The sequence below is a fragment of the Trichococcus sp. genome, assembly GCF_055118575.1.
Genome location: NZ_JBSQPW010000021.1, coordinates 1 through 45,942 on the forward strand (window position 1 = coordinate 1; position 45,942 = coordinate 45,942).

The following is a 45,942-nucleotide window of genomic DNA, read 5'->3' on the forward strand; positions in this document are numbered from 1 at the left end:
TAACTAACGATGGAACGCCGTGTACGGTGAAAGCCGTACGCACGGTGTGGAGCGGGGGAAAAGTTGTAGATAACATCAAAGACTTACCTATCGCTATCTTCCGGGAACCCCGACCCTTCGGAAGCCGATTTGGTGTTCACCCGCAGGATGGTGGAGTGCGGGGAAATGATGGGGATCGAGATACTCGATCATTTCATTATCGGGGTCGATGAGTATCTCAGTCTGCGCGAATACGGCATCATTTAGCCTCAAATTCCCCATAAGAAAATGAAAATCTGATGGCAAAAAACTTGCAATATCAGAAAACCTGATATATGATTATGTTAGTGTTTTTGTTTGGTAAAGAAAAGATTGTCGTGAACATTCCTATCGTACCAAAAGCAAGAATAACAATTTTGAGTGCTTTGCACGAGGAGGAATTTTTCATGGAAAAAGGAACAGTAAAATGGTTTAATGCAGAAAAAGGCTTTGGTTTTATCGAACGCGAAAGCGGAGATGACGTATTCGTACATTTCTCAGCTATCTTGGGCGACGGATTCAAATCATTAGAAGAAGGACAAGCAGTTTCATTCGAAATCGTTGATGGAAACCGCGGACCACAAGCTTCTAACGTAGAAAAAATCTAATTTTCCTTTTAATTATACGATCAAAGGGTCCGGGACACTGTCTCGGGCCCTTTTTGGATGGCGATCCGCTGAAAGTTTTACTGGAATCATGCAAACATATTGTGTCAATTAGGGTGTTTTTTTGACGACGATATTACCGATCAGCGGCATTTCCGTCAAATTGATTAATTCTTTCTTTTGTTTGTTACATTGATGTTTTTCTTGTTCCGGTTTGTGGTAAAATAGAAAAGAATTTGTTTGTGGGAGAGCTTTTAGTCAACCAGACGGAAGGATGAGAAGTACTTGGTAAGTTTTAATTTTAAAGGCAAAAACATCGGAATCGATTTAGGTACGGCCAACACAATCGTTTTCATAGCCGGTAAGGGCATCGCATTCAGAGAACCTTCTGTCGTCGCCAAAAATATCCATACAGGAGAGATTCTTTCCGTTGGGGAAGAGGCTTTCCAGATGCTTGGCAGGACACCCGGCACCATTGTGGCATCCCGCCCTATGAAAGAAGGCGTCATTGCGGATTATGATACAACAGTCGCAATGATGAAATATTTCATCAAAAAAGCGACTGGAAATGCATTCATAAAACCGTACGTGATGGTCTGTGTACCGAGTGGTGTGACGGAAGTGGAGAAACGGGCAGTTCTTGATGCCACCCGGACAGCCGGTGCGAAAGAAGCTTTCATCATCGAAGAGCCTTTCGCTGCTGCGGTGGGCGCGGGACTTCCGGTGCATGCGCCTACAGGCAATATGGTGGTGGACATCGGTGGTGGGACCACGGACGTAGCGACGATTTCGCTCGGAGGGATCGTCACGAGCCGTTCCAGCACAGCCGGTGGCGATCGGATGGATGAGGCAATCATTCAGTTCATCCGCAAAAAGTACGGTCTCTTGATCGGAGAGCGGACTGCCGAGAACATCAAAATAACAATCGGTTGCGCCGATATCGAAAAGGCAGCTTCCTATGGATCCATGGAAATAAGAGGTCGGGATATGGTGAACGGACTGCCCAAGACTTTGGAAATCCATGCCGAGGACGTAGCGATTGCGATTCATGATGTGGTGGATAACATTGTCCTTTCCGTAAGGGAAGTTCTGGAAGAGACACCTCCCGAAATATCTGCCGACGTCATTGACCATGGCATCGTTTTGACAGGTGGCGGGGCTTTGTTGAAGAACATTGCTGAGGTCATTTCGGCGGAAGCCGAAGTTCCTGTATTTATCGCCAATGATCCATTGGATTGTGTTTCCATCGGAACAGGCGAGACATTGAAGAATATCAACGTATACAAACGAAAAAATTTAAGACATTAAGCAGAATGAGTGTAATTGAAAGTGATGTACGAAATGAGGTGTCAATGTGAATCAGTTTTTTAACAATAAAAAATTGATTATCCTATTGATCAGTGTGATCACCTTTATCAGCTTGATAGCATATTCTATTACCAACAATAGAGAAGATACATCGATACCGCAACAAGTAGGAAACGATGTGACGGGCTCCATTGCGAGAATATTTTCTAAGCCGGCGGAAGTAGTGGCGAATTTTGTTGATTCAGTCGATAACCTGATGAATACGTATGAAGAAAACCAATCTTTAAAAAGTAAAATTGATACCGTATATGAGCTGCAAGTGAAAGTCTATAATCTGGAGCAAGAAAATGCTCGGATGCAAGAAGAACTTGACCTGAAAAGTACTTTATCAGAATATGAACAGATCAATGCTTCTGTGGTATCCCGCAACCCGGACAGTTGGCTGAACCAAATCATCATTGACAAAGGATCCAAGGATGGGGTAGAGGTCGACATGTCGGTGATGGCCGGAAACGGTCTGATCGGCCGTGTATCTGAAGTCAATTCAACCAGCGCGAAAGTCCTCTTATTGACCACTTCGAACGACACGACTAACCGTGTGTCAGCTGAAATCCAAACCGAATCCGGACCTGTTCATGGCATAGTCAATGGGTATGATGAGGATGCGAAGATGCTTTCCATGTCCCAGATTGCCCCTGATGCGGTGATCAATCCGGGCGACAGTGTGATCACATCGGGATTAGGAGGCGTTTCGCCAAGCGCCTTATTGATCGGTACGGTCAAAGAAGTTTCCATGGACAGCTATGGCCTGTTCAAGCAGGTGACGATCGAGCCTGCCGGAGAGGTTTACAATATCCGCTTCGTGACGGTCATCAAACGGCTGAGTGGGAGTGGTGAGTGATGGTGCAGAACAGATCCTTGCATCACACTTATTTCATCCCTGTGATGCTTTACTTGCTTTTGATCCTGGATGGCTTTTTGATCAATGCTTTCCCGGGACAGTTTGTCAGTGAAGCGTATATCCTCGTGCCACATCTGGCACTGTTCGGGTTTGTGCTTTTTTCCTACTATTTCCCCAAGCAGCCGATGCAGTTGTATGCGGTTCTGTTCGGGCTGTTGTTCGACAGTTATTACAGCGGCATTTTGGGTGTTTACGCAGTCGCTTTTGCTGTGGTCGTGTACTCCGTGAAGAAGATGCAGAAATACCTGACGGAGAACGTTTTTGTGTTGGCGTTGCTGTTCATCATGGCAATCGTGGCTGTGGATTCATTCGTTTTTGGCTTCTACAGTTTGATGGACATTACGCAGCTTGATTTCAGCGCGTTCGCTTCCGAACGATTGGGACCGACCATCGTGCTGAACATTGTGTTGTTCATTGTCATTTATTATCCATTGTTTAAGCTTGTGGGCTGGATGTATGATTAACCATGATGAGAAATGGATGAGACTTATTTTAATGAAATGCTTGCATTTCCCGAATGCTGTGGTATTATTGTCTTAAATTCTAAATGCAATGAAGAGAAAAAGTAACTTTTGCCTATTTCCAGAGAGTTTGCGGGTGGTGCGAGCAAATAATAGAAATCAGTGAAATCACGTCTCTGAGCAAGAATGCTGAAAAGACAACTTCTGTTGTCCTGAGTAGGCTGACTCGGTTGTGCCCGTTACAGCGCTGACGTTTCAAACGGAACGTTATGAGGCGGTTTCTGTGAAGATGCCGCAAAAAAAGGTGGAACCACGACTTCAATCGTCCTTTAACTTTCAACAGGAAGTTAAAGGGCTTTTTTTATTGGAAACGGCGTGATGTGGGACCACCACAAAAATACGGTAATAAAAAAGTACACATATATGGAGGAGAAGAATATGAAAAAATTAGCATTACTATTGTTGGCGTCCACAAGTTTATTGGCTGCATGCGGTGGAGGCGCTGTTGAGGATTCCTCTGCAACCGGATCGGTAGATTCAGGAATCAAAGATACCCTGGTGATGGGGTTGGACGATACCTTTGCGCCGATGGGCTTTAAAGATGAAAGCGGCGAAATCGTCGGTTTCGACGTCGACTTGGCGAAAGAGGTTGCGGAACGCTTGGATGTGGAAATCACTTTTCAGCCGATTGATTGGGCAATGAAGGAAACTGAATTGGCTTCCGGGAACATCGACATGATCTGGAACGGCTATACGATCACGGAAGAGCGCAAGGAGAAAGTGCTCTTCACAGAACCTTATCTGAACAACAGCCAAATCATCGTCACAATGGCAGACAGCGAAATCGCAACAAAAGCCGATTTGGCCGGAAAAATAATCGCGACGCAACAAGGATCTGCGGCATTTGATGCCATCAATGCCGACGAAACGGGAATTGCCGCTGAGTTTGATGGGGGCACTCCAATTTTGTATCCTACCTTCAACGATGTGTTCAACGATCTGGAAAGCGGCCGCAGCGATGCAATCGTCGTCGACGAAGTGTTGGGCCGTTACACGATGAAGTTAAAAGGCGAAGAAAAGTTCGCTGTTCTTGAAGATAATTTTGGTGAGGAAGAATATGGTGTGGGTGTGCGCAAGGAAGATGTTGCGCTGAAAGAAGCAATCGATGCAACGATGAATGAAATGCGTGAAGATGGAACCTACGATGAAATTTACGCAACTTGGTTCGCTGAATAATAAAATTGTTTGTTGAGGAGGAAGCCGAATGTTGGATAAACTGAAAAAAGCCGCCTTGGTCGGAACGGGCTTGTTGGTGTTGACTGGTTGCAGCGGCGGGTCTGCTGATGATGCTGACACCAGCTCGGAAGCTGTTGCCGAGGAAACGTTGGTCGTGGGCTTGGATGACACTTTTGCGCCTATGGGATTCCGTGATGAGAACAACGAAATCATCGGTTTTGATGTCGATCTGGCGAAAGCGGTCGGTGAGCGGATCGGGGCTGAAATGGTTTTTCAGCCGATTGATTGGGCAATGAAGGAAACCGAATTGGATTCCGGCAACATCGACATGATCTGGAATGGCTATGCCATTACGCCGGAACGTGCTGAAAAAGTCCTCCTGAGCGAACCCTATATCGTGGATGCGCAATCCATCATCGTTTTGAAGGACAGCGACATCCAAACAAAAGCGGATTTGGAAGGGAAGTTGGTTTCGACACAACAATCTTCGAGCTCAGTGGATAAAATCATGGAAGATGAATCAGGGATATTTGAAAAATTGGGCGGGGATTTGGTGCTTTATCCTTCCAACAACAATTCCTTCAGCGACCTGGAATCAGGGCGTGTGGATGCCATCGTCGTCGGTGAAGTCTATGGACGCTACTTCATGAAGCAGTCCGGGCAAGACATCTACCGTGTCCTTGAGAATAATTTCGGGGAAGACGAAATGGCGGTTGCCTTCAAAAAGGGCAACACGGAACTGCAGGAACGTGTCGATGCCGCCTTGGCCGATATGAAGGAAGACGGAACCTTCGATGAAATTTACAATAAATGGTTCTACAGTGAATAACGAAAATAAAGGGTAAGAAAGAGGTTTATGAAATGGACTTGATACAGACGATACTGCCATCATTGCTTGACGGCTTGAAGATGACACTGAAGTTGTTCTTCATCATAGGGATTTCCAGCATTCCGTTAGGATTTCTGATCGCCGTCATCCGGGTTTACGGACCGAAGTGGCTGGGTTTTCTGATCCAGATATATGTCTTCATCATGAGAGGGACGCCATTGCTGTTGCAATTGATGTTTGTTTTCTTCGGTTTGCCGCTGATTGGCATTACATTGGATCGTTTTTCTGCAGCGATTCTGGCGTATATGATCAACTACGCTGCCTATTATGCGGAAATCTTCCGTGGAGGTATCACTGCTGTTCCGAAAGGACAGTTCGAGGCCATTTCCGTGTTGGGTATCGGCAAGGTCAGAGGTTTTTTCAAAATCATCATTCCGCAGGTCACCAAAATCGTGTTGCCATCTGTAGGGAATGAAGTGATTGCGCTAGTAAAAGACACATCTTTGGTTTATGTCATCGGTCTCGGGGAACTATTGCGCGCAGGACAGATTGCAGCGAATACGTACGCCTCGTTAGTGCCTTTCCTGGCAGTCGGCATCGTCTATTTATCCGTTACGGCTGTCATTACGGTGCTGCTGAATAAACTTGAATCCAAAGGAAACTTTTAGGGGGAGCGGCAATCATGTTATTAAATGCGATGAATCTGAAAAAGTCTTATCATGACATAACGGTAATCGATGATTTTTCATTCCACATCGATTCCAATGAAATCGTTGTGCTTGTGGGTCGTTCCGGAACGGGGAAAACGACATTGATGCGCTTGCTCAACAATTTGGAAAAAGCAGACCAAGGCACCATTTCAATCGAGGATGCGGTTTTGTGCAAACAAGGATTGAAGGGTGCAGAATATGTGGACCGCAAAAAAAGGCGTCTTTACCAAAATAAAATCGGTATGGTTTTCCAGGATTATGCTTTGTTCCCGAACCTTTCTGTGCTGGACAATCTGCTGGAGGCGCCATTAGCCCAAAAGTTGGGCAGCCGCGAAGACCTGACGGCGAAAGCGGCCGGATTACTGGAGCAAATGGGATTGGCAGACAAGCTGGAGGCTATGCCGTCGACTTTGTCCGGAGGCCAAAAGCAAAGGGTCGCCATCGCTCGGGCGATGATGCTGAATCCGCGGGTACTATGTTTTGATGAACCGACTTCTGCGCTCGATCGCGAATCTTCCGACAGTATCGGTAAGCTGATCCAGGAAATCGCAGCTAGCGGAACCGGCATCCTGATCGTCACGCATGATACCGAGTTCGGTCAACAATACGGGACCCGGATCGTGTCCTCAAGTGAATTCGTCAAAAATAGTTGATAAGGTCAAAAAAGTAAAAAAAGTAAAGAATGCGCTCTACTTCAGGGCTATAACTTGCTTTTTGTGACTGGCTATCTGTATAATTGTCTCTGGTTGAAAATAATGAATGCCCGTGAGCATTCCTTTTAAGGGGAGACGTATTATGGAAAAAAGAAAAAAACGCGTGCTGAATGCCGCAATAGTAGGGTCAGGGACAGACGATTTAACAAACATGTTCCTGTCCCTTTCTTTGGCATCAATTATTGCGGACTTGGCGATCAGTAAAGCACAAGCCGGTCTGATTTCAACAATCACGAATATTGGGATGCTGATAGGGGGACTGTTGTTCGGATACTTCGCGGACCGTTACGGCAGTTTAAAGCTTTTCAAGATAACGTTATTGCTCTTCTCTGTTGCGACGGCAGCAATGTTCTTCGCGGATGACTTGGCTTCGGTCTATGCCCTTCGCTTCATTGCCGGAATCGGTACAGGTGGGGAATATGGTATCGCAATCAGTCTGATTGCTCGTGTCACACCAGTCCATAAAATGGGCCGGATGTCTTCCTTGAATGCGGTAGCCGGAATGGTAGGGAACATCAGCGCGGCTTTTCTTGCAAGTTTGATATTGCCCCGTTTTGGATGGAACGCCTTATTCCTTTTGGGTTTGCTGCCGCTTTTGATTGTGTTGTGGGTACATCTGACCGTTTCAGAGAACGATTTGGTTGAGGTAGGAGATGCCACAACGGAAAGAAATAGTGAAATCAAAGAATCGAAGCCATCTTTTGGAGAGTTGTTCCGCTCACCTGAATTAGCAAGACAAACGATTTCGCTGATGTTCATGGCTGTAGTTCAGATTGGCTGTTATTTTGGTTTGATGAATTGGTTGCCGCAAATCATGCAGACAAGTTTGGGATTGTCGGTTTCGAATTCTTCTTTATGGATGATTTCGACAATCATGGGTATGTCAATCGGAATGCTTTTCTTCGGTAGGATACTGGATGCTGTTGGGCCAAGAATTGCATACGGTATTTTTTTACTGGCTTCAGCATCTGCGGTTTTCCTTTTTGTGATGGCAAAAAGCAGTATTGCGATGTTGATTGGAGGCGCGATAGTGGGATTCTTCGTTAATGGAATGTTCGCAGGATACGGTGCTATAGTCAGCCGTCTTTACCCAGCACATATCCACTCGATGGCGAATAATCTCATCATCAATGTCGGACGGGCAATCGGTGGGTTCTCATCGCTTATCATCGGCCTTCTGATGGACTATTCTAATATAACCACAGTTATGGTATTCTTATCCGCTTGCTACCTCGCCAGCTTTTTGGTCATGCTAAGCATCGATGGCTTGCGAAAAGAATCATACGCGAAAGCTGGTCTCCACCAAGTATAATCAGTTTTGGAATCAGAAAACAGGGCGTCGGCCTTGTTTTCTTTTTTATTTAGGTTGACGGACGCCTTAGTTTTTGGTAGACTATTAATGTTGTAAATGTGCGCACCACGGCTACAACCGCACGGATGGGAGTCATGAGACCCGCAAGGGCACTCCGTTTGGCGAGTCTAAGTAAAATAAGGAGGTGCAGAGAATATGTACGCAATTATCAAAACTGGTGGTAAACAATTAAAAGTTGAAGTTGGTCAAGCAATCTACATTGAAAAATTAGAAGCTGAAGCTGGTGACAAAGTAACTTTTGATGAAATCGTATTTGTAGGTGGAGAAGAAACTAAAATTGGCGCTCCATTCGTAACAGGTGCTTCTGTAGAAGGCACTGTTGAAAAACAGGGCAAAGAAAAGAAAGTAACTACTTTCAAATACAAGAGAAGAAAAGATACACACCGCAAGCAAGGTCATCGTCAACCTTATACAAAAGTAATCATTGACGCAATCAACGCATAAGAGTGTGAATAATCATGATTGAAGTGAAATTTAAAGAAGATGACCATGGCAACCTGCTTTCTTTCGAGATTACGGGGCATGCCGGGTACGGAGTGGAAGGTGAAGATATTATCTGCGCCGCTGTTTCTGTGCTGGCCATCGAAACTGTGAATAGCGTTGAACGTTTAGCCGGGTATCAGATGCTTGTTGATGAAGCGGATGATGAAGGCGGGTATCTCTATGCGGAGATACTTTCCGAGAGGGAAGCGGAGCAGCAATACATTACGCAGATTTTACTGAAGCATCTATTCTATTCGCTGGAAGATGTCGCTCAGACATATCCGGATTATGTGGCCATAAAAATGCAATAAAACTGTACTACTTAATAAGGAGGTGCAAACCACATGTTGAAATTGAATCTACAATTGTTCGCCCACAAAAAAGGGGGCGGATCTACTACCAACGGACGTGAGTCCCAATCTAAACGTTTAGGAGCTAAACGTGCAGACGGACAAACCGTAACTGGCGGATCAATTTTGTACCGTCAACGCGGAACAAAAATCCATCCAGGTACTAACGTCGGTATCGGTGGAGATGACACTCTATTTGCAAAAGTTGACGGTGTCGTTCGTTTCGAACGTTTAGGCCGTGACAAAAAACAAGTTTCTGTATACCCTACAGCTAAATAATACTTGTACTTTTGCCGATCAACCAATTACATACACACAAAAAACCTTGCGGGGGCAAATGATCAGTCACTTCCTTCGCAGGTTTTTTTGTATTTTACATACCAACAAAAAGTAAGGGACGGTGAACGACTTGAAAGCAACAAATGTTGAGAGTCTTTTCGGATTGATGGATGAAGCCATCATATTACTTCAAACGGAAGCTGAACTTTCATATATAGAAGCGTTGTCCGAAACGCTGGAAAATCTTTCCTTTGGAGGAAAGGCACAACAAGTGGGAGGCTTGCCTTCAAACGAGGCAGTCGAACGCTTGAACAATCTCTACAAAAAAATGAATTTGGAAGCATTGGACAAGGAAATCATCCGCAAGAGCATCCAATTGACTTTCATCAAGGCGACAAAGGTAGATAAGCTCCAGATGAATCATCAAATGACTCCGGACACGATTGCCTATCTGATTGCTTATTTTATTGGAGAAATAAAAAAAGATAAGACAGAAAAACTGCATGTTTCAGATCTGGCTGCAGGGACAGGGAACCTTCTCAATATCGTTTTGGCGCATTTGGCCAACAGGGGCAATGAAGTGACTGCGGAAGCGGTCGAAAATGATGACCTGTTAATCAGTGTCGCAGCCAATAGCGGGTTCTTGATGGGCTTGTCGGAAAAAATTCATTACACCCATTCAGACAGCCTGCAGGAACTATTGATTGCACCTTCTGATATCGTAGTATCGGATTTTCCGGTCGGATATTATCCGGTGAATGAGCGCGCAAAGAACTACAAAACGGCTTTTTCGGAAGGAAATTCTTTTACACATTTCCTAATGTTTGAACAAAATGTGAACTATCTGAAAGAATCCGGTTGGGGGATTTTTATCGTTCCTTCCGACATTTTTGAAACAGATAAAACATCTGTGTTAATGGGGTGGTTGAAGGAAAACGTTCATATACAGGCATTTTTGAGCCTTCCGGAAGATCTGTTCCACAAAAATGGAATGAAAAAATCAATCATTATTGTTCAAAAAAATGGTGAAAAATCGATTCAAGCCGAACAAGTGCTTTTGGGGGAAATTCCAGATCTTAAAAACGCACAAAAGATGCAATCTTTCCTGGATATTTTCCACAATTGGAGCGCAAAGATGATATAATATTTATTAGAGATATAAGAAAAATCAGTCAATTTAAAGGAGAGAAAAAAATGTCAAAAATCATCGCTATCAATGCTGGTAGCTCAAGCTTGAAATTTACATTATACGCTATGCCTGATCAGGAAGTTCTTGCAACCGGAATAATCGAAAGAATCGGTTTGAATGATTCCGTCTTCACAATCAAACATGGAGAAGGCGAAAAATTCCAGGTTACCGAGGATATTGCGAACCATGAAATCGCAGTACAGAAATTACTTGATCAATTATTGGCATTAAACATCATTTCAAGCTACGATGAGATTACAGGTGTCGGACACCGTGTAGTTGCCGGCGGGGAAATCTTCAAAGATTCCGCGCTAGTGGATGATCTTGTTCTGGAACAAATCGAAGAGTTGGGCGAATTGGCGCCTTTGCATAACCCAGCGAACGCTACAGGAATCCGCGCATTCAAGAAATTACTGCCCGAAATCACAAGTGTTGCAGTATTCGATACATCTTTCCATACAACAATGCCGAAAGTAAACTACCTGTACAGCATTCCGATGGATTACTATAAAAAATATGCTGCCAGAAAATACGGTGCACACGGAACAAGCCACAAATATGTCGCTGAACGCGCTGCAGAAATGTTGGGCAGACCGATCGAAGAGTTGAAGATCATTACTTGCCATATCGGCAACGGTGGATCCATCACCGCTGTGCAAGGTGGGAAATCAATCGACACATCCATGGGCTTTACACCATTGGCAGGCATCACGATGGGAACTCGCTCAGGGGACATCGATGCTTCTTTGATCGCCTATTTGATGGGCAAACTGGGCATCACAGACATCAATGAATTCGTTGACATCCTGAACAAAAAATCTGGTCTGTTGGGACTTTCAGGCGTATCAAGTGATATGCGCGATGTTGAGACAGCGGCGGAAAACGGCAATGAGCATGCTCAAATTGCTTTGGATATCTTCCATAATCGTATCATCAAATATATTGGACAATACGTTGCCATCATGAACGGTGTGGATGCGATCGTCTTCACTGCTGGCGTTGGTGAAAATTCTGCGCCTACCCGTAAAATCATCATCGATGGTATTTCTTGGTTCGGTTGCAAAATCGACGATGAAAAGAACAATGTCCGCGGCGTTGAAAGAATCGTTTCAACTGACGATTCCAAGGTGAAAGTGTTGTTGATTCCTACAGATGAAGAGCTTATGATTGCTCGTGACGTCGTTCGCTTCAGCGAAAAACACTAATTTAAAATAAAAATTCCGGTATGCCAATCGTTGGCATACCGGAATTTTTGCTTATTTTTTAGGTTTCGGTTTATTCTCGAGGTCGGTGCGGACGACGAGCACATCGCAGGGTGCGTTGCGGATGACGTACTCGGATACGGACCCGATGAACAGTCTTTCGACGGCATTAAGGCCGGTCGCACCGATCATGATCAGATCCACATCGTATTCGGCAGGCAAATCTTTTGCAATGATGGCTTTTGGTGAACCATATTCGATGACGGTATGAACATCTGTTATGCCTTCGTTTGTGGCATAGGTTTTGTATTCTTCCATCAACGTTTTGGATTGGCGGACGATTTCATCCGTAAAGCTGCCCTCAAAACCTGTAGGCGTCTGTATGGCTCTTGTATCGATAATATGAGTGATGATGATGGCTGCTTTATTCCGTTTGGCCACTTCCACTGCTTTACGGAAGGATAATTCTGATTCTCTGGATCCGTCAACCGGTATCAAAATCTTCTTATACTCTTGAAACATATTAACCACTCCTCTAAACTAGTATCGCTTACAAGTTTATTTTACTTCACTTTCCATAAAAATGAAAGCGTGTGCGATTCTTTCCGGGAATTTAATGCTCAGCGGCTCTGGTCTTTCATCATGCCGGCCAGGCGGATACTGAAGAGTGCTGTATACCCTGATGCGATCACTACGGCAAATGCATAAAGCAAGGTGCTCCTGAAGAAAATCGTCAGAAGGCAGAGAAAACCGATCAACATGTACAGGGCTCCGCCATTACGGAAAAAGAGCCAGATCTGATTGCGTTGCTGCTCGGTGATACGATCCGGAGTCAACACAAAAACAGTGGGGCCTTTTAATGTCATAAAAAGGCCGGTCGAAACCAACAATAATGAAAAAAGGGCAATCAATAATTCTACCAATGTGCATCCTCCTTGAAGGGAATTGCGGGGAAATTGCTCAATAAGCGCTTTTCCGTGTTTTCCAGTCTGCAAAAAAAGCTGCTCAAAGAGCAGCTCCGAAAAGTATAAAACTTTATTAGAAATCCGATGGTGCCGGTGAGTATATTCTACTAGTTTTGAACCCGCATATAAGCAGGTGGGCTCCAATATCCAGTCTCTAACTACCAAATGATAAGGCGTGTTATCCACCGAAATAAACAGGATCCCAAGGTAGTAATAAATTGTTCGGTCAACACATTGAGAATATGTCGAACACCTCAGAAATCTATATACGTATAGTAGCATACTAATCATTCGTTGGCAAGCAAAATACATGAGTTTCAATCCAGAAACATAACAGCAGCAACGGGTTAAACGCTACCAGCTTGTACTCAGGAATCTTTGTTGAAGCGGTGCTGCAATTGGTTGGCTAAGGCTTGCTCGTATTTTCCCGTCACAGCCGGCTCGTAGTAACGTCGATTCTTCAGTGAGTCCGGCAAATACTGCTGTTTGACCCAATGGTCCGGGAAATCGTGCGGGTATTGGTAACCGACGCCGCGGCCTAACTTATTTGCACCACTGTAATGGGCATCACGCAGGCTGTCCGGTATGTCACCGGATTTCCCGGCCCGCACATCCGCCAGAGCACTGTCCAAGGCAAGATAAGCCGAATTGGATTTCGGCGAAAGGGCAAGATCGACGACAGCGTTTGCCAAGGGGATCCGTGCTTCCGGCAATCCTAACTTTTCAGCTGCCTGAACGGCCAAAACGGTACGGGACACAGCTTGCGGATTGCCCAAGCCGATGTCTTCATAAGCGCAAACCATCAACCGTCTGCAGGCGATCAGCAATTCGCCGGCTTCCAATAGCCTGGCCAAATAATGCATAGCGGCATCGACATCGCTGCCGCGGATCGATTTTTGAAATGCTGAAATGACATCGTAATGGGCATCGCCGTTTTTATCGTGTACCAACGCCTTCTTTTGGACACATTCTTCAGCGATAGCCAAGGTGATGCGGATGGTGCCGTCCACATCCGGTTTGGTGGAGAGGGCAGCCAACTCCAAGGCGTTGAGCGAACCGCGGACGTCGCCCATCGTGCTCCTTGCGAAATGAAGCAAGGCGTCTTCTTCAATCGCGATCTTTTCTTTTCCCAGCCCGCGTTTTTCATCAACAATTGCCCGTTGCAGCGCCACTATGACGTCCTTTGTAGTAAGGGGCTTCAATTCGAAAATTTGGGTCCGGCTCCTGATTGCGGGACTGATGCTGATGTACGGATTTTCGGTGGTGGCGCCGATCAGGATGACTTGACCGCTTTCAAGGTGGGGCAGGAGAAAATCCTGCTTGGGTTTATCCAATCGATGCACCTCATCCAGCAAGAGGATGACCTGGCCGGAAAATTTGGCCTCCTCCACGATAATCTGGAGGTCTTTTTTTGTATCAGTGGCGGCGTTCAGTTGCCGGAAAGCGGAATGTGTCGATCCGGCGATGGCGCTCGCGATGCTCGTTTTGCCGATTCCAGGTGGGCCATACAGTATCATGGACGAAAGCATCTTGGCATCGACCATGCGGCGGATGATCTTATTCTCACCCACCAGATGGCTCTGGCCGATGACTTCATCGATGTGTACGGGACGCATCCGGTATGCTAAAGGTTGTTTCATGATTTTTCTCCGCTCCTTTTTCTCTCCCCCATTATATGCTATCCCACAAAAAAGAACAAACATTCGCAAGGGTATCCCTTTCTGCGGGTTTGTGAAAATTGGTTGAAAGAAAACCAAGCAACATCTTTACTATTTACAAGCAGAAAAGCTATAATGAATACATTGAAAATTGGGAGCAGAAAGTGAGCGTACATAATGACAGATTTCAAAGAGATCATTTTAACACATAAATTATCGGCATTATTTTCGAAAGCCTCTTTTGGAATCGAAAAAGAAAGCCAACGGATAACCGGTGATGGCACAATCGCCAAGACAAACCACCCGACGGTATTCGGGAACCGCAGTTTCCATCCTTACATACAGACTGACTTTGCTGAAAGCCAACCGGAATTGATCACACCACCGGTGCAATCGATCGAGGAAATGTATGAATGGCTGACGGCTATCCATGATGTCGTGCTGCGTTCTTTACCCGAAGATGAATATCTGTTGCCTTGCAGTATCCCGCCGACCATGCCGCCAAGTGAAGAAATCAGGGTAGCCAAGTTGGATAATGCGGATGATGTCGCGTACCGGGAATACCTAGTATCGGTTTACGGGAACAAGAAGCAGATGGTCAGTGGTATCCATTTCAACTTCGAACTGAATCCTGCCCTTATCAAGGAACTTCATCAGCTCTCTGGTTACACAGGGACGCTCAAGGAGTTCCAATCGGATGTCTACTTGAAGATGGCCCATAACTTCATCCGTTACCAATGGATCATGACCTACCTTATGGGCGGCTCCATATCCGCAGACAGTACCTACTTCGAAAAAGAAAGCCAGCATGATTTGCCTTTGGACAGGTACACCAGAAGCATCCGCAGCAGCAAGTACGGATACGTCAACAAAGCAGACGTGCAGGTCTCCTTCGAATCGATCGATGCCTATGTGCAGGATATCGAGGGAATGGTAACCAGCGGCAAGCTCATTGCAGAAAAAGAATTTTATTCGACTGTCCGTTTCAGGGGGGCGAACAAAGCGCGTGATTTGCTGACGAACGGGATTGCCTACCTCGAATTCAGGTTGTTCGATCTGAATCCATTTGCCGAGTTCGGCATGCACAAAGAGGACATGTATTTCATCCATTATTTCTTGCTCTATTTATTGTGGATCGAGAAGGATGCCAGCGAAGCGGAGATGGAAATCGGGAAAGAAATGAACTACAGCACCGCTTTGGAGAATCCTTTGCAGCCGTCCGCATTCCAAGCAGAAGGGCTGGCCTTCCTAGAGGGCATGCTGGATATGCTGGCAGTGATCGGCGCTGAAGAGAATCTAAGCGCAATCGTCAAAGAAAAAATCGAAGCTTTCCGCAATCCGGACAAAACAGTTGCGGGCCGGATGGTAAACGCGGTGGAAGCCGCAAAGGACAAAACAGTTTGGGCCGCAGCCTTAGCAAAAAAATACAAAGAGGCTGCCTGGGAACGCCCTTATGCTTTGAGAGGTTTTGAAGACATGGAGCTTTCCACGCAGATTTTGCTGTTCGATGCTATCCAAAAAGGTTTGAAAATCAACATGCTCGACCGCTATGACCAATTCATCTCGCTGACCTACAAGGATCATCGGGAATATGTAAAAAAAGGCAACATGACAGCAAAGGACAGCTACATCGGTCCACTCATCATGGAAAACAAAGTCGTCACCAAAAAAATATTGGCGGAGAACGGATTTGCGGTTCCTGACAGCGGTGAGTACCATTCTGCGGAAGCAGCCTTGCGCGACTATCCAATCTTTGCCGGCAAAGGCATCGTCGTCAAACCAAAGTCCACGAACTATGGTCTGGGGATTTCCATCTTCAAAGAGGGCGCTTCCTTTGAGAATTATGAGAAAGCCATCCATATGGCATTTGAAGAAGATGAGGATGTGCTGGTGGAAGATTACTTGTCCGGCACCGAGTACCGTTTCTTTGTCATCGGCAATGAGACGAAGGCCGTTTTGCTGCGTGTGCCAGCCAATGTCGTTGGCGATGGCAGCCGGACGATCCGTCAATTGGTCGAGGAGAAGAACAAGGACAGTCTGCGCGGAAAAAATCACCGTACGCCGTTGGCATTGATCGGGACCGGGGAACTCGAAAAGTTGACGATCCAAGGCCAAGGTTATACTTTCGACAGTATCCCGCCGGCAGGAGAGACAGTACGCTTACGGGATAATTCCAATATCAGCACCGGTGGAGATTCGATTGACGTTACGGATCAGATGCATGACAGCTACAAACAGTTGGCTGTGCAGATGTCAGCTGCACTGGGTGTGGCGGTCTGTGGAGTGGATATCATCATTCCGGATCATTTGGTCCCAGCTGCGCAAACGGAGCCGAATTATGGGGTGATCGAGGCGAATTTCAATCCCGCCATGCTGATCCACATTTATCCGTACCAAGGGAAAAGCCGACGTTTGACGATGGAAATTCTGCGCTTATTGTTCCCGGAAATGCAACTGGAGGAAGAGTAAGGGGGATTTTATGAAAAATTCATTTCTGAGAATTGCCAGTTACATTGCGATAACCATCATCATGGTTTATGGGTATCTGATCGCGAAAGGCTTCAGTGACTGGGAACTGCTTTCCTCATTTGAGCCCCTGCTTATTCCGATGCTGTCGGTAGGCCTATTTTTATCCATCTATGTGCATATCCTTCTTCATGAAGGGGGACATTTTCTGTTCGGAAAACTGAGCGGTTATCGGCTGGTCAGTTTTCAAATCAGGCATTTTAAGTACAGCCAATCAGATCATCGCTTGCATCATATTCAGACTGCGTCTCCTATGCTGGCTGGCCAATGCTTGATGGCACCGCCGAAAGGAGACTATGCTGAATTGCCTTATCGCGCTTATCTGTTGGGTGGGGTTCTAACCAATGCTTTGACGGGAGCAGCCCTCTACAGTTCAGCATATCTGATGGAGCTGAAGGTGGGCTCTCTGTTCGTGTTGTTCAGTCTTGTGCCTGTCTGGATCGCTTTATCGAATTTGTTGCCGAAAGCGCAGAATGATGGAGCCTTAGTGAAGGAAGCAAGCCGCTCCTTGCACGCGCGCGAGCTCTTGTTCCGACAACTGGAAATGGCGCAGCTCATAGAGGATAAGGTGCCTTTTACTGATTTTCCAGACGCCTATTTTGCATGTTTAAGGGATCCGCAATACCAAAAAAGCTTCCTTGTGGATTACTTCTACATGGTCGCTTATGTTCGCGCCTTGGGGAAATTAAATTTTGAAGAAGCCGATAGCTTGCTGCAGACTTTTTCGGACAATCGCCCGGTCAAAGAGTCGGTTTATTGGCCGATTTATTTGATGGAATCTTTGTTTTGCGATGCGCTCTTTGGACGGATTGGAACGGCAGAAGAGAAGTACAGCCAAATACAAGCCCAGCCCGTTTTGAAAAGGTATTGGAGTGCAAACAACAGAATCAGGGCGGCCTATGCGTTTTTCTGTCATGCTGATATAGAAGCAGCGAAGAACTTGTTGGGAAAAGGTCCGACAGCTGCTGAAGATTCTGATCAGGATTCGGACAACAGCGTCGAACTGCTCCTGTACCGATGGCTGAACAGTTATTTTGAACATTAGAAAGACAAGTGAAAGAAAGAAGGAAACAAATTGATTTATTTCGACCACGCCGCTACTACGCCGGTGAGACCAGAAGTTGTTGCGGTCATTCAGGAGTCTCTTATCGAAGATTACGGGAATCCTTCCAGCACCTATGCGCTCGGAAGGCGGACAAGGCAGCATATAGACCAAGCCCGCAGGATTTTTGCGTCATCCATCAAAGCCAATCCGGCTGATATCATCATCACAAGCTGCGGCTCCGAATCCAACAATACAGCCATCATACCGACTGCCTTGGCTCTGAAGGGAAAAGGCAAACACCTCATCACTTCCGCAGCGGAACATCATGCAGTCCTTCATCCGATGCATTATCTGGAAACGTTAGGCTTTGAGGTGACTTATCTGCCGGTGGACAAAACCGGAAAAGTGACGCTGCAGTCGCTGAAGGATGCGATTCGGCAGGATACGATCCTTGTCTCATTGATGTATGCAAACAACGAGGTGGGGAGCATCAATCCGATTGCTGAAATAGGAGCGTTATTGTCGGAGCGAAAAGTCATTTTCCACACGGATGCCGTTCAGGCTTACGGCAGCGAGGAGATTGATGTCGGGCAACAACAGATCGATTTGCTGTCGGTTTCCGCACATAAAATCAATGGCCCAAAAGGGATCGGATTTTTATACCGTAAAAACAGCTTGCATCTGCCTAATTTCATCCATGGCGGCAGTCAGGAGAATGATCACCGCGGTGGAACAGAAAATACGCCATACATCAGAGGCTTTGCTGAGGCGGTCACGTTGATGGAAGCAGAACGGGAAATGGGCAACCGTAAAAAACGAGAACTGGGCGATTATTTCCTGAGCGGACTTGAAAAGAGTGGAATCCCGTTTGAGAGCAACGGAGCCTATCGTGAAGGGGTGCCGCATATCCTGAGCATCTGGCTGCCCGGCATGCGCTCCGACAAAATGCTGATCCAGTGCGATCTGAAAGGGATCATGCTGGCTGCGGGATCCGCTTGCACAGCAGGCAGCCTCGAACCGAGTCACGTGTTGGAAGCGATGTTCGGAAAGGGCAGTCCACGCGCAACAGAATCTTTGCGCATTTCGTTCGGTTCGGATAATACGACCGATGAGGTGGACACTTTGATTGCCTTGCTGCAAAGCATCCACAATAAGCAATACAAGAACGTCTGAACGAAAGAATAAAAATGTGTTATGATAGGGAAAACGTTATCTTGGAGGACTGCATATGGCATTCGAAAAAAAAGTAACTTTAAAGGGATCCGGCAAAACTTTGCAATTGAATGAACAGGTAAAACGCTACACTTTGCGCGACAACGGCTTCGAGGAAACCAAAAACGGCAATTACCAATTGGTCCGCGATTTGGATACAAGCGTGCTGCACAAGCAAGGGATCAAAGTGAAAATTGTCGTCGCTTCCGATCTGAAGACATTGAAAGTCTCCACCACGACGAGCAACGGCTTGCAGACGGTGGATGTTTACGGTAAGGAAACCATGTCGGCTGCGAAAGAACAGCTGGAATATATTTTGGAAAGTTTAGCCGAAAATGGTGTCCTGACTCAAGCGGCGGAGTGATCCAAAAACAATGGTGACAGATGAAATCAACAGACCGGTTCCGGTAAGAGTTATTCTTACGGCCGGTCATTTTTTGCGTTCATATAAAAATCGTGATCCGCTTTTATCCATGTGCACCAAAAGAACACGATACGCACTATAAGTGCATTAATATAATTATATAAATCGCTATTTTTTTCATTCCAATTCCTATGAAATATGATATACTTATTCAGAATCGCACAAACAATTCGGGAGATGAAGAAAGTGGAACAAAAATATCAAGGCGCAGCCATGACTACAGTTGATAAAAGCGCCCTAAAGAAGTCACATTTATTTGAGACTTCACAAGTAAAATATTTCATCAGATGTATGCTTGCCGGTATGTTTTTGACGTTGGGGACATCAATCGCTGTGATGGTCGCTGAAAAAGCAGAACACATGCTGCCCGGCAGCGGGAAATTTTTCTACTCATTCATGTTTGCATGGTCTTTGGTCATGATCAATTACATGAACACGGAATTGGGTACATCCAACATGATGTACATGACAGCAGCCGTTTACCGCAAGGTTTTGGCGCCCAAAAGAGCTTTAGCAATTTTATTCGCTTGTATCCTATTCAACCTTATCGGTGGCACAATCGCATCATTCATCATGTCATTCACGAATATTTTCCAAGATTTGCCGGCTGAGCACTTCCTTTTCCATGCAGTTGAAGGCAAATTGATCAAAACGCCTATCCAGATGGTAGCCGAAGGTATCTTCGCGAATGTCATCGTGAATACGACGGTATTTGTCAGCGCGCATATGAAAGATGACGCGGGCAAATTATTCTCGACCATTTTCATCATCTTCATCTTTGCCTTTTTAGGCTTTGAGCACGTTATCGCCAACTTTTCTTCCTTCAGCCTTGCGTTTTTCGCATTCGGCGGGGCTTTACCAGGGATGACGGTCGGCAGCGTACTGACGAACTGGTTCTTCGCTATGATCGGAAATTACATCGGTGGTGGACTGCTTATCGGTTTGCTTTACGCATGGATGAACAAAGATTCCGAAGTATACGTAGACTAAGCTTCACAACTAGAAACGGGAAGGATCCGGCTGACGGATCCTTCCCGTTTTTTCACGTATAAAAGAATGTCCGGATGGGAATTTGTTCGTTTTTCCGGGTTTATGGTTAGTGGAAAAGGCGATAAGGCTTATGGATGGTTGACAAATGCGAAGAACATCTGTATTGTTTTACTGTTGTTTGTTATTTTAGCAGGTCATACCAGCCAACTGTCGTAAGCGGCTGATAAATAGATTGAAATATGATTAGGGAGGATTTTGTTATGAAATTGCTTGAAGAGCGCATATTGGAGGACGGCATCGTGTTGGGGGACAATGTGCTGAAGGTGGACAATTTCCTGAACCATCAGATCGATCCGGTATTGATGCAACAATTGGGGGATGAATTTGCACGTTATTTTGCCGACAAAAAAATCACCAAGATTCTGACGGTTGAGACATCCGGCATCGTGCCTGCCGTTTTCACAGGGTTGGCATTGGGCGTGAAGGTAGTCTTTGCAAGAAAACAAAAAAGTCTGACGATGCGGGATAATCTGTATTCGGCCACCGTCTACTCTTTCACTAAAGATGTCACCAACGAAATCACAATCTCGAAACAATATCTTGATGAGAATGATCATGTGCTCATCATCGATGATTTTTTGGCAAATGGTCAAGCCACGAACGGCTTGATGGAGATCTGCAAGCAGGCTGGCGCAGAAATCGCCGGCGTCGGCATCGTCATCGAAAAATCTTTCCAAAAAGGCAGAAAAATTTTGGAAGAGCAAGGCATGGATGTCTATTCATTGGCCCGCATCAAGGCTTTTGAAAACGGCACGGTCCAGTTCATCGAAGAATAGCAAGTCAGGAAGACAGATAATCTCTGTCTTTTTTTGTGCTTCAAGGTTCTTTCGATTCGGCTTCAATATCTCCACAAAGCCTTTCGGAATTGTGGTAAAATGTTAAATATGCATGAGATTATGAGCGTTATCTTAATGAGGAGGTTCAATGATGAGAATTGAAACAAAATGTTTGCATGAAGGGTATCATCCAGGGAACGGGGAGCCAAGTGCGCTGCCGATTTACCAAAGCACGACTTACAGGTATGACTCGACGGAGCATATCGGGAAACTATTCGATTTGACGGCTGCCGGACACATGTATTCGCGCATCTCCAATCCCACTGTTGCGGCCGTGGAAGAGAAAATCGCGGCGATGGAGGGTGGCGTAGGGGCTTTGTGCACGACTTCCGGTCAGGCAGCCACCATGATCAGTCTGATGAACATCCTGAAGGAAGGCGACCATTTCATCAGCACCGCCTCCATTTATGGCGGAACCATCAATCTGTTTGCCGTGACCTTGAAGCGCTTCGGCATCGACTGCACATTTGTCGACCAGGAACTGCCTGAAGAGGAGATCCAAAAAATGTTCAGACCGAACACGAAGGCTGTATTCGGCGAAACCATCGCCAACCCAGCTCTGTCCGTTCTGGATATCGAAAAATGGGCAGCGATCGCTCACAAAACAACGTGCCTTTGATCGTGGACAATACCTTCCCGACACCGTACCTTTGCAGACCTTTCGAGTTCGGCGCCGATATCGTGGTCCATTCCACTTCGAAATACATGGATGGCCATGCTGTACAGATGGGCGGCGTCATTGTCGACAGCGGCAATTTTGACTGGAAAAACGGCAATTTCCCTGAATTCACCGAACCGGATGACTCCTACCATGGCATCGTCTACACGGAAAGCTTCGAAAACGCTGCGTACATCACCAAAGCGCGGGTACAGATGATGCGGGATATGGGCGCATACCCGGCTGCCAATGCAGCTTTCTTATTGAATCTGGGCCTTGAAACACTGCCTGTAAGGATGGACAGACATTGCAGCAATGCCTTGAAAGTCGCCGAATACTTCAAACAATCCGAAAAAATCGAATTTGTGAATTATCCGGGCTTGGAGGGGGACAAGTACCACGAATTGGCGAAGAAATATCTGCCGCTGGGAACCTGCGGCGTCATTTCGCTCTCCATTGAAGGCAGCCGGGAAAATGCCATCAAATTCATGGACAGCCTGAAGCTGGCATCCAATGAAGTGCATGTGGCCGACATCCGGACTTGCGTGCTCCATCCGGCAAGTTCAACCCACAGACAGCTGACCGATGAACAGTTGGCGGCAGCAGGCATCACACCGGGCCTGATCCGCTTTTCGGTGGGATTGGAAAACGTTGACGATATCATCGAAGACATCGAGCAGGCATTGGCACAGCTCAATCTGGACGCAAAACCTTATACAGTCTGATCGGCAGTGTCCCTAACGAACGAAGCAGAAATCCCTCCAAGGTTTTCTGCTTTGTTTTCTTTAGTGCGAAAGTTTTATTTTGAGAAGAACGGAAGTGAGAGGATGGCGTACAACAACAAAACGGCACTCATCAAATGGATTGCGGTCATCACGATGACGATCGACCATATCGGCTATTACTTGTTCCCTTCGTTCCTTTTTCTGCGCGTAATCGGGCGGATCGCCTTCCCCTGTTTCTTGTATACAACCGTGAAAGGGGTAAAGGAGACGCGTGATTTCCGCAAGTATCTGCTGCGGCTGGTCCTGACCGGGGTCGTCAGCATGCCGATCACCGCCCAAACGGGGAATTTCTTCAACATCCTCTTCACATTGGCTCTGTTTGCCTTGTCGATCAAAGACTACCGTTTCATCCTGCCGGCAATCCTTTTGGTCCACTTTACCGAATACGGCCTGTATGGCTTTTTGATGGGGTGGACAATCTATGTGCTGTCGGAAAAGCATGCCGGAGCGGGCATTGCCCTATTCTTATTGGTGAATGCCCTGCAATTCCCCTCCCTGCAAGGCTTTGCTGCCATGGCGCTCATCCCGATGCTGGCGCCGGTCACGATCGCTGTCAGACCGCTGCCGAAATGGGCAGGCTATGCCTACTATCCGCTCCACCAAATTGTCCTCATGCTTATCGCCAGGCTGATGTGACCGTCGGGTTGTCAGCATAAAGGCACGAAAGCTTGAAATATGCGCCGGGATGGTGTAAACTGTTTCTTTGTATCGGATGTTACTTATATAATGTAAGAAGTGAGAAAATACACAAATCAAGTAAGGGTGTGATAGGCATGCAAGACAATTCAAAAATACGCGTGGTGGTCGGAATGAGCGGTGGTGTTGACTCTTCTGTCACAGCATTGCTTTTGAAGGAACAAGGCTACGACGTCATTGGCATTTTCATGAAGAATTGGGATGATACCGATGAATTTGGATTCTGTACGGCAACGGAAGATTATAAGGATGTTCAGGCGGTCGCACAACAGATCGGTATCCCTTATTATTCCGTCAATTTTGAAAAAGAATACTGGGACAAGGTCTTCCAATATTTCCTGGATGAATATAAGAAGGGCCGGACGCCGAATCCGGATGTCATGTGCAATAAAGAAATCAAATTCAAGGCTTTCTTGGATTACGCGATGGAACTGGGTGCTGATTATGTCGCAACCGGGCATTATGCGCAAGTCGTCCGAGACGAGGACGGCACCGCTCATCTGCTCAGAGGAGTGGACGACAATAAGGACCAAACCTATTTCCTGAATCAGCTTTCCCAAGAGCAACTGTCCAAAACGATGTTTCCGCTTGGCGGAATCAAAAAACCGGAAGTGCGCCGTATCGCTGAAGAAGCAGGTTTGGCCACAGCCAAGAAAAAAGATTCGACAGGCATCTGTTTCATCGGTGAGAAGAACTTCAAAGAATTCTTGACGAATTTTCTGCCGGCGATCCCGGGGAAAATGGTCACGTTGGGCGGCGATGTGATGGGTGAACATGCCGGATTGATGTACTACACGATCGGGCAAAGAAAAGGTCTGGGAATTGGCGGCGGCGGGGAATCCGATGATCCTTGGTTCGTAATCGGTAAGGACCTGGCGACCAACACCCTTTACGTGGGCCAAGGCTATCACCATGAGAATCTGTATGCCGACAGTCTGGATGCCACCGATATCCATTTCACATCTGAAGGCAAGCAACCGTCAGTCTTCACCTGCACAGCCAAATTCCGTTACCGCCAAAAGGACACTGCGGTAACAGTTTATCTGAACGAAGACCAAACAACTGCCCGTGTTGAATTTGCGGAACCGGTCCGTGCCATCACACCTGGTCAAGCTGTTGTGTTTTACAACGGTATGGAATGTCTTGGTGGGGGAACGATCGACAAGGCTTACCAAGCCGAAAGCGTGCTTCAATATATTTAATTGAAAAGTGAGAGGCCGGTTTTTTCTCCGACCTCTCTTTAATTTGGTCGGAAATTGTGGTATCGTTCTTAAGGAATCTTGTACCAAGTCTGACAATTCGAAAAAAGGGAGAGGATCATCCGGATGGATACAGAACAAAGCTATATCGTTGGGGAAATCAAAGCGATTTTCTTTGAAAACGCGAGTAATTTCTACAAAGTGATGCTGATTTCAGTCAATGAATCGAATCTCCCGCAAAAGAATGATGAAATCGTTGTGACGGGAAGCTTCGGGCAGATAACTGAAGATACAGTCTACCGCTTTTTCGGTGAGGTTGTGGAGCATCCCAGATACGGCGTCCAATTCCAAGCCACTTCCTATCAACAGGAAAAACCCACCTCCAGGAATGGCTTGATTGCCTTCTTGTCGGGAGAAAGGTTCCCGGGCATCGGCAAACGGACGGCAGAAAAAATTGTGGAGACTTTTGGCGAAGCGGCGGTCGACGTCATTCTTGATGACCCGGAAGCTCTGAAAAGCATCAGCGGTTTGACGCCCAAGAAAAGGGAAATGATGCGCGATGTCCTGATGCAGACGCAAGGGACCGAGAAAATCCTGATTGCTTTGGGGAACTATGGTTTTTCCAATAATCAGGCGGCGAATATCTTCCATTTCTACCGCACCGAAACGCTGACTGTCCTGAACGAGAATCCTTACCGCCTGCTCGAGGACATCGAAGGTATCGGCTTCAAAAAAGCCGACCAATTGGCGGAGGAGTTGAACTTCGCTCCGGACCACAGCAGCCGTTTGAAGGGCGGCTTGTTTGCGACGCTCCAAGAACTGTGCCTGTCGAACGGGGACACGTACGTCGATGGCACCGTATTGCTTGAGCGGACGATCCACTTGCTTGAGCAAAGCCGACGCTTCATCATCGAGGATGCGCCCGTTATCGAAGCCCTGATGGAGATGGTGATGGACATGAAAGTGGTCGAGGACCACAGCCGCTTCGCAATACCGTCCCTTTACTTCGCCGAAGAAGGCATCGCATCATCGATTGACAGGCTGCTGAAACGAAAAACGAAAATTACTTATCCAGGAGTGGATCTGGATCTGGAGATCGAGGCTCTGCAAGCTAACCTGCAGATCCGCTACGGCGCCTCCCAAATCGAAGCGATCAAATCAGCTTTGCTTTCTCCGTTCTTCATCCTGACAGGTGGCCCGGGCACCGGCAAAACGACCGTTCTGAAAGGGATCGTCCGTATGTTCTCCGAATTGAACGATCTGCCGGAAGACCCTCACGATTACAAAGACGGACTTTTCCCGATATTGCTTGCCGCTCCGACCGGACGTGCAGCAAAACGGATGCAGGAAACGACAGGTCTGCCCGGCAGCACGATTCATCGCTTGTTGGGCTTGACGGGCCAGGAAAAGGAATCCGAGGAGCTTTATACGCAAGAACTGGAAGGCAAGCTATTGATCATCGACGAGGTTTCGATGGTGGATACGTGGTTGATGCACAGGCTTCTGAAGTCTGTGCCACAGGGGATGCAGGTGCTGTTTGTGGGGGATAAGGACCAATTACCATCGGTTGGGCCGGGCCAAGTGTTATTCGATCTATTGAACTGCAAATCGTTGCCGCAAGTCGAACTGAATGAGATATTCAGACAATCCGGCGATTCCTCGATTATCCCGTTGGCGCACGAAATCAAGAATGGCATTCTTCCAAGTGATTTCCACAACAATCAAGCTGACCGGTCGTTTCTGCCTTGCCAAACCCACCAGATCGAACCGGTGATCCGACAAGTCGTCGAAAAGGCAAAGTCAAAAGGTTTCACCGCGAAGGATATCCAGGTTTTGGCGCCGATGTACAAAGGCGCTGCCGGCATTGATGCCATCAATACGATGATGCAGGAAATCTTCAATCCAAAGGGGAACAAAAAAAGGCGGGAAGTCGCGTTTTTCGATGTCGTCTATCGGGTAGGCGACAAAGTGCTTCAATTGGTCAACCAGCCGGAAAATAACGTCTTCAACGGAGATATGGGAGAAATCACTGCCATCCAATTCGCCAAGGAAACGGAGGAAAAGGTCGACCAGATCACGATCCTGTTCGATACCGTCGAGGTCACCTACAACCGCAACAATTGGAACAAGTTCGTCCTGGCGTACTGTTGTTCCATCCATAAGTCCCAGGGCAGCGAATTTACGATGGTCATTCTGCCGATGGTGAAGCAGTACGGGCGGATGCTTCGCAGAAACTTGCTTTACACCGCAATCACCAGAAGCAAAAGCAAATTGATTTTGTGCGGGGATTACCAAGCCTTTGAAACGGCCGTCGTAAGCACGGGTGATATCCGGAAAACGATGCTGCATGAAAAACTGGAACGGAACATCAACACTGACAAGGTCTTTACCGCGGAAGAATCTGCCGAGAGTAGCGCAGTGGAACCGCAAGCTGCAGGAATTGACCTTGCCGAATCGACTACCGGATCAGCCAACATAAATACAGAAATTAAAAAGACTCCAAAAATAATACCGCTCTACCACTTGACCAGCGAACAGATTTCCGATGGGAGCATCGATCCGATGATCGGCATGGAAAATGTAACGCCGGAAATGTTCATGAACGAAAAATAACCGGGAGAAAGTCAGCCGATCAGAGATAGGATTAAACTACTCGCTGAATCATTATTCTGCTATACTGACAGTAAAGCAAGTTACTGGTTTTCCAATACAACTACAAGAAGAGAGTGGTAGAATGGAACTTTTTGATCAATTGATGAATCCGAACTGGAAGAACATCCCGATGGAGCACAAGCTTGTTCTTGCCAGCAGCGTTGTCCGTTATTTTGTGAATCCCCTGTTGCCTGTCGCGGATATCCGTCCTGCGTATTATCAGATGGGTGGAATCAAGACCGAGACGTTTACAGTGGACATAGACGGCACACCGTTTGTATTTGTGCCTGGGCACAAGGAGGCCGTACTCGGATGGGACAGCGGAATCAACGGATTGGACCCGCTGGACATCAGCTCGGACAGGAAAGAGATGTACCTTGCCATCGAAAATTGCCTGAAGCTTTCTGTTCAGGGAGCCGAATTTTTGCAGGACGATCATTGGATGAAGAAAAAAAATGAACCAATCCATTCTTTGGAGGAAATGGAAGATTTGGTCAACAGCCAAATGTCCCAGCTTCGGACGACGGAGATTCCCCCGCTATTGGTGGAAGTCAGTCCGAATTATGTGGGAATGACGAATGTCGGGAATTATGCAGTCATAAATGGAAAATTTGAGGGCCAGCGTGATTGGTTCGATCTGCATGAGAAGGCTATCCATCAGGCTTTGATGCCAAGCGCAACCGGTTCCTCGGTATTTGCGGACTTTCCGGCGCATCTGGTAGAGAACGATTCCTTCTTCCTGCGGCAGAACGAAGACTTGGATTCGTATACCGTTTTCGCGCCTTACCAGACAACTTACGCGGAGATGCGCAAGCAATTGGAGAAGGACGGCATGGGGCTGCTGTCCAGCGATGAATGGGAATATTGCTGTGGGGCATCGACCCGCAGGCTGTTCCGTTGGGGCAATCAGCTGCATCGCAACCTGTTCGAACCGGAAGACAGCCACCTCTACAAAAAAAATATGTTCGGTCTGGAAATCGCAAACATGGGTTGGGGACCAGAACTTGTCGAAGACGGCTTGTTGGTCAAAGGCGGTTGGATTTCCATCCAAGCCGAGAACATTCTGGAGAAACTCCTGCCTTACGCCACCTATTACGAAAACCATGTGGATGCTTTAAATGAGAAGCGGCAAGAGCTGTTGACACCCGGGTATTACTGTGCAAGACGTTCCATCCGCATAGAAATGTGACCCTTTCCGCTTTTCCCAAGAACTGCTTGCATGCGGACAGAATTTTGGTTATACTAGTTTTTGATTGAAGCAGAGGATATAAGAATGGATAAAAAAAGAGAGTTTCCGCTTGGTGAAAGGAAACACATCCGTTTATGCTCCCTTTGCGTGAATATAGTAGAAATACTATCGCTTCCAGCGTTAACGGATCCGAGAGGTAATGAATGATCAAAACATTTCATTGCAAACAAGGTGGTACCGCGTAATTCGTCCTTGTATGCAGTGGGGTGTTTTTTATTTTTGTTCACTCAAAAAAACCATGAAGAGAAAAGGAAGGTAATAATGAAGAATCTGACAAGCAGTGATATCCGTCAAATGTATCTTGATTTTTGGGCAACAAAAGGATCAAAAGTGGAGCCGAGTGCTTCGCTGATACCGGTCAACGACCCTACTTTATTGTGGATCAATTCGGGCGTAGCAACATTGAAAAAATATTTTGACGGCACATTGATTCCTGAAAATCCACGCATCACTAATGCCCAAAAAAGCATCCGCACAAATGATATCGAAAATGTAGGCGTGACCGCAAGACACCATACTTTATTCGAAATGTTGGGGAATTTCTCGATCGGGGACTACTTCAAAGAAGAAGCGATTCCTTGGGCTTGGGAATTCCTGACGGACGAAAAGTGGTTGGCATTCGATCCGGAATTGCTTTATGTCACCTATTATCCGGAAGATATGGATACAAAACGCATTTGGCAGGAAAAAGTCGGATTGCCGGAAGATCATATCGTTCCGATCGCAGACAACTTCTGGGACATCGGGGCAGGCCCATGCGGACCTGATACAGAAATTTTTTACGACCGTGGACCTTCATTCCAGGATTTACCTGACGGAGACCCTGAAATGTACCCGGGCGGTGAGAACGAACGCTACCTTGAAATCTGGAATCTTGTGTTTTCTGAATTCAACCACAAACCGGACGGCACCTATGAGCCGCTTCCGCACAAGAACGTCGATACAGGGATGGGCCTGGAACGTGTCACGAGCGTAGTCCAAAACACACCTACAAACTTCGAAACGGATCTGTTCATGCCGATCATCAAAAAAATCGAAACACTGAGTGACGGCAAGAAATACGGCGAAAACAAAACGCTGGATATTTCCTTCAAAGTCATCGCTGATCATGTGCGCGCCGTCAGTTTTGCGATTGGGGACCGTGCCTTGCCGTCCAATGAGGGCCGCGGCTACATTTTGCGTCGCCTAATCCGTCGTTCTGTCATGCATGGCCAAAAATTGGGTATCGAAAAGTTGTTCCTGAATGAATTGGTTCCGGTTGTGGCAGATATTATGGAATCTTATTATCCAGAAGTTAAAGCTGATCAAGCTTTCATCATCAAAGTCATCACGAATGAAGAGCAACGATTCCAGGAAACGATTCACGAAGGGATGGACATCCTGAATAGCGTCTTTGAAGAGATGAACGAAAAAGGAGAAACGGTCGTAAACGGCCCGAATGCCTTCAAACTCTACGATACATACGGCTTCCCGCTGGAATTGACAAGCGAATATGCCGAAGAAAAAGGCTTCCAAGTAGATACGGAAGGGTTTAATCAAGAGATGCAGGAGCAACGCAACCGCGCCCGCGCAGCCAGACAAGTGGAGGACTCCTTCTCCGTGCAATCCCCAGTCTGGGCTGAAGTGCTGGTTCCGAGCACTTTTTCCGGATATGCACAAACGAAAATTTCATCCGAACTTTCCGTGATGGTGGCGCACGAAGACATCGTCGAAAAAGCCTCTGCAGAAGACCGCGTTCAAATCATTTTCCGCGAAACACCTTTCTATGCAGAAATGGGCGGACAAGTCGCTGACAAAGGAACGATTGAAACCGAAACGGGTGAAGTGATTGCAGAAATCGAAGACGTAAAACGCGCACCTAATGGCCAAACGATGCATATTGCACGTGTTCTGAAGGAAATCCATTCGAATGAAACTTATGTTCTGCACGTGGACGAATCCCGCAGAAGAAGCATCACGAAAAATCATACGGCAACCCACTTGCTGCATCAAGCGCTGAAAGATGTTTTGGGAAATCATGCCAATCAAGCGGGCTCGTTGGTGAATCCGAACCAGCTCCGTTTTGACTTCACGCACTTCGGCCAAGTCACAGCGGAAGAGTTGGTGCGGATGGAAGAGATCGTAAATGAAAAAATTTGGGAAGCTTTACCGGTCGTGACAGTCGAAACAACGATCGATAAAGCGAAAGAGATGGGCGCGATGGCGTTGTTCGGTGAGAAATACGGCAAAGAAGTCCGGGTCGTCGATGTCGGCGGCTATTCAGTCGAGCTATGCGGCGGAGTCCATGTCCAAAATTCGCAGGATATCGGTGTCTTCAAGATTTTGTCCGAATCCGGAATTGGTGCAGGTGTCCGACGCATCGAAGCAGTGACCGGTCAGGCAGCTTATCAGTATTTCCGCACAAAAGAAGCCGAGTTGAACGAAGCGGCACAACTGGTGAAAGCCCAACAGACGAAAGAAGTAGCCGGAAAAATCAATCAACTTAAGCAAGAAATGAAAGAGATGCAAGGCGAAAACGAGTCTTTGAAAGCAAAAATCATGAATGCCGAAGCCAAAAATCTCTTTGAAAATGTGGAGAGCGTCAACGGCGTAACATACATCACTTATGAAACAAAGAACCAGGATATGAATGCGTTACGTCAATTGGCTGATCAATGGCGTCAAAAGGCTGTCTCTGATTTATTTGTGGCAGCTTCGGCAACAGACGGTAAAGTCCATATGCTGGCTGCAGTGGCCCAAGAAAAGTTGGATCAAGGCCTAAAAGCCGGCGATCTGATCAAGACGCTCGCTCCATTTGCTGGAGGCAAAGGCGGCGGACGTCCGGATATGGCGCAAGCAGGCGGCAATAATCCAGCAGGCATCCCGGATGCGCTGAAGCACGTTGCGGTCTGGATTGCAGACAATACAAAATAAGCATCCTTTCTCAGAGGCAGGCATCCAAAAAAGATGCCTGCCTCAGTTTGTTGGTCCGATCAGCATGCAAAAAAATGCGGAATATACAGACAGAAGGGGAGCAGGCAAGTCCTGATGTGGTTCGGGATAGGACAGTGGCATTTCTTTGTTGTAGTTTTTTGTGATTTCTTGTAAAATGGTTAATATACTAAAGAAAACTGGGGTGTCGCTATGAGTTCGAAAGATGAAACGATGTTGTTTAATTTTGATGACAATCTCAAAAAGAATGTACAAGAGACATTAGCCCTTGTTTATGACGCATTGGAAGAAAAAGGATACAATCCCATCAACCAGATTGTGGGCTATCTGCTTTCTGGCGATCCAGCTTATATCCCGCGTCATAACGATGCCAGAAACTTGATCCGTCGTCACGAACGTGATGAAATAATGGAAGAATTAGTGAAAAGCTATCTTTCTGGAACAGGCAGAATCATCCAATGAGGCTCATGGGCTTGGATGTCGGATCAAAAACGGTAGGAGTGGCCATCAGTGATCCGATGGGATGGACAGCGCAAGGGATAGAAATCGTCAAAATCGATGAGGCCAATGGAGAATTTGGCCTTGATCGGATTGCCGAATTGGTTAAGCAGTACGAAGTTGAGAAGTTTGTGCTCGGCTTGCCCAAAAATATGGATAACAGCATTGGCTTTCGTGCGGAAGCTTCCATTGCCTACGGAAATTTGCTTGAAAAGGAGTTGGGTTTACCGGTCGCTTACGTTGATGAGAGACTGACCACTGTCCAAGCAGAAAAAATGTTGATCAATGAAGGAAACGTTTCCCGCAAAAAACGCAAAAAGGTAATCGACAAACTTGCTGCAGTCATCCTTCTGCAGAATTATCTGGACAGCCAGTAAAGAGAGTGGTTTTTTTGTCCTGTTTGCGTTACAATAGCTTTTGTTTGAACGGTAAGAACAATAATTTAGATAAAGAGGTGCATACCATGACTGAACATAATCACGACCACGACCACGACCACAACCATGATCATGACCACGATCACGACCATAACCACGAGCACATTACTATCGTGGATGAGAACGGGAATGAAGAGCTTTTCGAAATCCTGTTCACATTCGAATCCGAAGATTTCGGGAAGTCGTATGTTCTGGTTTATCCAGCCGGAGCTCCAGAAGACGAAGAAATCGAATTGCAAGCTTATTCCTATGTGGAAACCGAAGATGGCGGAGAAGGCGATTTGGAGCCGATCGAAACGGATGCAGAATGGGATATGATCGAAGAAGTCCTGAACACATTTATGGAAGACGAAGATCTTCAATAATAATGTAAGTGACTTGTAAGGAAAACAAGGAAGGATCGGGACAAATAATATTGTCTGGATCCTTTTTTTTTGTTGCTGGATCGCTTTTTCGAATTTTTGGAATCCAAGCGGACACGAACTGAAAATCTGATGAGAATCCTGTCCAAGATGTTCGATATGTCTATGCAAATAACAAAAAAGATTCAATTTATATAGCTTTTCGTGTATAATTACGGAAGTCGAATGGCTAGTAGTACATAAAACAGCCATATACTCAAGTAAGGAGGGCCTTATCTTTGTCACAAAATGATCAGCAAGAACCTCAAGGGCAACAAAAACTCATTCGTCCTACGTTGGAGAAAGAAGCCGTAGACAAAATGAAAATACGCAAAAAAGAACGGTCACTAGTTCGGAAAATTGTTTTTGCAATCGTAACGATAGGGATTCTGTTAGGAGTCATCGTTGGCTTTGCCGGCTACAAATATATAACAGACGCACTTCAGCCATTGGAGCCAGAAAGTACGGAAGTCGTCGAAGTGGAAATTCCGATAGGCACCTCCACAAAAGGGATCACACAACTGTTGGAAGAAGGCAACGTCATCAAAAACGCGACCGTCTTCAACTACTACATCAAGACCCAAAACGTTTCTGATTTCCAAGCGGGCTTTTATGAATTATCGCCTTCCATGAGTCTGGATGACATCATTGCGACGCTCCAGGCGGGCGGCAGTCCTGTGCCACAATCGAGCGATCACAAAATCATCGTAAGAGAAGGCAATACAGTCGAAGAAATCGCAACGGAAGTCGAAGAGAAAACGGACTTCACAGCTGAGGAATTTTTGACGAAAGTGAATGATGCGGAATTTTTGGCGAATGCCGCTGCACAATACCCTGGTATTTTGACGGAAGCTTCCCAACGGACCGACACGCGTTATCGTTTGGAAGGCTACCTCTACCCGGCGACTTATGATTTTATGGCCGGAAACACCCTGGATGACGTCATCTTACAAATGCTGCAGAAGACGAACGAAGTGCTTACGCCATACGCAGAGCAAATTGCTGCTTCGGGCCATACGCTTCATGAAATTCTGACGATCGCTTCACTTGTCGAAAAAGAAGGCGTCACTCCGGAAGATCGTGCGAACATTGCCGGCGTATTCTTTAATCGTCTGGAAATCGATATGCCGATACAATCGGACATCAGTATTTTGTACGCACTGAATGAGCACAAGGAATTAGTGACCTATGAGGATCTAGAAGTAGATTCACCGTATAACTTGTACAGAAATACAGGCATCGGGCCTGGTCCGTTCAATAGTCCGAGCGAAGGATCCATTCTAGCCACACTGTCTCCAGCGGACACGAGCTATCTGTATTTCGTAGCGGACACAGCGACAGGTATTGTTTATTTTTCCGAGACATATGAAGAACATTTGCAATTGCAAAGCCAATACGTAGACAGCGAATAAGCCGAATGAAGTGAGCTGCAAGAAGAGAGGAAGAATACACCAGTGAAAAAACCTATCGTTATTGGGGTGACAGGGGGATCGGGAAGCGGGAAAACCAGTGTCAGCAGGGCCATCTTAGACAAGTTTACCGATGTTTCCATTTTGCTGTTGGAACAGGATTTTTATTATAAAGATCAGAGCGATCTACCGTTTGAGGAACGTCTGAAAACAAACTATGATCATCCATTTGCTTTTGATACGGATCTGTTCATCAAAGATCTGAAGAAATTGATCCAATACGAAAGCATAGAACAACCGGTTTACGACTATTCCAAACACACGCGCAGCGATCAAGTGATCCATCGCGAACCGAAAGAAGTCATCATCGTTGAGGGGATACTCATTTTGGAGGATCAAAGGTTGCGCGACTTGATGGATATCAAAGTCTATGTGGACACGGATGATGATATCCGTATCATCCGAAGAATAAAACGTGACATGGAGTCCAGAGGGCGGACGCTTGATTCTGTCATCCACCAATATCTGACGGTGGTCAAACCGATGCATCAACAATTCATCGAGCCGACTAAAAAATTTGCGGATATCATCATTCCCGAAGGTGGTCAAAATCAAGTCGCAATCGATCTGATGACCACGAAAATTGCTTCAATTTTGTCTGAAAATGCAGGATAAAAATAAATCCCTATGATATTTTAAAAATATAATTGCTTTTACTGGAATTAAGTGGTATTTTATATTCACTATTAATTAGGCAGACAATAAACGATGTAGAGCCACAGGAAATGATTATTTCCCTTTGGATGACATGCTGCCTGTCCCGGGTCCGTTTGACTATCCAGGTCAGCCAGCAACAGAAAAAAAGGAAATGCAGCCCTGTGCCGGAATATTGTATATTGAATCATTACTTAAAAGGGGCATATTTCTTATGATCGAAAAAGCATATCCGATGACAGCTGAAGGTAAAGCTAAATTAGAAGCTGAACTTGAAGATTTAAAAGTGAATAAAAGAAAAGAAATTGTTGAACGCATCAAGATTGCCAGAAGCTATGGAGATTTATCCGAAAATTCGGAATATGAATCCGCAAAAGACGAACAAGCTTTCGTCGAAGGCCGCATCACAACATTGGAAAAAATGATCCGTTTTGCGGAAATCATTGAGGTCCAAAACGTCGACAGCGATTTGGTTTCGCTTGGACGCAAAGTGACTTTCATTGAATTACCTGACGGCGATGAAGAAACTTACATCATTGTCGGTAGTGCGGAAGCAGATCCGCTTGAGGGTAAGATTTCAAATGATTCGCCAATCGCAAAAGCCTTGTTGGGCAAGCGCATCGGTGAAGAAGTCGTCATCGGTACACCGGGCGGCGATATGAACGTGAAAATCGTCAGAGTGGAACAAGCTTAGAAAAGCAATCAACAAGAGGATAGGCCAAAAATCATTCGGGTGATTTTTGGCCTATCCTCTATTTGTTTGTGTTTTGAACCAAGTCTTCAGGTATAATGACAGGGTAGATGCAATCATTGGGACAGTACGACTTTAGTCCTATCACACTATCCACCCTTAGCGCACTGTCAAATCAGTTCGGTTAATCTATAATGGAAGCAGACAATAAAACTTGCGTTCAGTTGTAATTATATCCATTTTTTCAGGATATCGTAGAGAAAGGAGGGGCCAAGGATGAAAAAAGGTGCATTAAAATTATTCATGCTCATTGAAGGGCTTTTGGGATTGGCTGTCCTGTTTCAATTGGTGCAGGATACGGATCTGCTGCTGGTCTTTGTGTTCGGGCTGATTTTTATCAAATTCGGGAACGGAAAAGGCGAACGGCGCCAAGTTCTTGGCTTGGTCGGATGGTTTATGGTAGGCATGAGCATACTCTCGACATTCTCCGTGTGGCTGATGCTGATCCTCTTCATACTGTTTATCGGCATAAATGGGAAAGGAATCTGGTCTGATCTGAGGATGGATACTGTCGTGGATGTTCCTTGGGAAGAAAAAGCATTCCGCACAGTCAAAACAAAAGAACCCGGACTGCGGAGTGGCTCCAGAAAGCGTCAGAAATGGATCGGGAACACCAGTATCGGGACGGATGTTTATGAATGGGATGATGTCAATCTGACCGTATTTATGGGTGATACGATCATTGATTTGGGCAATACGTTGTTGCCAAAAGAGGAAAATATCATTCTGATCCGCAAAGGGTTCGGAAAGACCAGGGTTATCGTGCCGTTGGGAATCGGGGTGGCTGTCCACCATTCATCCATCAAAGGCCAGCTTCTGTTCAACGAAGATGAAATAGGCTTGACCAATGAAACAGTAAAATTATACAGTCAGGGCTACGATGAGGCAAACAGAAAGATCAAAATCGTGTCCAATAGCCTGCTGGGTGATCTGGAGGTGATTTACCTATGAGGAGAAGCTCGGTTTTGATTCTGTTCAGTATGATACTCGGCGTCTTTGCTGTGATTGTGGGCGGGGTTTTATTCGCTCTGAGGCCCTATTTAAGTTATCAGGAACTGATTGAGGTAGATCGTTTTTACGTGCCGGCATTCCTTTATATTATCGTATTAATGCTGTTTGCGGCCACCGTTGTGACGTGGATCACTCACTTTTACTTGAAAAATCAAGAAAACCGCATCAAGGATAAACTGCATTGGCTTTTTCTTGGCAATTATGAGCATAAGGTATTCACCAAAAAGCAGGACAGATTATTTTTTTTGGACCAGTACTGTAAGACAATCCATATCGAAATCGAAATGCTCCGAAAGAAGATGCTCAGCCTTTCCCGGGAAGTGCAGCATTTAAGCGCAAATCCGCAACAGATAGGCAACGAAACGAAAGAAGAAATACTCGAGCAGGAAAGGCATCGCATTGCCAGGGAACTACATGATTCCGTCAGCCAGCAACTCTTTGCGGCGATGATGATGTTATCCGCAGTCAATGAGCGGGCAGATGATTTTCCGGAAAAAATACAGAAACAGATGCATCTCATAGAGGGCATCATCAACGAATCCCAGTCGGAGATGCGAGCCTTGCTCCTGCATCTTCGTCCAACCAAACTCGAAGGGAAATCCCTGAAAAAAGGGATCGAGCAGTTGTTGGTGGAATTGAAGTCGAAAGTCCAAATCATGATTAAATGGGAAATCGACGATGTGCATACACTGAGCGGCATCGAGGATCATTTATTCCGTATTGTGCAGGAGCTGCTTTCGAACACCTTGAGGCATGCAAAGGCAAGCCATCTGGAAGTGTATCTGAAACAAACCTTGCAGGAAATCAGTCTCCGCGTTTACGATGATGGCGTCGGCTTCGATACTTCGGCTGAAAAATCCGGCAGCTATGGACTGATGAACATCAAGGAACGCGTCCAGGGAATGGGAGGAAGCTGCAAAATAATCAGTTTCCCCAAAAAAGGGACCGTGATCGAAATCCGGATTCCGAATACAAATGTGAATACAAATAATGTAAGTGTTGAATAGGGCGATAGAAGTTTCGAAAAAAAAGTTTCTTTTAGGAGGGTTCGGGTTGATACGTGTATTGATTATCGACGATCATGAGATGGTAAGGCTGGGTTATTCGGCCTATTTATCCATCCAAGATGATATCGAAGTAATAGGGGAAGCGGAAAATGGTTTGATCGGCTACGAAATGGCCTTGGATTTGCGCCCGGACATCATTTTGATGGATCTGGTCATGGAAGTCATGGACGGCATCGCTGCAACAAAAGCGATTTTGAATGAATGGCCGAAAGCAAAAATCATCATCGTCACCAGCTTCATTGATGATGAAAAGGTCTATCCGGCATTGGAAGCCGGAGCGTCCAGTTATATGCTGAAAACCTCTTCAGCGCATGAAATTGCCGACGCTATCCGCTCCACTTACCACGGTGAGTCTGTGTTGGAGCCAGAAGTGACCGATAAGATGCTGGAGCGCTTCTCGAAAAGAAATATCCGACCGTTGCATGAGGAGCTGACTGCCAGAGAGCGGGAAGTATTGCTGCTCATAGCGCAAGGCTATTCCAATCAGGACATCGCCGACCAACTGTTCATCACACTGAAGACAGTCAAAACGCATGTCTCCAATATTTTGACAAAGCTGGAAGTAGATGATAGGACCCAAGCGACTATTTATGCTTTCAAGCATCATCTGATTCAGTGATTTTGAGCAAAGTGTTATAAAATGATGCTTCCTTATGATAAGATGAATCTGGTAGATAGCAGTGAGAGGGGGCAGACTGATCAACCGATCAGCGACTAAATGAAAATAGAGATCAGTGAACGCGCGCAAAAATGGTTTGAACAGGAAATGGGTATTTCCGGCAAAAAAGGGGTCCGTTTCCTTGGTAAGGTGTACGGCAGCAGCCAAATACACGAAGGATTTTCTGTTGGGCTTGACGTGGATGAGCCAGTCTCTCCGATCGGAAAAGCCGAATACAATGGCATCACATATTACGTCGAAGATGCAGATGACTGGTTCTTCAATGGCTATGATTTGCATGTCGGCTTCGATGAAAAACAGCGTGAACCGGAGTATAACTTCATCGCACAAAATAAAGAGGACAAATAAAAAGAGGGTGCTGGATTTTTAATCCAGCACCCTCTTTTTGTTTTCCGTTCAGGTTTTCAGGCTCAGACGCCCATAATGACGGGTACAATCATAGGACGGCGCTCCGTTTTTTCATACAGGTAAGGTTGAATGGCATTCGTGACGGTGTCCTTCAGTTTCTTCTCGGTGACCGCATCGGTACCCTTTAGCAAAGAAAGGACATCTTGACGGACGATTGCTTGCGCTTCGTGGATCAGATCGCCTGATTCGCGCATATAGATAAATCCTCGGGAAAGGATGTCCGGTCCTGCCAACAAATCTTTGTTGCGGAAATCGACAGTCAGTACGACGACCACAAGGCCGTCTTCAGAAAGGACGCGACGATCGCGCAGGACGATGTTTCCGATATCGCCGATGCCTTTTCCGTCCACGTAGACATCCGTTGCCGTAAAGCTGCCTGCACGTCTTGCGGAATCAGCCGTCAAAGCGAGGATTTCCCCGTTATCGGAAATGAAACAGTTCTCGGCTGGAATGCCGACTGATTCTGCCAATTCTGTGTGGATTTTCAGCATGCGGTACTCGCCATGAACCGGCATGAAATATTTTGGTTTCATCAATGTCAACATCAATTTCTGCTCTTGTTGGCCACCATGTCCGGAAGTGTGAACGTTATTTACTTTACCGTGAACAACAGCTGCCCCAGCTTCCAAAAGCAAGTTGATGACGCGGTTGACGCTGGTTGTGTTGCCCGGAATCGGTGAACTTGAGAATATGACAGTATCGCCAGGTTGGATGGAAATCTGTCTGTGTGTACCATTGGCGATTCGGCTCAAAGCAGCCATCGGTTCACCTTGGGAGCCGGTACACATGATGAGCACTTTATCCGCGGGCAGACTGTTCAATTCACGCGCCTCGATGAACAGGTCATCCGGAGCCACGATAAAGCCCAATTCTCTGGCCGTGCGGAAGTTCGTCTCCATGCTGCGTCCAAATATGGCAATTTTTCGGCCCGTTTCGAGTGCAACTTCAGTGACTTGCTGCAGTCTGTAGATATTGGACGAGAAGGAAGCAAAAATGATTCTTCCTGAAACTTTTTGGATGATGTTCTTAAGGGATTGCCCCACAATTTGTTCTGACTGCGTAAACGTAGGTGTTTCCGCATTAGTACTGTCGCTCAGAAGCAAAAGGACGCCTTCTTCCCCGATTTTAGCCATCTTGTGGATATTCGCCGGTTTTCCGTTCGCGGGTGTGAAATCGAACTTGAAATCCCCCGTGAAGACAATATTGCCCGGAGGAGTCTTGACCACGATCCCCATAGTGTCCGGTATACTGTGCGTTGTCGCGAAGAAGCTGATGCTGGTTTTACGGAATTTGATGACGGAATCTTCGTTGATTTCGTGCAGAACAGCATCCCTGAGCAAGCCGTGCTCATCCAGTTTGTTGCGGATCATGGCGAGCGCCAGTTTGCCTGCATAGATTGGGACATTCAATTCTTTCAAAAGAAACGGGACACCACCGATGTGATCTTCGTGTCCGTGTGAAATGAACAAGCCTTTGATTTTGGTTTGGTTTTGTACCAAATAACTGTAGTCGGGTATCACATAATCAATGCCAAGCAGATCATCTTCCGGAAACATGATCCCGGAATCAAGAATGATGATTTCGTCCTGGAATTGGATGCCATACATATTTTTCCCGATTTCCCCTAAACCACCGAGAGCAAATACGCCGACTTCATTGTTTTTTATGTTAGGTTTCATACATTAAACTCCGTGATTTTAAAATCAGGATTTTTTTGTTCGTATTCCAAATGGTTGCCTTCCAAAGGCTGGATGAACTCAATGTTATAGGGGGTATTTTGTTCAACTAATCTTCTGGCTATTACGATATCGGATGCCTCCACATAAAGAGATTCCGTGTTCTCTCTGGTAGGGGCATCAAACTTTGCTGGTTGGTATGTTACTTTAAATATCATATAGTTCACTCCATTTTTCTTATTGTTTTTGATAGTACTGTACTTAAAAATTACAATCTCAGTTTGTTAACTTGGTCAATAGTTGTATTTTTTCATACAATCGGTACTGTAAGTTTACCACAATTAAGGCAGTTAGTATAGAAATGACTGGCAAATTCATTTTTGCGGGGGTGCAAGCCTTTCCAATAGTAAGACAATTCTCTTTTGTTTTTTTTATCGATAGCTATCAATATTTTTGTAGACTTAAACACAGTAATTGTCTAGACTGAATATAGCGGGTTTACTGGGCAGGCAGGAAAAGAGGATGTTTTTTTTTGCCCTGAAGAAATCCGGAGAATCGTTTCCAATAAGGTAGGTGTTTCGAAATGTCTTTAATTTGGCGTTATATCAGTCGGTATAACAAATTGTTTTTACTAAATGTGTTGGGAGCTTTCGGCTTTGTGCTTGTCGAGTTGGGACTGCCGACAATGCTTGCAGGTTTGATCAACGAGACGGTTGCAGGCGGTGGAAAAGAGAACATTCTGCGGACGACTGCGTTTATGATGGGCTTGGCTTTGATCGGGTTTGTGGGAAGGGTCATTGTCGCCTATGCAACCGGAAAAATCACCACTAATATGGTAGCGGATATGCGGAACGACATGTACCGGAATATCCAGACTTTTTCCCACGAAGAGTATGATCGCATCGGTGTTTCATCATTAGTGACGCGGGTCACCAATGACGCCTTCATTCTGATGCAATTCGCCCAGATGTTGTTGCGTATGGGGTTGATGACCTTCATTATGATGTTCGCCAGTGCTTTTATGATAGCGCGCACGAGTCCGGACCTATCGATTATCCTGTTGCCGGCGTTCCCGGCACTGCTTGTGATGATCATTGTGATCGGCAAAAAATCGCAGCCGTTATCCGAGGCACAGCAGCAAAACCTGGACGAAATCAATGGGAATTTGAGGGAATCATTGTCCGGCATGCGCGTCATCCGGGCGTTTGTGCAGGAAATTTTTCAAGCGGAACGTTTTGGAAGTGTCAACCACGCCTACAGCGTGGTTTCAAAAAAACTATTCCGTCTGATGGCCTGGAACCAACCGGTATTTTCCCATGTCATCAATCTGATCATCATCGCCATCATGTGGTTTGGTTCCGAGCATATTGAGGGAGGCAGTCTGCAATTGGGGGACATGACCGCTTTCATCGAGTACAGCTTCCATGCTTTGTTCTCATTTTTGAATTTTGCGGTCGTCTTCATGATGTATCCGCGTGCTTCGGTTTCTGCGAAGCGGATCCAGGAAGTGTTGAACACTACCAGCAGTATTTCTCCGAATGAGGAAGGGATCACGGAAACCCAGACGCATGGTTATCTGCGTTTTGAAAATGTTAGCTTTGCTTATCCTGGGAATACTGAAACACCGGTGATCAAAGACATTTCCTTTGGGGCGGACCCCGGCCAAACGGTCGCGTTCATCGGGAGCACGGGGAGCGGCAAATCAACGCTGATACAGCTGATTCCGCGTTTCTATGATGTCACAAAAGGGCGCATCATGATCGATGGGCATGATGTGCGCGATTATAATCTGAAAGCTTTGCGCAAGAAAATCGGGTTTATCCCGCAGAAAGCCTTGCTTTTCACCGGTACGATCTCGGAAAATCTGCGCTACGGGAAATGGGATGCTTCGAAAAAAGAAATCGAAGAAGCGTCCGAGATTTCCCAAGCCAAAGAGTTTATAGCCCGTAAACCAAAGCTTTTCGATGAGCATTTGGCGGAGGGCGGAAGCAATCTTTCCGGCGGACAGAAGCAGCGTTTGTCGATTGCCAGAGCGATTGTCCGCAAACCGGATATTTACATATTCGATGACAGTTTCTCCGCATTGGACTACAAGACGGACGCGACCTTGCGCGCACGCCTCAAAAAGGAGACCGGCAAAGCGACAGTCATCATTGTGGCCCAACGCGTCAGCACAATCATGCATGCAGATAAGATCATTGTGTTGAATGAAGGCGAGGTCGTGGGCCAGGGTACCCACAAAGAACTGTTGCGTAGTTGCGAAATCTATTATGCTATTGCATCCTCGCAAATGAGCAAGGAGGAACTTTCATGAAAAAAGTGGACAAAAAAACGTTGCTCCGGGTATGGGATTACCTAAAATTTTACAAAATGAAATTTTTCGGCTCCATCTTTTTGACCATTGCGATGACGATACTGAACGTACTGGAGCCTTTCATCATTGGATTTGCCATCACGGAAATCGGCAGAAATGTTTCGGATATGCTGAAAGGCGTGGAAGGTGCCGGCATCAATTACGATTATTTGACGAAAGTTCTGATCATCTATTTTGTTCGGGCACTCCTTTACCAGGCTACGAATCTCTATTCGCAATTGTTCATGACGGATGTCGTTCAGGATGCCATGCATGATCTGCGCAAGGATCTGAGCGACAAACTGAACAGGCTGCCGATTGCCTACTTTGACCGCAACCAATTCGGGGACGTACTTAGCAAAGTGACGAATGATGTCGATTCCATCGCCAATGCGCTGCAGCAATCCTTTTTGCAGGTGCTGAATGCCGTATTGGGGATCACCTTCGCGCTCATCATGATGTTCTCAATCAATTGGCAGTTGGCCATCGCCATGGTCGTGCTGATACCGGTGGCAAGTATCCTTTCGAAAAAGATTACACAGCTTTCGCAGCCGTATTTCCGTGGGCAAGCGAAATATCTCGGGCAGCTGAACGGATTTGTCCAGGAATCGCTGACCGGCTTCTCCATCATCAAGCTTTACGGCAAAGAAGAGGATGCTTTCGATGAATTCCATTCCATCAATGAATCTTTGAAAAAGAATGGTTTCAAGGCGGCTTTCATTTCCGGGTTGATGTCACCGGCTGTGGCTCTCGTCACCAATGCTTCCTATATCATCATCGCAGTGCTCGGGATTCTGCAAGCGATGGCTGGAACGATGACGATCGGCAATGTTCAGGCTATGGTGCAGTATGTCTGGCAAGTGAACCAGCCAATCTCGACGATCACGCAATTGTCGGCCATCATCCAATCGGCCACTTCTTCCATCCAGCGCGTCTTCGATCTCCTTGATCAGGAAGAGGAAGTGCAGGGTGAAATAAATGCGAGCTTACCGAAGGAAATCCGCGGAGATGTCACTTTCGAAAATGTCTCCTTCAGCTATGACAAAGAAAATACGCTGATCAAGAATTTCAACATCGAGGTCAAAAGCGGGGAAACAGTGGCGATCATCGGTCCGACAGGCGCCGGCAAGACCACGATAATCAATTTGCTGATGCGCTTCTATGAAGTGGATGCGGGAGCCATCAAGATAGATGGCTACGACACAAAAAAACTGACCCGCGCTGACTTGCGCTCCCAGTTCGGCATGGTGCTGCAGGACGCTTGGCTCTACAAGGACACGATCACAGGGAATATCCGTTTCGGGAAACTGGATGCGACTTTCGAAGAAGTGGTGGATGCCGCGACTACAGCCAATGTCCATCATTTCATCCAGACTTTAGGTGCAGGCTACGATACGGTCATAAACCAGGAGGCCTCCAATATTTCCTTGGGTCAAAAGCAACTGCTGACGATCGCTCGCGCTTTTATCGCAGATCCCAAAATCTTGATACTTGACGAAGCGACCAGTTCAGTAGATACTAGACTTGAGGCTTTGATCCAAAAAGCGATGAAACGCATCATGCAAGGCAGGACGAGTTTTGTGATTGCACACCGGCTTTCCACCATCCGCGATGCTGATATCATCCTCGTCATGGACCAAGGCGAAATAATCGAATACGGCAAACACACAGAGTTATTGGAACGAAAAGGATTTTATTATGATTTGTACACTAGTCAATTCAAAAACGAGCCAGAATAAGGGGAACAGAAAATTTGAACAATAAAAAATTCATTTTCTTTGATATCGACGGAACATTGCTGAATGACAAAAAGATGCCGCTTGAGAGCACTGTCCAAGCTTTGCGCCAACTGCAGCAGATCGGGCACGAAATCGCGATCGCGACAGGACGGAATCTATTCCTGGCCCAAGAGGTCATCGATACGTTCCAATTGGACAATTACATCGTCTGCAACGGAGCGGCAGGGTACTTCAAGCATGAACTCAAGTATGAAAACAAGTTAGATCTGGCTGCTTTCGAAAAATTGCTGCAGCTTTCCGATGAAAGCGGTCATCAGGTTGTCTATGAGTCAGCGCATGCTCTGGCCCGTCGTCATGAGTCGATCGCTATCAATGCGACCGAAGCGATGCGCAGCATCGAATTCGACGTCCCTGACCATGATGCGTCTTTTTATCAAAACAATCCGCTATATCAAGCACTCTTATTCTACAGAGACGAGGAGAAAGCAATCTACGAAGACGGCGCTTTCCCGGAATTCCGATTTGTGCGCTGGCACGATGCCGGCGTCGATGTGTTGCCGAACCCAGGATCAAAAGCACAAACTGCCTTGTGGATGGCGAAACATCTTGACTTTGCTCATGAAGACACCATTGCTTTCGGTGACGGAAACAACGATTATGAACTCATTTCCAGCGTCGGCTATGGCGTTGCGATGGGGAATGCGGTCGATTCCGTCAAGGAAGTGGCCAAATTTGTCACGAAAGATTGCAATTCAGGCGGAATTGCCTACGCACTTGAAAAATTAGGCTTGTTATAGTAGCGAAAATAGGGTATCATATCATTCATAAGGCGTTTTTGCTGAACGTCATGGATACCCTGTTATTTCGGGGGCGTAGCTCAGTTGGGAGAGTGCTTGACTGGCAGTCAAGAGGTCGTGGGTTCGAGCCCCATCGTCTCCATACAAAAAAAGAAAACAACTCTTAGAAAGTTTGATATGAAGCGATTCATATGACTTTCCGGGAGTTGTTTTTTTTGTTTACCGAAAGAGCGTCGTAAAGCCCCTTGCTTTAGCTATGGGGATATAAGACGTGCACTTAGTTGTATTATGTGGGAAATCGCTGTATAATCAATATATGGAAAATAAAAAATATAAATCAAATCATAACATCATTTATTCTTGTACCTACCATGTTGTCTGGTGTCCAAAATATCGGCGA

At 46.2% G+C, this 45,942-nt stretch carries 43 protein-coding genes, 1 tRNA gene, 1 other RNA gene, 3 pseudogenes and 2 other annotated features; of the genes and pseudogenes, 42 read left to right on the forward strand and 6 right to left on the reverse strand.

Features of this window, described 5'->3' with window-relative positions:
- Positions 1-99 precede the first annotated feature (99 nt).
- The 15 genes and pseudogenes from ACTCCX_RS07205 to ACTCCX_RS07275 form a co-directional block, all read left to right on the forward strand.
- Positions 100-246 (forward strand): annotated as a pseudogene (locus ACTCCX_RS07205) (JAB domain-containing protein); the annotation flags it as partial.
- 179 nt (positions 247-425) lie between these two features.
- Positions 426-626, forward strand: coding sequence for a cold-shock protein CspD (gene cspD, locus ACTCCX_RS07210; RefSeq protein ID WP_086628303.1), 201 nt, complete (start codon positions 426-428; stop codon positions 624-626).
- 282 nt (positions 627-908) lie between these two features.
- Positions 909-1,931 carry a rod shape-determining protein gene (locus ACTCCX_RS07215; RefSeq protein WP_463275371.1) on the forward strand — a complete coding sequence of 341 codons (1,023 nt, stop codon included), beginning with the start codon at positions 909-911 and terminating at the stop codon, positions 1,929-1,931.
- A gap of 46 nt (positions 1,932-1,977) precedes the next feature.
- Positions 1,978-2,832, forward strand: a complete 855-nt coding sequence (gene mreC, locus ACTCCX_RS07220; protein WP_463275372.1) for a rod shape-determining protein MreC — start codon at positions 1,978-1,980, stop codon at positions 2,830-2,832.
- The gene (gene mreD / locus ACTCCX_RS07225; RefSeq protein ID WP_463275373.1) at positions 2,832-3,356 is read left to right on the forward strand and encodes a rod shape-determining protein MreD; all 525 of its coding nucleotides are present in this window, start codon (positions 2,832-2,834) and stop codon (positions 3,354-3,356) included. The genes mreC and mreD overlap by 1 nt, the downstream gene beginning before the upstream one ends.
- Before the next feature lie 79 nt (positions 3,357-3,435).
- Positions 3,436-3,686 (forward strand) — a binding site (T-box leader).
- Positions 3,687-3,791: 105 nt separating this feature from the next.
- Complete coding sequence (locus ACTCCX_RS07230; RefSeq protein ID WP_463275374.1) at positions 3,792-4,589, forward strand: amino acid ABC transporter substrate-binding protein; 798 nt, start codon at positions 3,792-3,794, stop codon at positions 4,587-4,589.
- 28 nt (positions 4,590-4,617) lie between these two features.
- Entirely contained in the window at positions 4,618-5,418 is an 801-nt protein-coding gene (locus ACTCCX_RS07235) for an amino acid ABC transporter substrate-binding protein (protein ID WP_463275375.1), read from the forward strand.
- A gap of 32 nt (positions 5,419-5,450) precedes the next feature.
- On the forward strand, positions 5,451-6,086 hold the full coding sequence (locus ACTCCX_RS07240) for an amino acid ABC transporter permease (RefSeq protein WP_108031393.1): 636 nt from the start codon (positions 5,451-5,453) through the stop codon (positions 6,084-6,086).
- 14 nt (positions 6,087-6,100) lie between these two features.
- Positions 6,101-6,781, forward strand: coding sequence for an amino acid ABC transporter ATP-binding protein (locus ACTCCX_RS07245; protein ID WP_463275376.1), 681 nt, complete (start codon positions 6,101-6,103; stop codon positions 6,779-6,781).
- A gap of 142 nt (positions 6,782-6,923) precedes the next feature.
- Complete coding sequence (locus tag ACTCCX_RS07250) at positions 6,924-8,153, forward strand: MFS transporter (protein WP_463275377.1); 1,230 nt, start codon at positions 6,924-6,926, stop codon at positions 8,151-8,153.
- Positions 8,154-8,258: 105 nt separating this feature from the next.
- Positions 8,259-8,332 (forward strand) — a sequence feature (ribosomal protein L21 leader region).
- A 16-nt stretch (positions 8,333-8,348) separates the two neighbouring features.
- The gene (gene rplU / locus ACTCCX_RS07255) at positions 8,349-8,657 is read left to right on the forward strand and encodes a 50S ribosomal protein L21 (protein ID WP_463275378.1); all 309 of its coding nucleotides are present in this window, start codon (positions 8,349-8,351) and stop codon (positions 8,655-8,657) included.
- Positions 8,658-8,671: 14 nt separating this feature from the next.
- A complete protein-coding gene (locus ACTCCX_RS07260) occupies positions 8,672-9,007 on the forward strand; it encodes a ribosomal-processing cysteine protease Prp (protein ID WP_463275379.1) in 336 nt (111 codons plus the stop codon).
- A gap of 33 nt (positions 9,008-9,040) precedes the next feature.
- Positions 9,041-9,325, forward strand: a complete 285-nt coding sequence (rpmA, locus tag ACTCCX_RS07265; RefSeq protein WP_068560128.1) for a 50S ribosomal protein L27 — start codon at positions 9,041-9,043, stop codon at positions 9,323-9,325.
- 130 nt (positions 9,326-9,455) lie between these two features.
- Positions 9,456-10,469 (forward strand): class I SAM-dependent methyltransferase, encoded by a 1,014-nt coding sequence (locus ACTCCX_RS07270; protein ID WP_463275380.1) that lies wholly within the window; start codon positions 9,456-9,458, stop codon positions 10,467-10,469.
- Positions 10,470-10,519: 50 nt separating this feature from the next.
- Positions 10,520-11,719, forward strand: a complete 1,200-nt coding sequence (locus ACTCCX_RS07275) for an acetate/propionate family kinase (RefSeq protein ID WP_463275381.1) — start codon at positions 10,520-10,522, stop codon at positions 11,717-11,719.
- 51 nt (positions 11,720-11,770) lie between these two features.
- Here ACTCCX_RS07275 and ACTCCX_RS07280 read toward each other — a convergent pair whose 3' ends face one another.
- The 4 genes from ACTCCX_RS07280 to ACTCCX_RS07295 form a co-directional block, all read right to left on the reverse strand.
- Positions 11,771-12,238 (reverse strand): universal stress protein, encoded by a 468-nt coding sequence (locus ACTCCX_RS07280; protein ID WP_463275382.1) that lies wholly within the window; start codon positions 12,236-12,238, stop codon positions 11,771-11,773.
- A gap of 98 nt (positions 12,239-12,336) precedes the next feature.
- Positions 12,337-12,639, reverse strand: a complete 303-nt coding sequence (locus ACTCCX_RS07285) for a hypothetical protein (RefSeq protein ID WP_463275383.1) — start codon at positions 12,637-12,639, stop codon at positions 12,337-12,339.
- A gap of 116 nt (positions 12,640-12,755) precedes the next feature.
- A non-coding RNA gene (gene ssrS, locus ACTCCX_RS07290) (6S RNA) lies at positions 12,756-12,945 on the reverse strand.
- A 104-nt stretch (positions 12,946-13,049) separates the two neighbouring features.
- Positions 13,050-14,321 (reverse strand): replication-associated recombination protein A, encoded by a 1,272-nt coding sequence (locus tag ACTCCX_RS07295; RefSeq protein ID WP_463275384.1) that lies wholly within the window; start codon positions 14,319-14,321, stop codon positions 13,050-13,052.
- A 195-nt stretch (positions 14,322-14,516) separates the two neighbouring features.
- On the opposite strand from ACTCCX_RS07295, the gene gshAB reads away from it, so the two are divergent.
- From gshAB to ACTCCX_RS07405, 22 genes and pseudogenes are all read left to right on the forward strand, one after another.
- A complete protein-coding gene (gene gshAB / locus ACTCCX_RS07300; protein WP_463275385.1) occupies positions 14,517-16,808 on the forward strand; it encodes a bifunctional glutamate--cysteine ligase GshA/glutathione synthetase GshB in 2,292 nt (763 codons plus the stop codon).
- Between the two features lie 10 nt (positions 16,809-16,818).
- Positions 16,819-17,910 carry a hypothetical protein gene (locus ACTCCX_RS07305; protein WP_463275386.1) on the forward strand — a complete coding sequence of 364 codons (1,092 nt, stop codon included), beginning with the start codon at positions 16,819-16,821 and terminating at the stop codon, positions 17,908-17,910.
- A gap of 30 nt (positions 17,911-17,940) precedes the next feature.
- Entirely contained in the window at positions 17,941-19,083 is a 1,143-nt protein-coding gene (locus ACTCCX_RS07310) for a cysteine desulfurase family protein (protein ID WP_463275387.1), read from the forward strand.
- 55 nt (positions 19,084-19,138) lie between these two features.
- Positions 19,139-19,486: a cysteine desulfurase gene (locus ACTCCX_RS07315; RefSeq protein WP_463275388.1), complete on the forward strand. Its 348-nt coding sequence runs from the start codon at positions 19,139-19,141 to the stop codon at positions 19,484-19,486.
- A 273-nt stretch (positions 19,487-19,759) separates the two neighbouring features.
- Complete coding sequence (locus ACTCCX_RS07320) at positions 19,760-20,536, forward strand: formate/nitrite transporter family protein (protein ID WP_463275407.1); 777 nt, start codon at positions 19,760-19,762, stop codon at positions 20,534-20,536.
- 260 nt (positions 20,537-20,796) lie between these two features.
- Positions 20,797-21,372 (forward strand): xanthine phosphoribosyltransferase, encoded by a 576-nt coding sequence (locus ACTCCX_RS07325; protein ID WP_463275389.1) that lies wholly within the window; start codon positions 20,797-20,799, stop codon positions 21,370-21,372.
- Between the two features lie 151 nt (positions 21,373-21,523).
- Positions 21,524-22,815, forward strand: a pseudogene (locus tag ACTCCX_RS07330) (O-acetylhomoserine aminocarboxypropyltransferase/cysteine synthase family protein).
- A gap of 102 nt (positions 22,816-22,917) precedes the next feature.
- Positions 22,918-23,511, forward strand: a complete 594-nt coding sequence (locus ACTCCX_RS07335) for a TraX family protein (protein ID WP_463275390.1) — start codon at positions 22,918-22,920, stop codon at positions 23,509-23,511.
- A gap of 137 nt (positions 23,512-23,648) precedes the next feature.
- Positions 23,649-24,773, forward strand: a complete 1,125-nt coding sequence (gene mnmA, locus ACTCCX_RS07340; protein ID WP_463275391.1) for a tRNA 2-thiouridine(34) synthase MnmA — start codon at positions 23,649-23,651, stop codon at positions 24,771-24,773.
- Between the two features lie 123 nt (positions 24,774-24,896).
- The gene (gene recD2, locus ACTCCX_RS07345; protein ID WP_463275392.1) at positions 24,897-27,383 is read left to right on the forward strand and encodes an SF1B family DNA helicase RecD2; all 2,487 of its coding nucleotides are present in this window, start codon (positions 24,897-24,899) and stop codon (positions 27,381-27,383) included.
- 121 nt (positions 27,384-27,504) lie between these two features.
- The gene (locus tag ACTCCX_RS07350) at positions 27,505-28,611 is read left to right on the forward strand and encodes a DUF7278 family profilin-like fold-containing protein (RefSeq protein WP_463275393.1); all 1,107 of its coding nucleotides are present in this window, start codon (positions 27,505-27,507) and stop codon (positions 28,609-28,611) included.
- A gap of 321 nt (positions 28,612-28,932) precedes the next feature.
- A complete protein-coding gene (alaS, locus tag ACTCCX_RS07355) occupies positions 28,933-31,584 on the forward strand; it encodes an alanine--tRNA ligase (protein ID WP_463275394.1) in 2,652 nt (883 codons plus the stop codon).
- A 210-nt stretch (positions 31,585-31,794) separates the two neighbouring features.
- On the forward strand, positions 31,795-32,064 hold the full coding sequence (locus ACTCCX_RS07360) for an IreB family regulatory phosphoprotein (protein ID WP_086941762.1): 270 nt from the start codon (positions 31,795-31,797) through the stop codon (positions 32,062-32,064).
- Positions 32,061-32,477: a Holliday junction resolvase RuvX gene (gene ruvX / locus ACTCCX_RS07365; protein ID WP_463275395.1), complete on the forward strand. Its 417-nt coding sequence runs from the start codon at positions 32,061-32,063 to the stop codon at positions 32,475-32,477. Before ACTCCX_RS07360 ends, ruvX begins: the two co-directional genes overlap by 4 nt.
- A gap of 86 nt (positions 32,478-32,563) precedes the next feature.
- The gene (locus ACTCCX_RS07370) at positions 32,564-32,902 is read left to right on the forward strand and encodes a DUF1292 domain-containing protein (protein ID WP_463275396.1); all 339 of its coding nucleotides are present in this window, start codon (positions 32,564-32,566) and stop codon (positions 32,900-32,902) included.
- Between the two features lie 275 nt (positions 32,903-33,177).
- Complete coding sequence (gene mltG / locus ACTCCX_RS07375) at positions 33,178-34,350, forward strand: endolytic transglycosylase MltG (protein WP_463275397.1); 1,173 nt, start codon at positions 33,178-33,180, stop codon at positions 34,348-34,350.
- A 15-nt stretch (positions 34,351-34,365) separates the two neighbouring features.
- On the forward strand, positions 34,366-35,022 hold the full coding sequence (gene udk / locus ACTCCX_RS07380) for a uridine kinase (RefSeq protein WP_324292051.1): 657 nt from the start codon (positions 34,366-34,368) through the stop codon (positions 35,020-35,022).
- A 253-nt stretch (positions 35,023-35,275) separates the two neighbouring features.
- Positions 35,276-35,755, forward strand: a complete 480-nt coding sequence (greA, locus tag ACTCCX_RS07385) for a transcription elongation factor GreA (protein WP_463275398.1) — start codon at positions 35,276-35,278, stop codon at positions 35,753-35,755.
- A 273-nt stretch (positions 35,756-36,028) separates the two neighbouring features.
- On the forward strand, positions 36,029-36,763 hold the full coding sequence (gene liaF / locus ACTCCX_RS07390; protein ID WP_463275399.1) for a cell wall-active antibiotics response protein LiaF: 735 nt from the start codon (positions 36,029-36,031) through the stop codon (positions 36,761-36,763).
- The gene (locus ACTCCX_RS07395; protein WP_463275400.1) at positions 36,760-37,830 is read left to right on the forward strand and encodes a sensor histidine kinase; all 1,071 of its coding nucleotides are present in this window, start codon (positions 36,760-36,762) and stop codon (positions 37,828-37,830) included. Before liaF ends, ACTCCX_RS07395 begins: the two co-directional genes overlap by 4 nt.
- Positions 37,831-37,876: 46 nt before the next feature.
- A complete protein-coding gene (locus ACTCCX_RS07400; protein WP_463275401.1) occupies positions 37,877-38,509 on the forward strand; it encodes a response regulator transcription factor in 633 nt (210 codons plus the stop codon).
- 99 nt (positions 38,510-38,608) lie between these two features.
- On the forward strand, positions 38,609-38,917 hold the full coding sequence (locus tag ACTCCX_RS07405; protein ID WP_463275402.1) for a HesB/YadR/YfhF family protein: 309 nt from the start codon (positions 38,609-38,611) through the stop codon (positions 38,915-38,917).
- A gap of 62 nt (positions 38,918-38,979) precedes the next feature.
- On the opposite strand, the gene rnjA is transcribed toward ACTCCX_RS07405, so the two are convergent.
- Positions 38,980-40,656, reverse strand: coding sequence for a ribonuclease J1 (rnjA, locus tag ACTCCX_RS07410; protein WP_463275403.1), 1,677 nt, complete (start codon positions 40,654-40,656; stop codon positions 38,980-38,982).
- On the reverse strand, positions 40,653-40,871 hold the full coding sequence (locus tag ACTCCX_RS07415; RefSeq protein ID WP_086988577.1) for a DNA-directed RNA polymerase subunit epsilon: 219 nt from the start codon (positions 40,869-40,871) through the stop codon (positions 40,653-40,655). The genes rnjA and ACTCCX_RS07415 overlap by 4 nt, the downstream gene beginning before the upstream one ends.
- A gap of 365 nt (positions 40,872-41,236) precedes the next feature.
- On the opposite strand from ACTCCX_RS07415, the gene ACTCCX_RS07420 reads away from it, so the two are divergent.
- The 5 genes and pseudogenes from ACTCCX_RS07420 to ACTCCX_RS07440 form a co-directional block, all read left to right on the forward strand.
- On the forward strand, positions 41,237-42,967 hold the full coding sequence (locus tag ACTCCX_RS07420) for an ABC transporter ATP-binding protein (RefSeq protein ID WP_463275404.1): 1,731 nt from the start codon (positions 41,237-41,239) through the stop codon (positions 42,965-42,967).
- On the forward strand, positions 42,964-44,745 hold the full coding sequence (locus ACTCCX_RS07425; protein ID WP_463275405.1) for an ABC transporter ATP-binding protein: 1,782 nt from the start codon (positions 42,964-42,966) through the stop codon (positions 44,743-44,745). Before ACTCCX_RS07420 ends, ACTCCX_RS07425 begins: the two co-directional genes overlap by 4 nt.
- 14 nt (positions 44,746-44,759) lie before the next feature.
- Positions 44,760-45,542, forward strand: a complete 783-nt coding sequence (locus tag ACTCCX_RS07430; RefSeq protein WP_463275406.1) for a Cof-type HAD-IIB family hydrolase — start codon at positions 44,760-44,762, stop codon at positions 45,540-45,542.
- Positions 45,543-45,611: 69 nt separating this feature from the next.
- A tRNA-Ala gene (locus tag ACTCCX_RS07435) sits at positions 45,612-45,684 on the forward strand.
- A 174-nt stretch (positions 45,685-45,858) separates the two neighbouring features.
- Positions 45,859-45,942, forward strand: a pseudogene (locus ACTCCX_RS07440) (IS200/IS605-like element ISCbt2 family transposase); the annotation flags it as partial.

Coding starts and splice junctions, on each gene's coding strand:
- ACTCCX_RS07230 (WP_463275374.1), top strand. CDS start 3,792: ATGAAAAAATTAGCATTACTATTGTTGGCGTCCACAAGTTTATTGGCT.
- ACTCCX_RS07395 (WP_463275400.1), top strand. CDS start 36,760: ATGAGGAGAAGCTCGGTTTTGATTCTGTTCAGTATGATACTCGGCGTC.
- gshAB (WP_463275385.1), top strand. CDS start 14,517: ATGACAGATTTCAAAGAGATCATTTTAACACATAAATTATCGGCATTA.
- ACTCCX_RS07280 (WP_463275382.1), bottom strand. CDS start 12,238: ATGTTTCAAGAGTATAAGAAGATTTTGATACCGGTTGACGGATCCAGA.
- rnjA (WP_463275403.1), bottom strand. CDS start 40,656: ATGAAACCTAACATAAAAAACAATGAAGTCGGCGTATTTGCTCTCGGT.
- ACTCCX_RS07370 (WP_463275396.1), top strand. CDS start 32,564: ATGACTGAACATAATCACGACCACGACCACGACCACAACCATGATCAT.
- ACTCCX_RS07315 (WP_463275388.1), top strand. CDS start 19,139: ATGGCATTCGAAAAAAAAGTAACTTTAAAGGGATCCGGCAAAACTTTG.
- ACTCCX_RS07350 (WP_463275393.1), top strand. CDS start 27,505: ATGGAACTTTTTGATCAATTGATGAATCCGAACTGGAAGAACATCCCG.
- ACTCCX_RS07245 (WP_463275376.1), top strand. CDS start 6,101: ATGTTATTAAATGCGATGAATCTGAAAAAGTCTTATCATGACATAACG.
- ACTCCX_RS07320 (WP_463275407.1), top strand. CDS start 19,760: ATGACTACAGTTGATAAAAGCGCCCTAAAGAAGTCACATTTATTTGAG.
- ACTCCX_RS07305 (WP_463275386.1), top strand. CDS start 16,819: ATGAAAAATTCATTTCTGAGAATTGCCAGTTACATTGCGATAACCATC.
- ACTCCX_RS07250 (WP_463275377.1), top strand. CDS start 6,924: ATGGAAAAAAGAAAAAAACGCGTGCTGAATGCCGCAATAGTAGGGTCA.
- cspD (WP_086628303.1), top strand. CDS start 426: ATGGAAAAAGGAACAGTAAAATGGTTTAATGCAGAAAAAGGCTTTGGT.
- ACTCCX_RS07405 (WP_463275402.1), top strand. CDS start 38,609: ATGAAAATAGAGATCAGTGAACGCGCGCAAAAATGGTTTGAACAGGAA.
- ACTCCX_RS07295 (WP_463275384.1), bottom strand. CDS start 14,321: ATGAAACAACCTTTAGCATACCGGATGCGTCCCGTACACATCGATGAA.
- ACTCCX_RS07240 (WP_108031393.1), top strand. CDS start 5,451: ATGGACTTGATACAGACGATACTGCCATCATTGCTTGACGGCTTGAAG.
- liaF (WP_463275399.1), top strand. CDS start 36,029: ATGAAAAAAGGTGCATTAAAATTATTCATGCTCATTGAAGGGCTTTTG.
- ACTCCX_RS07275 (WP_463275381.1), top strand. CDS start 10,520: ATGTCAAAAATCATCGCTATCAATGCTGGTAGCTCAAGCTTGAAATTT.
- ACTCCX_RS07415 (WP_086988577.1), bottom strand. CDS start 40,871: ATGATATTTAAAGTAACATACCAACCAGCAAAGTTTGATGCCCCTACC.
- rpmA (WP_068560128.1), top strand. CDS start 9,041: ATGTTGAAATTGAATCTACAATTGTTCGCCCACAAAAAAGGGGGCGGA.
- ACTCCX_RS07260 (WP_463275379.1), top strand. CDS start 8,672: ATGATTGAAGTGAAATTTAAAGAAGATGACCATGGCAACCTGCTTTCT.
- greA (WP_463275398.1), top strand. CDS start 35,276: ATGATCGAAAAAGCATATCCGATGACAGCTGAAGGTAAAGCTAAATTA.
- mreD (WP_463275373.1), top strand. CDS start 2,832: ATGGTGCAGAACAGATCCTTGCATCACACTTATTTCATCCCTGTGATG.
- ACTCCX_RS07425 (WP_463275405.1), top strand. CDS start 42,964: ATGAAAAAAGTGGACAAAAAAACGTTGCTCCGGGTATGGGATTACCTA.
- ACTCCX_RS07360 (WP_086941762.1), top strand. CDS start 31,795: ATGAGTTCGAAAGATGAAACGATGTTGTTTAATTTTGATGACAATCTC.
- alaS (WP_463275394.1), top strand. CDS start 28,933: ATGAAGAATCTGACAAGCAGTGATATCCGTCAAATGTATCTTGATTTT.
- ACTCCX_RS07420 (WP_463275404.1), top strand. CDS start 41,237: ATGTCTTTAATTTGGCGTTATATCAGTCGGTATAACAAATTGTTTTTA.
- rplU (WP_463275378.1), top strand. CDS start 8,349: ATGTACGCAATTATCAAAACTGGTGGTAAACAATTAAAAGTTGAAGTT.
- recD2 (WP_463275392.1), top strand. CDS start 24,897: ATGGATACAGAACAAAGCTATATCGTTGGGGAAATCAAAGCGATTTTC.
- ACTCCX_RS07235 (WP_463275375.1), top strand. CDS start 4,618: ATGTTGGATAAACTGAAAAAAGCCGCCTTGGTCGGAACGGGCTTGTTG.
- mnmA (WP_463275391.1), top strand. CDS start 23,649: ATGCAAGACAATTCAAAAATACGCGTGGTGGTCGGAATGAGCGGTGGT.
- ruvX (WP_463275395.1), top strand. CDS start 32,061: ATGAGGCTCATGGGCTTGGATGTCGGATCAAAAACGGTAGGAGTGGCC.
- ACTCCX_RS07325 (WP_463275389.1), top strand. CDS start 20,797: ATGAAATTGCTTGAAGAGCGCATATTGGAGGACGGCATCGTGTTGGGG.
- ACTCCX_RS07335 (WP_463275390.1), top strand. CDS start 22,918: ATGGCGTACAACAACAAAACGGCACTCATCAAATGGATTGCGGTCATC.